The following is a 57,671-nucleotide window of genomic DNA, read 5'->3' on the forward strand; positions in this document are numbered from 1 at the left end:
AGCGGCGCCAGCGATGCCGGCGACGAGGGCAACGAGGACAACGAGGGCAACGAGGCCGACGAAGGCAACGAGGCCAACGACGAGGGCGACGAAGGCGACGAGGGCAACGAGGACGACGAAGGCAACGAGGCCGACGAAGGCAACGAGGCCAACGACGAAGGCAACGAGGGCGACGAAGGCAACGAGGACAACGAGAACAACGAAGGCGACGAGGGCAACGAGACCTTCGGTGCCGACGAGGGCAACGAGGACGACGAGGACAACGAGGACGACGAGGCCGACGAGGGCGACGAGGCCAACGACGAGGGCAACGAGGGCGACGAAGGCAACGAGGACGACGAGAACGACGAAGGCAACGAGGGAGACGAGGCCAACGAAGGCGACGAGGGCGACGAGGACGACGAGAACGACGAGGACAACGAATCCGACGAGGGCGACGAGACCGGCAACGAAGGCAACGAGGACGACGAGGGCAACGAAGGCGACGAGGACGACGAGAACGACGAGTTCAACGAGAACGACGAGGGCGACGAAGGCGACGAGGGAGAATTCGCCGACGAGGGAGACGAGGACAACGAGGGCGACGAGGGCAACGAGGACGACGAGGGCGACGAGGATGATGATCCCGCCCAGGACTTCGAAGGTGACGAAGGCAACGAGGACGACGAACAGGACGAGAACGACGAAGGCAACGAGGGCGACGAGGGTCAGCCCGTGGACGACGAAGGTGACGAAGGCAACGAGATCGGCCTGCACGACGAGAACGACGAGGGCGACGAGTCCGACGAGGGCAACGAGGGCGACGAAGGCGACGAGGACGACGAAGCCGACGAGAACGACGAGAACGACGAGGGTGACGAACTGAACGAAGCCGACGAGGGCGACGAAGACGACGAGGGCGACGAGAACGACGAAGGCGACGAGGACAACGTCTTCGACGAGGGCGACGAGGACAACGAAGCCGACGAGGGCGACGAGGGCGACGAGAACGACGAAGGCAACGAGAACGACGAGGACGACGAGGGAGACGAGAACGACGAAGGCGACGAAAGCGACGAGAACGACGAAGCCAACGAAGGCGACGAAGGCCAGAACGACGGAGACGAAGACGACGAGTTCGATGAAGGCGACGAAGGCGACGAGGCCGACGAAGACGACGAGAACGACGAGGACGACGAGGGCAACGAAAACGACGAGAACGACGAGAACGACGAGGGCGACGAGTTCGACGAAGGCGATGAAGACGACGAGAACAACGAAGACAACGAGGGCGACGAGGACGACGAGTTCAACGAGGACGACGAGGACAACGAGAGCGACGAGGACGACGAGGCCGACGAAGGCGACGAGGCCAACGAATCGGACGAAGGCGATGAGAACGACGAAGGCGACGAAGGAAACGAATTCGACGAGGGCGATGAGGGCGACGAACCTCTGACCGATCCCGACGACGGGAACGAAAACAACGAAGGCGACGAAGCCGACTCCGATTCTGCCTCGGGCAATGAAGGCGACGAAGGAAACGAAGGCGACGAAGGCGACGAGAACAACGAAGGCGACGAGAACAACGAGAACGACGAAGGCGACGAGAACGACGAATTCGACGAAGGCGATGAGGACAACGAAGCCGACGAGGACGACGAAGGCGACGAAGGAAACGAATTCGACGAAGGCGACGAAGACGACGAGAACGACGAGCACAACGAGGAAGACGAAGGCGACGAAGCCAACGAGAACAACGAGGGCGACGAAGCCAACGAAGGCGACGAAGCCGATGAAAACGACGAGAACGACGAGAACGACGAAAACAACGAAGGCGACGAGAACGACGAAGGAAATGAAGGCGACGAAGGCGGCATAGACGACGAAGGCGACGAGGACGACGAGGACGACGAAAGCGACGAGGACGACGAGAACGACGAGGACGACGAGAACAACGAGAACGACGAAGGAGACGAGTTCGACGAGAACGACGAAGAAAACGAGGGCGACGAGAACGACGAATTCGACGAGAACGACGAAGGCGACGAGAACGACGAAGACGACGAGAACGACGAGAACGACGAAGGAGACGAAGACAACGAAGGCAACGAAGGCGACGAAGACGACGAAAACGATGAAGGAGACGAAGGCGACGAAGGAGAGGAAGGCAACGAATTCAACGAAGGCGACGAGAACGACGAAGGCGACGAAGGCGACGAGAGCAACGAGGAGGATGAATTCGACGAAGGCGACGAAGGCAGCGAAAACGACGAAGGCGATGAGGGCGACGAAGCCGACGAAGGGAATGAAGGCGACGAGGGCGACGAGTTCAACGAGGGCCCCGGTGACGGCAACAACTTCGATGCCAACGAAGGCAACGAGGGTGATGAGGGCGACGAAGGAAACGAAGGCAACGAAGGCGACGAGGACAACGAAGGCAACGAGGGTGACGAGGGCAACGAGGAGGACGGCCTCTGATCCGGCGACGGATTGCCCCCCCATCGTGACGACAAGGGCCCCAGAGAGATCCGGGGCCCTTTCACCATTGCGGCGGGGCGATCTGCGCGGTGATGTCGATGCCCTGCATGCCGAAGGGCCCAAGGCAGCGCCGCGGCCATCCTTCAGGCGCGCGGGATCACGTCGGTTTCATGGGGTGGCCGATATCGCCTCATGCCGTGCAGGCGCCGGGGGGACCGGTTTGTCCCCCGGCATGGGGCGCGCCCGGCCTCGCGCTGTGCCCCCCTGCCGGGGCCCGGTCGGACCGTCCGATGGTGGGGGCCACCTGGCCCGACCACACCGATGACCGTCGCATGCCCCGCGACGGGCGCGGGCGTTTCGGGCCGGGACTTTTCCGGGGTGATGGCCGGCGCGATCCTCCCTGATCGGGGTCTTTCGCGGAGGGGACAAGAAGACGCCGCCTGCCTGTCGCTGCTGTTTTCCGTGTCGATGCAGATCATCGACGTCGCAGCCCCGGCAACGCGGGACCGCGACGGACCCCCGGTCCCGGCCTGAACCGGGATCGGGTCGTGCGTGGCGGCCTCAGACCGGCTCGGGCTTGGGAACCTTGTGCTCGGTGATCCAGGCCTCGGTCTTGACGATATCCTCCATGGAATGAACGTCGAGACAGCCCTCGGTGATATAGGGCGCGATGTCGGTGCCCATGCAGGGCCAGGGCGGCTGACCGTTGGGGTCGCGCATCCGCGAAGCCCGCAGCGCCCAGATGGAATGGTCGAAGAACAAACAGGTCGGCAGATCCTGCCGGTTGGCCGAAACCGCCCCCGCATCGGCCACGAAAGGCAGCATCCGCCCCCCCTCGACCCGCTTGCCACGGTAGGGGTGATATTCGGAATATTCATGTGACGGCACGACGGCGGACAGCCCTTCGTCGGCGATCAGCATGTCGAGGCAATCATCCAGGATACGCTCGTCGATGGTGCCGACATTGGCGTGCTGCACGACGACCATGTCCACGGGGCCGTCCTTTTCGATGATGTCCAGCGCATGGATGACGGCATCGGTGCTCTGCGCCGTGTCGGTGCACAGCTCGGCCGGGCGGCGGATCTCGCGGTATCCCATCTGTCCGGCCGTCGCGATGATGTCGTCGTCGTCGCTGCTGACGTAGTAGCGTCCGATATGCTTGCTGCGCCGCGCGGCCCCGGCGGCCCATTGCAACAACGGCACGCCATGCACCGGCAGGATGTTCTTGCCCTTGAGCGAGCTGCCGCCCCGCCCGATCATCAGGGCCACGATTGTCGGTGACTTGGTCATGAATCTCTCTTTTTTTCTGTGGTTTGGTTAGGCCGGAATACCGTCGTGAGGCACCCCGTCCGTGATTGATCGCACCAGAATGCGAAAGCATGCTGCCATCATGATACGCCCGGACCGCCAGCGTACATCCTGAAAGGCGTCGAAGACGCGGTCAAACAAATCCTCGTCCCCGAAGGGGTCCGGCCCCTCCGGATCGAGATATTGCAGGGCCACCCAGAGCGCATCGCTCGGGCTGCGCGCCTGTGCATCGGGCAAGGCCCCGACAGGTCCGGCGGAGTGGCGGTGCAGATCGACGATCCGCGCAAGATGCCGCGCGCCGGCCGCACGATTGCCGGCCATCAGCTCCAGGTAGCCACACAGCAGGAACACGCGACAGGTAGCGGCCACATCGGCCGGCGCATGGTGAATGCCCTCGAGGCGCGGCTGCCAGGCATTCAGCACGGCGGCCAGATCCCCGGCCGCACCAGTGGCAATCAGCAGGTGACATTCCATCAACACGACCGCCGCAGGTCGCATGCCCACCGGGGCCGTCCGGCCCGCCCGGATCCGTGTCAGCGCGTCGGCCAGCAAATCCTCGTCCATCAGGCCAAGCGCCGCATGGCCAAGGGCCAGCTGCATCACCGAGCGCTCGGTCTCGGCCACCTGGTCCATGTCGAGACCCTCGCGGGCAAAGGCGGCGACGGTCGCGGGATCGACCCGTGGTGCCCCCCCGGCCTGAACGAAGGACAGGGCGTCCGTGCTGTTCCAGGAATCCCAGATGACCGGATGTTCGCCGCGGTCGCCGATCACCTCCAGCCGGCGCCAGGGTCCGCCGATCTGCGAGGCCGCAATCCGGACCGTGCCCAGATTGGCCCGATACCCCAGCGTGCGCAGCGGCTCGAAGTCGTCCGGCCAGACCCGCTGCAGCGAGGCGACCTTCAGGCCCCCCTCCAGGAACACCAGCGTCACATCCTCGCGCTTCTTCTTGGCCGACAGAACCGAGATTTCGACCGTATCCCCGTCGATCCGCACCTCGTTCACCGCCTTTTCGGACCGCGGAGAGGTAAGCGCCGATATGTGCCGTCGCTTGGCAAGTTCCAATGTCAGAAGCGCGGGGCGCACCGCCTGCGCCCGGGCATCATCCTGCAGATCGCGCAACAGGCGGCGGCGCAGAACGGGATCCCGGAAATTGGCATCCAGCGGCAGCAGGGCCGCCTTGCTGTCCGCGATCACATCGCCCGGCACATCGCTGAGCTGGGCGATCCGGGCCATGTCCTGATCCGACAGCAACCGGGCCGTCACCGGCCTGCGGTCCCGAAGGGCCGGGGATCCGGTGATCAGCGATTTGGGAATATCCTGCCCGGCGGCCCGCAACCGGTTGGACATCAGATGTTCGAGGCATCGCCAGTGGTCGATGGACCGGTTGGTCCGGGTCGAAAACGTCAGCGCCTCGGGATCGACGGAGGTTCCGGCAAGGATTGCCCGCAGGATCGTGCGACTGCCGCGGCCCGCCATCTCGTAGGGGATCACGGTCAGGTTCTCTGCCCCGATCTGCGCCACCCATTTGCGTCGCAGCACGTCGGTGGCCAGATGCCGGGCGCTCGCCTCGATAAAGGCCGCAGGTTCCCGGGTTTCGCCCGCGCGGTGGATGCGTTCGCGATACTGGGAGTTGATGTAGTCGATCGGGTTCCGGATGCAGGCGACCATGCGGATGTCGGCATCCGGCAGGACGGAACACAGGACCTTGGGCGACACGGTCGGGCCGAAGAACGTCTCGTGCATCAGGATATAGGTGGAAAATTCGCCTTTCGCGATCTCCGCCGCGGCCTCTTTCCAGCGCGGGCCCACACGACGGGCGCCCACGATCTCCCGCGACAGGGGCAGGTGACGCACGCCTGCCGACTGCCAGTTGCGCTGCAGGCCGGTGCGCACGATGTCCACCCCGCCCGCGTTCAGCAGGTCGAGATTTTCATACAGGGTGTTCTGATTTGCCGAGGTGCCGGTCTTGTGCATCCCGCCATAGATCACGATCAGCGGGCGTGCCCTTGCGGCCGTCTCCGGGGCCATTGCGTGCGCAGGCCCCGGAGTCTTGTCTTTTGTCGTGCCCGTGGACGTCATGCAGTCAGGGTATCCATCCGTCGGGCGTCGTCGGTCAGGCCGTCTTCTTGAAGTACTTGTGGTGCTCGCTTTCGTTCACCTTCTTCTCCTCGGACCCGATGATCATCTCGGCTTCGCGGATCTTGGAGACGAACTCGCGGAACTCGGGCGTGGTCAGGTCCAGTGCGACGGCATCAAAATGCGCCCATTCGGTATTGCCCAGCTTGACGTGTTTCTCGACCATCTTCGCCCCTGCCGCCGCCGCCAGCATGCAGGCCGTGGCCCCGAAATCATGGCTGGAATAGGCGGGGATCAGATGCGGGTGATCCTTGGCCATGTCACGGTAATGGCGGATCACGCCGATGTCGCAGTCGTGGTGCGGCGTCGGATAGGCCGAGTTGCACTGCATCAGGTACAGCTTGTCGCACTTGGTGAAGGTATCCAGCACCCACTGCTCGTAGCTGGCATCGGTCATGCCGGTCGACAGGACGATGCCGCCCTTGTACTCGTTCGCGACCGTCGCAAGGTAGTCGGTGTGCTCCGAGATGGTCGAGGGCAGCTTGACCAGCTCCGGCTCGAACTGGAGCATGTAGCGGAACGACGGCTCATCGAGGACGGAGGCGAACCAGCGGATGCCCAGCTGCTTGCACAGCCCGTCGAGGAATTCGAAGTCGTCCTGATCCAGCTCCAGCTGGTTGCGGTAATCGCGGAACGTCGTGCCGAAGGGCGAGACGTATTTCGCGTCCAGCTGTTCCTTGGAATAGAACGTCTCCACGTCGCGCTTCTGCACCTTGACGAAATCGGCGCCGGCGGCGTTGGCCGCGCGGACCATCCGTTCCAGGCGCTGACGGTCGCCGAAGTGGTTGGTCGTCAGTTCCGCGGTCACAAGCACGCCGCCTTCGGCGCGTGCCTCGGCCGCGTCACCGGCGGGCAGGAATTCGGCGTTCAGGTCCGCAGGCGTCAGCGAGGAGAACCGCCGGTTGCCCACGTGCCGGACGTCCAGCTCGCTCTCGCGCAGCATGTACAGCGCGTTGACGAAGTAGAATTCCTGCGGGGTGATGCGCATGTTGCGGCTGTCGCCGCCCGTCGGGGCGAAGTCGCGGCCGAGGGCGGTGGAATACCCCTTGTCGGCCGAGAAGTCGAAGCCCAGCATGTAGACCGTCTGCTTGCGCCCGCGCAGTTCGGCCACCGCCCGTGCAAGACGCAGGGCCGAGACGAACAGCACATCCTCGAGCACGAAGTTCTCGGCCGGCTCGTCGGCGACGAGGCGGCTCATCATCATGTCCGTCTCTTCCTGGGAGCCGGGGGCATAGCGCGCCCGCGCCACCTCACCGCGCGGCGGTGTCAGGTCGGTGGAGGTCACATAGAGCCGCGAGCGCCAGCCGCTCTCGGCCAGGGCTTCGTGCACCCAGGTCTCATGCAGCAGGGTGATGTCGCAGGGCGCGATACGCTCCGCATCGTTGACCCCGATGACCAGCGCGCCCGACAGGACAGCCGGATCGATTTCGTCAATCGACGGACCCTTGCCCAGGATGAAGATCGTATCTGTGCCGAATGTCGACGCGATACTTTTTACCTGGCTCGAGAAATTCTCCGGCATAGGGTTTTCCTTCAACTTCGATTTCGCAATTGTGTTCCATGGCCAGCATCAGGCCGGGCAAAAGATCCCAGGAATAGGCGCCCCGGGGGTTGGTGAAACGGGCGAATGCCCCGCGCACCACGTTGTACAGGTTGTAGACCGCGCAGCCCATCAGGCGGCTTTCCTGGGTCGATTCCATTCCCGACAGGATTTCGGGATGCATGGACGACGAAAACCCGCGGATGCGCGACTGTACCGGCACGATGCTGTCACCGGTCATCAGGTGTTCGCCCAGTTCGGGCATCAGCAGAAGCGAACCGAGGTGCTTGCCGCCGTGCCACAGGGTGAAGGACACCCCCCATTCCTTGAGGCCGGAACAGAAGTTCTCGGTCCCGTCGATCGGATCGAGAATGGCGTAATAGCCATCGCTTTCCAACGGGGTGGTTCCCGCCTCGAACGTCTCTTCGCCGGCGAAGGTGACGCCGGGGATGCGCGCGGCCAGATGATCGCGGATCAGATGTTCCAGGAACACGTCCGACGCCGTGACGGGGCTGCCATCGGGCTTGATGGTGATGTCATAGCGGGTTTCCTGAATCCGGGGCATGTTGGCCGCGATCAGGTCGATCAGACCATGCATCAGATCGCGCACGGTGGCGAGGTCCGGTGGGGCGGCACCCAGGGTTAGATCCTTGGACGTCATGAACTGGCCTCTTCGGTCTGCGATTGCACCTCTGTTTGGACGCCGGAGGCGGCATGCGCAACATCCGATCCGAACAGATCGGCAAAGCGGACGCGTTGCAGGCTGTCCAGCTTGCCGGCGGGGGCGGCGTTGTACAGCGAGCATCCGTCACGCGCGACCACCGTCTGCAGATTGGCAAAGGCCAGGTTCACCATTTCGGTGCCGGACCCGCCGGGGCGGAAGTTGGCAAGCCGCTCGGCCTCCTTCTTGCCGCCGCTTTCGGACACGTAGAAATGCGTGGCCGGGCCGGAATAATCCAGGTCGACGCCGATGATGTAGATCTCGGTATAGCCCATCAGATGCGCCAGCTGCGCGGCCATCACCACCACCGTCTCCCCGCGGTGCAGATGCAGCGGCGCATGTTCGAACGGCGCCAGGGACAGCTTGAGCCCCGAGGATCCCAGCGGGATGCAGGGCACCCCCGGCGTCGCCCGCCACAGGCAGTTGGACGCCACGAAGAACTTGTCGACGCTGCCACCGTCGGCGTCGATTTCCTCGGCGTGGTTCTTGTAGAGCATGGCATCCGCCACCACGAGGTACTTGGGCTGCGGCAGGCCCACGCTCAGCGCCCGCATGCCGCGATTGACGCTGATGATGTCCTCCCCCTCCAGCAGGTGCAGGGGCAATGTGGCGATCGACGGCGCGTTGCCGACGATGAAGCAGCGTTTGCGCCTGGCGCTGCCCAACAGGTCGTCGGTCGGAAAACCGCCATAGCGCGTGCGCCAGTCGGATATGCGGTCGGCGAGGGCCTTGAACCCGGCCCATTGCGCCGCCGCCTCCAGGCGTTCGGCCACCGGGACGGACACCGGCAGGCGTCCCAGCATCGCGGTCGTCTGCCGCAGGGTGAAGCTGCGCAGGTCCTGCTCGGCCAGCCGGTCGAGGAAGTCGCAGGCCACCGCCTCGGCGCCGGCCACATCGGCCCGCCCCAGCAGGATGTCCATCTTGTTGCGCACGATGTTCCAGACCTTGGTCACGTTCGCAGCCGTCAACAGATCGTCCAGCGGCAGGTCCAGCACCGCCTGCACCCGGTCCCAGTCGCGGCGGCGCAGGAAGAACTGCAGGATCTGCTCGCGCAGCACGGGGTCCAACTCGCGGGTGCCGGCCTGGGCTTCGGCCAGTTGCCCGGCATAGGTCTCGGCCAGGGCATCGCCCTTCCTCGGATCCAGCAGCACGGCGAGCGAGTCCGACACGAACCGGATCTCGTAGCGGGCCGCCACCCGCAGCACGAGGTCCTGGATCTCGGCGGGCAGGAACCCCTGCGGATCGGGGTGCAACCGGACCAGTTCGTACAGCCAGCGCAGCACCCGCACCGACCGGGCCTCGCCCGCCAGCTTGGTCGCCATTCCGGCCTCCATCACGTCGCGCATGGCGGCGAAATCGCCGTCGCGGTAATGGATCTCCGCCATCGCGCGCAGCCACAGCATGTCGCGCCCGAACCGCTGCACGTATTCCTCGACCACCGCGCGGCATTCCTCGCTGCGCGAGGCGGCCAGCAGGGATTCGATCAGGTTGGGATAATACTTGCGCGGTGTCCGGGACGTGGCGATCAACCGGCGGAACCACCAGATCGCGGAACTGTGGCGCGTGTTGACGCTCATGACGCGGGCGACCATCTCCATCACCGGTTCGCGATAGAAACGCCGCGCCTGTCGCGCCATGATCAGGGCCGCGGTCTCGTCCACCGACTCGACGATGCGGGCCAGCGACATCATGCCCGTGGCGCGCAGGCTGTCCATGCGGATGGCGGCCGTACGGGCACGCGCCGTCTCGAGCCCCATCTGGTACACCCAGTCGGCGGGAATGCCGCCGATCTGCGACGGATCCGCTGCCTCCACCCGCTGCCACCGCTCCAAAGCGACGTCCCAGGCGTCCTGCATCACGGCGACCTGCGCCAGAAGCTTGAGGTAGACGATCTCCTTGGGGAAGCGCGCCACCAGCGACTGGATCTCCGCTTCTGCCCGGTTCAGGTTGCCCGACGCCATCAGGGCCCGAACGCCCTTGTCGTAGCTGTTGAGCTTGGCGATGCCCTTGGCCACGCGCCCGCGCTGCAACCAGATCTCGGCGGCCCCGGCCCAATCCTCGCGCTTCTCGGCAAGGGTCGCATCCAGCTTCATCAGGCGGATGTCGCCGGTCATGGCGGTGCGCACCTCTTCCAGCAGGGTCGTGGCATGATCGAGATCGCCCAGGGCAACGAAGGCTTCGGCCACCTGCACCTTGAAGGCGTCGTCCACCTGGATGCCGCTGTCCACGATACGCTGCCAGCGTTCGGGCACGTCCAGCCAGCGCCGCGCCTTGAGCGCCAGGTCGCAGTGCTGTCGCAACAGCATGGAGTTGCCCTCGAACCGCTCCAGACCGTCCAGCACGATGCGTTCCGCGCGGCCGCTGTCCCCCATGGCGGCAGCGGCCTGGGCCAGGCCGAAATACGGCTCGGCGGGCAGGGCCAGCACATCCTGCCAATACCGGGTCGCCGCGACCCAATCGCCCTTCTTCGCGGCGGCGCGGGCGCGGGCGCTCAGGGTTTCCAGCGCCGAGCCGGACGACGGCGGGGTCTTGGCCGCAGCCTTGGCAGCGGGTTTCGCCGTCGTCTTGGCGGCGGGTTTCGCCGCTGCCTTCGTCGCCGTCTTGGCCGCGGGTTTCGTCGCGGTCTTGGCGGCGGGTTTCGCCACCGTCTTGGCGGCAGGTTTCGCCGTGGCCTTCGCGGTCTTCGCCGCTTCCTTGGCTGCTTCCTTGGCCGCAGCCTTCGCCTCTTTCGCCGCGGCCTTGGCGGCCTCGTCGGCGGCAACGGTCACGGCCGTGCCCCCGGCGGCATAGGCCTCGCGATGGCTGGGACGCAGGCGCCGGGTGTTCAGGGCCCGGTTTTCCGCCAGGCCGACCAACTCGTAATGCACCAGCGGGTTCAGATCGCTGGCCCCCGCATCGGGATAGTAGGAGGTGTAGAATTTCGTATCGAAGAACTTGCCCGGGTTCAGGCCCTGCTGCGCGCCGGTGCGCAGGTAATGCTCTTCCGGTGGGGTGTTGCCTACGTCGGGATGCGTCTGCGCATACCACTTCGAATGGAATTGGCTGGATTTTCGAATGATTTCCAGCTGTTCTTCAAATGTCATTCCGACAATCCTCGTGTCCGCAATACGGATTTCTTCACAGGATCCGGCTGCGGCCGCACCCCCCCGAATGAACAGCCCCGAAAAAGCGGGCGCCCAAGATTTCACCGGAAAATCCGGCGCCATGCATCCTAGAAACTACACCCCCGAGGCGCAAGGCGGGAGTCTCCGCGCGCACGCTTCGGCGGGATGGCGCACGGCGTCCGGGGCACCCTATCGAAAGGTTGAAAACGGCCATCCCGCATGACCTTATGAAGGGACATTTCCAACGATCCCTTTCCCCCGGAGTATTCCCATGGCCGACCCGACCCTGTTCACGACCGTTGCCGACAACACCCTGCTGCCCTTCGGGGATGGCGAGGTTCATACCGTCGGCGACGACCGCATATCCGGCCCCTACGACATGACGGGCATCTTCGAGGATGGTTTCCTGCTGGGCGACCGCGTGATCGAAGATCTGTACGTGGGCACCAACGGCGGCGTGCGCTTCGCCAACGGCAGCAGCTTTTTCAGCCCCGGCTTCTCCAACGACTTCACGATCGTCCCCCTGGACCGCGATCTGATCACAGGCCGCGACTTCCCTGCCGAGGGTCAGGGGATCTTCATCGACATGAACGAAGAACGCGACTCGATCGTCGTGACATGGAACGAAGTGGGGTATTTCTATCAGCCTGGCGCGGGGCGGGCGACCTTTCAGATGGAGATTCTGGATCTGGGCGACGGCGATGCGGAGGTTGTGTTCCGCTACAACGATCTGAACTTCGATACATATTACAATGGTTTCGGCATCACCGCCGGCACGGATCCGCGCATCTACGTATCTTCTGCTCAGGCCGGGTCCCTGGATGCCCTCGACACCGCGCCCGGCAACACCGGCGTTGCGGGCGTCTGGCAGTTCCGGGTGATCGACGGCGACCTGCAGCCGCTGACCGACCTGATCGGCAATGAAATCACCGGGGATGCAACGGATGAGACGCTGGCGGGCACCGGTTTTCCCGACATCCTCGACGGGGCGGGTGGCAATGACACGATCGACGGCGGCGCAAGCAGCGACAGCCTGACAGGAGGGGCGGGCGACGACAGCATCCTGGGCCAGTCGGGGAATGACACGCTCGACGGCGGCGATGGCGACGACGACCTGCGCGGCCAGACCGGCAACGACAGCCTGTCGGGCGGCGCGGGCAACGACACCCTCGGCGGTGCCCAGGGCAACGACAGCCTGGATGGCGGCGATGGTGACGACAGCCTGTCGGGCGGCGCCAATCAGGACACCATCCTGGGCGGTGCGGGCGACGACAGCATCGGCGGCGGCGACGGTAACGACCGCATCTTCGCAGGGATGGGCGACGACACCGTCACCGGCGATGCCGTCGGATCGGACGTGTACGAGTTCGGGCGCGACTTCCTGATGGGGATGGGCGGCGACGACGTCATCTCGGGCGGGCGCGGCAACGACACGCTTGCGGGACAGGAGGGCGACGACATCCTGTCGGGCGGGTCGGGCGACGACCTGCTGTTCGGCGGCACGGGCGACGATTTCATCTTCGGCGGCTTCGACGGCGCCGACCGGGCCTGGGGCGGCGAGGGGGCGGACAAGTTCTTCTCCACCGGCGTGCGGGGCGGCGTCACCCAGGTGATGGACTACGACGCAGGCGAAGGCGACGTGCTGGTGGTCGACGGGGAATTCTTCGATGCCTCCGACTTCGAGTTGCGCGGCGTCACCGTGGTGCAACCGGATGTCCCCGGCCTGACCTTCCGGCCCACCGACCTCGTGCGCCTGACCGACAGCGGCGAGGCGATCAGCCTGTTCACCTTCGGCGCGGATTTCACCGGCGACCGGATCGTCCTGCGCCTGCCGTTCGAGGACGAGGGCGAGACGGTGACCTTCGACCTCATGTGATCACGGGCGGCGGCGGGTGGTTTCAGAAGATGAAGTCATCCGCCGTCCAGTCGCCCGGCCCGATCCACGATCGGTCGTCGGCGACCACGCGCACCTCCTCCTCGTTCCAGCGGATGACCGCGCCGATGCCGGTGCCGATCAGGCGCAGGTCGTCCATGCTTTCGATCCGGCCCCAGCCGGACAGGTCGATGCGGTCCACCCCGTGTTCGAACCCGTTGATCCGGTCGCCCTGCCCGTCGGCCACGAAGACGAAGGTATCGGCCCCCGCCCCGCCATCCAGCGTGTCGGCCCCCGTGCCCGCCAGCAGCATGTCGTCGCCCCCGCCCCCCGTCAGGTCGTCGTCGCCCCCGCCCCCGATCAGCAGGTCGTCCCCCGCGCTGCCCGTCAGGGTATCGGCCGCGGCCCCGCCCACCTGCCGCCCGCCGATGGTCGTCAGGTCCAGCGTCAGGCGCGCCATGCCGCCCGCGGCACCCCCCGTGACGAAGACCTGCGCCGCATCGCCCGTGACGGTCACGGCCAGCGCCTGAACCGCACCGATGTTCCAGTCCCAGTCCTGTTCGACACTGTGGTGATGGATCAGCTTGCCGCCCGGCAGCACCTCCAGCAGGGCCACGCCCCGATCGTCGCCCGCCGCGACCACGAAATCGCGCCCCCGGTGTTCGAATGTCTCGACCGCCGAGGCCCCGCCGAACCGCGTGGCGGGCGTGTCGTGCAGGATGTCCGCCGGAAAGAACACGCCCATCGGATTGATGCGCACCACCGACAGGCTGTCGCTTTCCCAGCCGGCAACCACGACGAAGGACGTCCCCCCGACCGCCAGCGTCGTCATCGCCCCCATGCCCGATGTCCACAGCCCCTCGTGCCCCGCGATGCTGTCGACCTGCGCCAGGTCACCGTCCGCCGCGATGCGGAAGCTGTTGAGGGTGGCAGGCGTCAGGGTCAGCACGAAATCCCCCGCCCCGACCGCGATGCTGTCGATCGCGGTGATCCCGCGCGCATCCGACTTGGCGCCCGACGCCATGGCATCGACGCCCTGCAACCGGGGCGCGCCACCGCCCGCATCCGTCAGGACGTAACTGGTCAGGCCCCGACCGCCGAACCCCGTCCCGACAAGGTAGGCACCGCCGCCCGTATCCACCTGCGTCATCAGCGAGACCTGCGCCACGTCGCCCGACGCGACCTGCAACGCCGACATCGTGCCGGGGGCCGCGGGGTCGGTGATGTCCTGGATGCGCGGCGCCCGGGCGAAGGTGTCGAACGTCAGAAGGTAGTCGCGCCCGCCGACCGTCCCGACCACACCCGCGGCAAGGCCCCCGCCACTGGCGCGCGCGCCCTGTGCGACGACGGTGGCATCGGTCGCCTGCGCCACCGACAGCATGCTCAGGACACCCATCGCATCGGCCCCCACCAGCAACCAGTCCCGCCCCGCGGACACCACCGGCAAAAGGACGGAAACATTCGAAAACGCGAACATGTCCCCTTCTGCGAAGGTCTGCTCGAGGGTCAGGGTTGGCATGATGGCTCCGATCGCTGGTGATGTCGGAGCCGTGGTGACGGGGCGGCATGTCTGGCCGGCGACGGACTGGCGCAGAAAAGACGGCGATCCCGTGGCCATTCGATAAATTTGCAACGGTTTTCCGCGCGATCCGAGGCATTGTTTGAAAGTCGAAAACAAAACAGGATCGGCGTTTTGCCGCCGGTCTGCTAGTCACTCGGGCAACAGCGCGTGGCCGGTCACGGCCGCCGATCCCATCGACGCAACAGACGCCCCCCCCGGGGGTGCCGCAAGGCAGAGCAAAGGACTTCCCCCCATGGTCACCGGAACCGCAGGCAACGACGATCTCTTCGGTAGCGCAGGAAACGATACGATCGACGGGCTGGCCGGCAACGACACGCTGACCGGACATTCGGGCAACGACGTGCTGCGCGGCGGGCCCGGCGACGACGCGTTCATCGGCGGGGCGGGCACCGACCGGATCGAAGGCGGCGGCGGCACCGACAAGGTGCTGTATTACCGGGAAACGGGAACGCTGGGCATCAACGCCAACCTGCAGACGGGCACCATCCTCGACACCTTCGGCAGTACCGACACGCTGTTCGCGGTCGAACAGATCTACGGCTCCAACCAGGGGGATACCTTCCTGGGCCACACGACGGCGGGCGACCTGCTGTTCGGCTGGGGCGGCAACGACAACATCAACGGGCGCGGCGGGAACGATACGCTGATCGGCGGCCAGGGGGCCGACACGATCACCGGTGGCGGCGGCGACGACCAGGTCGCCTATTTCCTCGAGACGGGCACCGCGGGCGTGCGCGTCGACCTGAACGCGGGCACGGCCATCGACACCCATGGCACCATCGACACCCTGGTCGACATCGACCGGGTGCTGGGCACCGAACGCGCCGACACCCTGCGCGGGTCGAACACGCTGGACGATCTGCTGTTCGGGCGCGGCGGCAACGACATCCTGGACGGGCGCGGCGGCAATGACACGCTGATCGGCGGGGCCGGCAACGATACGATCTCCGGCGGGGTGGGCACCGATCAGGTCGCCTACTTCCTCGAATCCGGCACGAACGGCGTCTCCGTCGACCTCGCGGCGGGCACCGCCACCGACAGCTTCGGCAATACCGACACGCTGGACGGCATCGAACAGGTCATCGGCACCGAACGCGCCGACACGATCATGGGCTCCGGCAACGACGACCGCCTGTTCGGGCGCGGTGGCAACGACCTCATCAACGGCCGCGACGGCCGCGATACCCTGGTGGGCGGGTCCGGCAACGATACGATCAACGGCAGCGACGGCGCCGATCAGGTCGCCTACTTCCTGGAAACCGGCACCGGCGGCGTCACCGTCGACCTGCGGGCGGGCACCGCCACCGATACCTTCGGCAACACCGATACCCTGATCGACGTCGAATACGTTCAGGGGTCGAACGCCGACGACGTCCTGCTGGGCACCGACGAGGACGGCGACCGCCTGTTCGGCCGCGACGGCAACGACACCATCGACGGGCGCGACGGCGACAACCTGATCTATACCGGCGCGGGCGACGACGTGATCCGCGTCGGCACCACCACCTTCGACGCGCGCGACACGGTCGTCATCAACGGCAACGGCAACAAGACCATCACCGGTACCGGGTCCGAGGGCACGCAATACGGCCACCACATCGTGTTCGAGGTGGATGCCGCGCTGACCGTCTCGCTCAAGGACGGCCTGGCCACCACCGCCAACGGGCTGCGCGTCGACTGGAGCGGGGGCCTGCATTTCCTCGAGGTCGGCGGCTCCGCCTATGACGACGTGATCACGGGCGGCCTCGTGATCCACGACGAACTCGAATGGTACGTCGGCCACCAGGGCAACGACACCATCGACGGCGGCACCGGCACCGGCGACACCATCGTCTACGACGACGAGGTCATCTTCGGTCAGTTCAACTACGAACTGGGCCGGCAGGAATTCGGCACCCACGGCGCCACCATCAACCTGGCCACCGGCGTGGCGACCGACACCTTCGGCTTTACCGACACGCTGATCAACATCGACCAGATCCGCGGCACCCGCTTTGCCGACATCGTCATCGGCTCGGACGAGGACAACGGCTTCTGGATGCTGGGCGGCAACGACGTCATCGACGGCGGCGCGGGCTTCGACCGGGTGCACTACGACGACGACACCATGCACGGCGGCAACGAGGCGGTGAACGTCAACCTCGTCACCGGGCGGGCCACCGACGGCTATGGCAACGTCGACCAGCTGTCGAACATCGAAGGGGTCTTCGCGACCGCCAAGAACGATACCGTCGTGGCCGATGGCGCCGACAACCGGGTGTTCGGTTTCGCGGGCAACGACACGGTGCGCGGCGGCGGCGGCGACGACGTCATCCTGGGCCACGAGGGGCGCGACACCCTGCGCGGCGATGCCGGCAACGACGAGATCTGGGGCGGCGACGGCGACGACACCATCGACGGCGGCGTGGGCATCGACGTGGCGCGCTACCGCGACGACACGTCTGGCATCACCGCCGACCTGAGCACGAACCGCGTCACCGACGGATCGGGCGGCACCGACACGCTGATCTCGATCGAGAACCTGCACGGCTCGGATCACCGCGACCGCATCACGGGTGACAGTGGCGCCAACCAGATCTTCGGCTACGGCGGGTCCGACATCATCTCGGGCGGCGCGGGCAAGGACGTCCTGCTGGGCGGGCGCGGCAACGACAGCATCGCGGGCGGGTCCGGCGACGACGAGATCTGGGGCGAGGCGGGCGCCGATACCCTTGACGGCGGCGCGGGCACCGACGTGGCGCGCTATCTCAGCGCGACATCGGGCGCCGTGATCGACCTGGCCGCGGGCTCCGCACAGGATGGCGACGGCACGCTGGACACGCTGCGCAACATCGAGAACGTGCACGGCTCCAACTTCGGGGACACGATCCGCGGCGACGCGGGCGCCAACCAGCTGTTCGGCTATGACGGCAACGACAGCGTGGCGGGCGGCGGCGGGGCCGACACCCTGCTGGGTGGTGCGGGCAACGACTTGCTGCAGGGCGGGTCGGGCAACGACGCCCTGCGCGGCGAGGCGGGCGGCGACACGCTGGACGGCGGCGCGGGCATGGACCTTGCGCGCTATCTGGACGCGTCGGCCGCGATCAACGTCAACCTCGGCACCGGCCTGGCCGCCGATGGCGACGGCGGACAGGACACGCTGATCTCGATCGAGGGTGTCCACGGATCGGACTTCGACGACACGATCACCGGTGACGCCGGCGGCAACCAGCTGTCGGGCTTCGGCGGCAACGACCTGCTGGTCGGCGCGGGCGGCGGCGACACCCTGCTGGGCGGCGACGGCGATGACCGGGTCGTGGGATCCGGTGACGACGACGAGTTGTGGGGCGAGGCGGGCAACGACACGCTCGACGGCTCCTCGGGCAGCGACCTCGTCCGCTACCGCACCGATACCGCCGGCATCACCGCCAACCTGGCCACCGGCACCGCGACCGACGGGTCGGGCGGCACCGACACGCTGATCTCGATCGAACGGCTGCACGGCTCCGACCATGGCGACAACATCACCGGCGACGGCAATGCCAACCGCCTGTTCGGCTTCGACGGCGGCGACACCATCGACGGCGGTGGCGGCGCGGACGTCCTGACGGGCGGCAACGACGACGACAGCCTGCTGGGCGGCGCCGGCAACGACGAGATCTGGGGCGGCAGCGGCGACGACACGCTGGACGGTGGCGCGGGCATCGACATCGCCCGCTACCTCGATGCAACGGGTGGCATCGACGTCGATCTGTCGGCGGGCACGGGCCGTGACGGATCGGGCGGCCGCGACAGCCTGACGGCCATCGAGAACGTGCACGGCTCCGACTATTCAGACGAGATCGAGGGCGACGGTCAGGCCAACGAACTGTTCGGTTTTGCCGGCGGCGACAGCCTGACCGGCAACGGCGGCAATGACATCCTGCTGGGCGGCGACGGCAACGACAGCCTGTCGGGCGGGTCCGGCGACGACCAGCTGTGGGGCGAGACGGGGACCGACACGCTGAACGGCGGATCGGGCTCCGACATGGCGCGCTATCGCTTCTCGACCTCCGGGGTCGAGGTCGACCTGACCACCGGCGTAGCCCTCGACGGGCTGGGCTATGTCGATACGCTGATTTCCATCGAACAGGTCCATGGCTCCGACTTCGGCGACCTGCTGATCGGCGATGACGGGGTCAACCAGCTGCAGGGCTTCGACGGGGCCGATACGATCGAGGCCGGCGCAGGCAACGACGTCCTGTCGGGCGGTGCGGGTGGCGACACCTACGTCTTCGGGGGCGACTTCGACTACAACGCGGTCAACGACCTGGGCAGCGGCACAGGCGATCACGTGATCGTTGAGGGCTATCGCTCCGTGAACGTGGGGATTGTGGAACAGGGCGCCAACATCCTGCTCGACTTCGGCTATGGCGATGCGATCGTCCTGGCCGGATCGCGCAACGCGGGTGCCGCCTCGACCATCGAAAGCGTGACCTTCGGGGACGGCGTCACCATGAGCCACGCCCAGATCGTCGCGGCCATCGGCCAGACCGCCATCTTCGCGCAGCTGACGGCATCCGACATCGACAATTCGCTGTTCGGCGACGCAGGCGACGACACCCTCGATGGCGAGGGCGGCGATGACATCGTCCTGGGTCAGGGCGGCGACGACGACCTGTCCGGCGGATCGGGTGCCGATACCCTGCGCGGCGGTGCGGGCGACGACACCATCGACGGGGGATCGGGCGACGATACCCTGTCCGGCGGGCGCGGTGCCGATACCTTCGTGCTGGCCTCGGGTGGCGGCGACGACCGGATCGAGGATTTCGAACTGGGCGTCGACCAGGTCCAGGCCAGCGGATCGGTCAGCCAGTCGAACGACAGCGCGGGCAACCGCGTACTGACCCTGGCGGATGGCTCCTCGGTCACGCTGGTCGGCGTCACCGGCAGCGGCGATCCCGACCCTTCGGTCGCCATCACCGGCGCGGCCACCGAGAACGCGACCCTGATGGCCGAACTCTCCGGTCTGACCGGGGTGCTGGGCAGCGACGCGGGCACGCCCGCCTATCGCTGGCTGCGCGATGGCGACAGCATCTCGGGAGCGACGGACGCGACCTATACGCTGGGACAGGACGATGTGGGCGCCGAGATTTCGGTCCGCGTCACCCTGGGTGGCGACACCCTGACCAGCGCCGCGACCGCGACCATCGAGAACGTCAACGACAGCCCCACGGGCGACGTGGTCGTCACCGGCACACCGGAAGAGGACAGCACCCTGACCGCCGACGCCTCGGGCGTCCGGGATGCCGACGGGCTAGGCAGCTTCAGCTACCAGTGGATGCGCGACGGGATCGCCATCGCCGGCGCCACCGACGACAGCTACCTTCTCTTGCAGGAGGACGCGCGCCACATGATCACCGTGGAGGTGTCCTATACCGATGACGAGGGAACCGACGAGACGGTCCTGTCGGGCCGCACCGGCCCGATCCTGAACGTCAACGATGCCCCCACCGGCATCGTGCGCTTTACCGGGTCCGCCGTCGAAGGATCGGTCCTGACCGGCGATGCCTCCTCGGTCGAGGATGCGGATGGCCTGGGCGAGCTGTCCTATCGCTGGCTGCGCGATGGCGACAACATCTCGGGGGCGACGGACGTGACCTATACCCTGACCGAGGACGACATCGGGGCCGAGATCAGCCTGCGCCTGCGCTACACCGACGATCAGGGCACGTTGGAGACGCTGATCTCCGATGCCTCGCCGCAGGTGGCGCGCGGCACGCTGACCCTGTTGGGCGACAGCGGCGACAACACCCTGCGCGGGGCGGAAGGCGACGACAACCTGTCGGGTCTGGCCGGCAACGACCGCCTGCTGGGCAACGATGGCAATGACACCCTGCGCGGTGGCGACGGGGTCGACACGCTGAACGGCGGCAACGGCAACGACAGCATTCAGGGCGGCGATTCAGACACCGACCTGCGCGACATCGTCTATGGCGGCGACGGCAACGACACGATCGACGGCGGCTATGGCAACGACCTGCTCAACGGCGATGCGGGCGACGATCAGATCGCGGGCGGCTTCGGCGCCGACACCGTGATCGGCGGATCCGGCGACGACACGCTGACCGGGTCGGCCTTCGGCGATGTCATCTTCGGCAACGACGGGATGGACTTCATCAACGGCGGCTTCGGGTCGGACCGGGTCAACGGCGGCGACGGCGCGGATCAGTTCTATCACCTCGGCATCGCGGACCACGGCTCCGACTGGATCCAGGACTACAACGCCGCAGACGGCGACGTGCTGTTCTATGGCGGCCGCGTCACGCGCGACCAGTTCCAGATCAACACGACCACGACCGTGGGCGCCGGGAACGACGACGTGGAGGAGGCCTTCGTCATCTTCCGCCCGACGGGTCAGATCCTCTGGGCGCTGGTCGATGGCGCGGGCCAGTCCGAGATCAACATCCAGCTCGGCTCCGAGACGTTCAACATCCTGACCTGATCGCGGTCGGGATCCCGGGAAAACGCGAAGGGGCCGCACCATCCGTGCGGCCCCTTTCGGCATCCTGCCGATGTCATGTCGACGGGTGGCGCAACCGCATGGGCCCGCCGGGCCGTCAAGTCATCCCGCGCTGGATCATCCGCGCCGTCATCCGCCGCCCGACCCGCACCCAGAACGACTGGGGGATGGTGTTGCGGAACACGGTCAGCGGCTCGATATCCGGGGGGGTCAGGGAAAAGTCGGGCTGATGCGGTGCCCGGCGTTCCTGCAACGTCTTGTTGAGGGGGGCGTAGTGCTTCTCCAGCTTGCGGAACTCCTCGCGCAGGAACAGGCACGACCGCATGTCGTCGGGAAACTCCAGATCCACGGCCTCGCTCACCAGTTCCACCAGCCAGGGCGGGGCGGCATTGGGTTCGGCCAGGATGTTCGCGGCCCAGGACGTGGCCGGCTTGGGGGATACGTTGGACGCGCCGCCGTTCACCGGCACCAGGTCATCCGCCGTCAGGCCCTCGACGCCCAGATGGCGCAGGAAGGTGCCCAGCACCCCGCCCTCGGCCCGGCGAATGGCGGCGAAATCCAGCAGGGTGATCTCTTCGGGGGCAAAGACCTCTTCCAGCTGGTCCAGCAGGCGCAGGTAATCGACCCACAGCCCCTCGACCATTCCCGTCTCCAAGGCCGCGCGGATCAGCTGCGGGGGGCGCGGCGGACTGCGGTACTTGGAGACCTCAAGGTAGATGGACTGCAGGAATTCCCATTGGGGCCGCAGGGTGCAGACCACCTCGATCTCGTCGAAATCCGACAGCAGGGCGCGCACCTCGGCAAAATCGGTCGCCCCCTTGGGATCGCCGCGCGACAGCTCCTCGCTGGATACGAAGACGGTGACCGGCCGATGGGCATATTCGGCGGCCAGCGCGGACAGGGCGGCACGGCTGCCCCCTTCGAGCGCATAGATCGGCGGCAGGTTGGCCCAGTCATAGGCCAGCCCGTGATGCCCCGTCACCCGGCCCAGACGCGGATAGATCACCCCGTGTTCGGCCAGCAGCGCACTGTTTTCCCAGAACGTGTCCTGAATGGTGGTAGTTGCCGTCTTGTGGGTTCCGATGTGCAGGACGATGCGCGACGGGCGCGCCGTGTCGGCGCCGGTCTTGGGGGCGGTGTCGGTCATGTCAGGTCAGATCGCTTTTGGATGTCGATGGGTCCAGGGGCCTGCGGTCGGCAGGCAGGGTGTCAGCGCCGGAGCGCGCGGCCGAGGGCCCGCGGACATGATCCGCAAGGACCTTGAGGTTCAGATCGCCATGCAGGGTCGTCGGCTCCAGCACGGCCTTCTCGGCCCATTCGTTCCAGGCGTTGACGAACAGCTCGCCCCGGTACGACCCTTCGAGGCGCGTGGCGCGCAGCGCGCCCAACCAGCGGCTGAACGAGGCGGGGTTGGCGCCATAGGCCATATGCGCATTCAGATGCCGGCGGGCGGTGTTGTCCCAGCTGGGCATGACGCCCGCGATGGTGTTGTCGGGCAGGTCGCCGGCATAGCCCGGGCTGACGGCGGTGCCGATGACGGTCTCATAGCTGTAGACGAGGCCCTTGAACCCGCCATGCACCTCGCGGCCCAGCAGGTTCCCTTGCGGGCCGCCGAACAGATAGGCATCGGCCTTGACGACACCGTGGGGCGGCATTTCCACCCAGAAGTCGAAGGCATCGTCGGACACCGGGCTTTCGCCTTCGATGTGGAAGCGCACGGCGCCCAGTTCGACCTCGCCGATGCCCTCGTCGCGGAAGGCGGCGCGCAGGCGTTCGACCGATGCATCCGGGTCGGGCATGTCCTCGGGGCGGTAGATGACGAAACGGGGCCGCGTGCCGTCGGGGCGCGCATAGCGCGGGTCGCGCATGTAGGGGGCGGTGTCATGGGCCAGCTTGGCCTCGAACCCCTCGTCATAGCTTTGCGGCATCAGGATCGTGCCCGACAGGCCGTCCCAGTTGCGCCGCCAGCTTTCGTTCGCCCAGCACAAGTAGAAGGGGAAATCGATGTCGGGGTTCGCCATCAGCTTGTCGATCGGCGTCTCGAGGATGCGACGGCCGTCGAACCAGTAGTGATAGACACAGAAGGCATCGATCCCGGCATCGCGGGCCATGGCGGCCTGATCGCCCATCACCTCGGTCGCCCGCAGGTCGTAGAAGCCCAGGTCGGACGGCAGAAGGGGCTGGGTATGGCCCGGAAACAGGCTCTGGGCCCCGACGGTGCCGCGCCATTCGGTGAACCCCTTGCCCCACCAGGCGTCGTTCTCGGGCGTGGGGTGGAACTGCGGCAGGTAGAACGCCGACACGAAGGTCGGGCGCGGCGCGGGGGCATAGTCCCTTGCCTCGGCCAGCTGGGTGGTCTGCACGACACGCTGCCCGGCCGTGTCGGCCAGGAACCCCATGGTCCGTTCCAGCGCATGGGCAAGGGTGCCGTCGACCTGCGCCGTCTCGGTGTCGAACTGCTCCTCGTGCAGGTGCAGGGACTTGAGCATTCCGACCATCAGGGGCTTCAGCCAGTAGATGGACCCGGCCGGGAACGACAGGCGCGATCCGTCGATCTCGATCTCCAGCCGGCGCAGCAGGTGACGCGTGATCTCGAGGTTGGAGCCCCACCATTTCGTGTCGTCGAAATGCTGTCCGTCGGCAACCCAGAACGCGGCCTCCTCGTCGGCAAGGAACGTGTCCAACAGGCCGGTCAGACCCTCCAGCGGCAGGATTCCGTCGGTCAGGTGCCGCCGCCAGTGGTCACCATCCTCCCGGTGGGGGGATTTCTTGGTATGCAGCTTGCAGACCGCCTCGTAGCCGTCCAGCGCGCCGGAATTGACCAACGTCAGGAACGGCAGGATATCGCGCCCCCGGTTGGCGACGGGCACGACCATGGCCTTCGGGAACCGCTCCCGGATCGTTTCGGCCAGGCCCTCCGTCTCGTCACCGCGCCATGTCAGCGTGACATAGAGGTCGAAATCCAGCGGGATCGACTCGAACCGCTCTGCGAATTCTTCCCACAGGTCGGGGTAATAGACATGCAGGACCACCGCGAAACGGGCGGTGTCGCGGGTCGGGTCGATCCGCAGCTTCGGGGCCATGATCTCGGGCAGTTCCTCGATCTTGGGCAATTCCTTGTGGATGCGGTCTTCCTTGTGGCCCGAAGCGGCCCAGTGGTGGAACGCCGACATGCCGGTCGCGGCCACGTCCTCGTTGTAGCGCAGGTAGGCGGAGGGCGAGAAATCGGGATTGGGCCGATACCCCCGCGCCTCGCCGAACACGATGTAATGGCGCAGCGGGAAATAGTGGAACCAGGGGTGGATCGCCGGATAGGCCCCCTTGTAGTAGACCGGGTCGAACAGGCCCGAGGCCTTGGCGTCGGCCAGATACCGGCGTTCTTCCCTGTTCAGGGCAAACAGGCGAAGAAACCTGGAAAGGCGGTCGAAAACACCGTTCTGAACAGTCGACATCAATGTGTATCCCAATCGTTTCCGCGGGCCATAGCAAGGGCGGATCGCCAAGGCAAACCTGCACGCGTCACGGTGTGGCCCTCTCCTGCGGGGCCAGCGTGATGGCAGCCCCCGGATCGCCGTCGATGCGGTCCGCGCTCAGCTGTGGCACGAAGGTCTGGGGCCATTCGGCATCGGCGGCGTCCGGAACATGCAGCACGTCCGCGTGCGCCACGTCGCCCCGCACCAGCATGCGGACCCGGTGCCCGTCGATACGGGCGCGCAGATCGGGGTCGATCCGGTCCGGCACCTCCGGCGCGAACCGTCTCAGCAGCACAAGCCCGAGGCGCCCCTGCCCCACCCCGTCGCAGGCGGCCAGCGCCGCGTCCAGCGCGGGGCCGGGGCGGCGGAAATCACCCGCCACGATACGGTCGAACCGACCGGCGGGCGCCCGCTCCGGCAGGATCGGGCCCGGCGCCGCGAAGGGCCGCGCCTGCCCGTCATATCGCAACCCCTCGGCGGGGGCCGCCGCATGGTGGAACAGCTGGGCCTCGCGATACTCGCGCCGCGCACCCGCCACCTCTCCGATGATGCCGGTCACGGGGTCGCGCACGGCGGACCCGGTCCCGTCGCGCTGCAACGTCAGGGGGCGTCCCCCCAAAACCGTCAGGGCCTGCGCCCCGAACAGGGTGACCAGGCGGCGCATCAGTTCACGGTCGGCCGAGACGCGGACGTCGTCCCACTGACCCAGATGTTCCGTCAGGGCCTGCCGCCGCACCATCACGGATGCGGCACAATCCCCCGTCATGTCCCCCCGCCCCGTCCAGCGTCCGCAGGTCAGGTCATCCTGTACCCGCACCTGGGGCGTGGTGCAGGCGACGATATCGGAATGCGTCTCTAGATAGGCGATCTGTGTCTCTATCCGGGCGGGATGAACCCAGTCGTCGGCATCCATCAGCGTGACGTAATGCCCCCGCGCCACGGCCAGCCCCGCGTTGCGTGCGCAATAGGCGCCCCTGTTCACCGGCTGACGCAACACGCGGATGCGCGGGTCGTCACGGGCCGCGGCCTGGGCGATATCGGCGGTGGCATCCGTGCTGGCATCGTCGATCACGACGATGTCCAGATCGGTCCAGGTCTGCGCCTGAATTGCGCGCAGGGCCGTGGGCAGGGTCATCGCCGCGTTGTGCGCCGCCAGCAGGACCGTGACGCAGGCGCCCTCCACCGCCGGGGACAGGACGCCTGCCGCGGTCTCGATCCGGTCGAAGGCGGGCCCCTGCCCCGGCATCAGTGCCAGCGATGTCTCCAGCGCATCGCCCAACCGCGCCAACCGTGCCTCAGGGGTGGGATCGGCCCAGGTATGGGCCAGCTCCGCATCCGTGCCCCAGCCGCCCGCCGCCATCGCCTGCGTCCGCGCCAGACGCGCGGCGGGGGCATTGCCGTCCAGTGCGAAGCTGACCTGTTCCAGCACCGCGAGACGCAGCTGATCCCCCGGCGGTCCCGGCTCCATCGCCAGGTCGAGACGCGCCTGCAACAGGCGCCGGCGCGCGGCCGCCCCCCGGCCACGGCGCAGGTGCCAGATCGCCATCTCCCAGGCCGCGATGGCCCGGTGGCGTCCGGGGACATCACCGTCGGCCATCCGGCGCAATTCGGCCACGGCCGGCGCCTCCAGCCCCTGCCCCCACAGACAGTCGCGCAGCCCGGCCAGACGCTGTTCCGCGTCTCGGGCGGCGGCCTGCCGTGCGGTGGGCACCCGCCCCTCGGCCCGGCCCTGATCCACATAGTGCAGCGCGGGCAGGACCCCGGCGCCCGCCAGATCGGGATAGGCCGACAGGTAATACCGCGTGTCGAACCGCGGCCCCGGATCCCGGCCCAGCCGTGCCCCGTAACAGACATAGTGCACCGCAGGGTCCAACGCCCCCCGGGCCACATCCGGATACATGTCCAGATACCAATCCGCGTCGAACACGTCGCCCGCCGCGCGCAATCGGGCGGCGGCGGCGTGCTGTGCCGCGGTGACATGGGGGGCGCCCGTCATTCCGCCACCGCCTGTGCCTGCAGGTCCATGGCACGCAGGCGGGCCGCAGCCCCCATGCGCGCCAACCCGCGCCGCGCCGCCGACAGGGCCAGCACCGCGCGCGCCGCGGCCGCCGGATCGTCCGCCGGCACCACCAGGCCGGACACGCCGTGTTCCACCAGATCGGGCGGCGCCCCCCGGTCGTAGCAGACGACCGGACGGCCCGCCGCCATCCCCTCCATCACCGTGCGCCCGAAGCTTTCGGCGAAGCGCGACAGGCTGAGCACGACATCGAGGTTGGCCATCGCCTCGACCGGGGTGGCGGCGTATCCCGCGAAATCGACGTTTCCGGGCCAGGGTCGCAACAGGTGCAGGTCCGCCGTCGGCGGCCCCACGAAGACGAACCGCAACCGATCGTCGAGATGTTCGGTCAGGCGCGCCACCGCCAGCAGGTCCGCGACCCCCTTCTTGGCCACGTTCGACGACACCAGCCCCGCACGCAGCACCCCGCCGCGTATGGCCGCCGGGGCAGGCAGGGAGAACAGCGCGGGCGCCACCGCGTTGGGCCGTACCGTGACGCGGTCCCCCGCCCCCAGCCAGCGCCGCGCCGCCTGCGCCGTGACGACGAAGCGATCCGCCTGCGACAGCAGGGTCTCGCGCAGGGCTTCGGGGCCCATGTCCAGCGACGTGGTCAGGGCGCTGTCCTCGGCGGGCAGTTCGCGCACGTGGACGACCGTGGGCACCCCGGCCTCGCGCGCGGCCAGCAGCGGCGCATCCAGCACGAGGGTGTTCACATGCACCTCCTGCGGGGCGTGGCGCGCGATCAGGTCACGGGCGGCGGCGACGCTGCGCGGATCGGGCGCGCGATACCCGTTGCGCCAGGCCTGCGGCAGGGTCTCGACCGCGACCGACAAGGCCAGCAGACGGTCCAGATACTCCGGATTGCGCAGGGCCGGCACCACGACGACGGGCCGCTGGCCGCGTCCGACCATCCCCTCCAGCACGTGCAGCAGGCTGCGTTCCGCCCCGAACAGGGTCTTGCCCGAGGTATGGGCGAACATCATGATGCGCGGCCCTGCCTCATCCGCCAACGCGCCCTCGAAGGTCGGGCAGGGCGCGGCCCCCTGCCCTTCGGTCAGGTAGTGGACCAGCGGATTGACGTCATCGTCCAGCCCTGCGGCGATGCGGTATCCCCCGGTGGAAAACCCCGGCCCCGGATCGCGGTTCTCGGAGGCGCCACCCGCAAGGTAGTGGTCGACGGGGTCGACCTCGGCCACCATGACGTCGGGATTGGCCTGCTGATACCAGACGGCATCGAACAGGTCGGACCCCGCCAGCAGGTCATGATCGTCGGGCGCGGGCTGCGGATCGCCGACGCCCGCGGCGTCGGGTATGCGAAAGGGGCGCAGGTCGGGCACCTGCGGCAGGTACAGATCCGCAACCTCGGCCCCGTCATGCCAGCGCCGCGCGGCGAACATGTAGTCGCGGCGCAGGCCCCCGAACTGGCTGCGCAGATGGGTGGCGGAGGTCACCGTCAGCGATGCGGGATCGGTCCGCCCGAACGCCAGCGGCACGCCGGCATAGACCTCTTGGATGGAGGCCGCCCCATGGGCCGTGATCACACGATAGTAATACTCGGTATCCGCGTTGACCCGCGCCCTGTCCCAATAGCCCAGCGTGTCGCGCAGGCCCGCCCGGATCATCAGGGACGACACGTTGCGATGCACCCAGGCTTCCTCCATCCGCCAGCGGGTCATCTCCAGCTCGGGGCCCACGCGCACCCAGTGCGAGACCGTCGCCACCAGGTCGGGATGCGCGATCAGGGGCGTGACCTGCGCCGCGATCTTTTGCGGATGCGACCAGTCGTCGGCATCGTGGACGGTCACGAAATCGCCCGTCGCAGCGGCGAACCCCGCATTGCGCGTGGGATAGGCCCCCTGGTTGCGGCCCATTTCCAGCACACGGATGCGCGGGTCGCGGGCGGCATGATCGCGGGCGATGACCGCGCTGTCGTCGGTGCTGCCGTCGTCGACCACCAGAATCTCCAGCGCAGGCCAGCTCTGCCGCATCAGGCCATCCAGCGCACAGGCGAGGTGGGCACTGCCGTTGTGGACGGGCAGGATGACGGTCACGACGGGATGCGGCCCGCCGCCGGGCACGTCGGGCACGGGCGGCACGGTGATCGCGGCCAGCCGGTCCAGCGGCGCCCCCTGTCCCGGCGATACCGCCAGGGACACCAGATCCCCCCGCCCCGCATGCAGCTCCGGCAGCAGCCCCTGCCAGTCGCCCCCCGTGGCCCGTGCCAGAACGATGCGCGCCAAGGTGATGTCCGGGATGTCGCCGAACCGTGTGACGGCCTCCGCCAGCACCGTCTTCGCCAATGTCAGACCCGCATCGTCGCCTGCCCGCGCACCGACCTGCACCGCCAGGAGCCATGGCCCCGGATGCCCGACGGGACGATCCGCGTCGGCCACGGCGTGAAAGGCGGTGATCGCCTCGAGCGCCCCGGCCACGTCATCGCGATCCAGCCGCCACCGGGCCAGCGCCCAACCCGCCATCGCCCGTTCGCTGGGCACGTCACCCGTCAGCAGGTCCGTCAGCGCAGGCTCTGCCATGGCCGCGTGACCGCGCCACAGCGCATGGTCCAGTTCGGCGGCACGCGACCGCAGATAGCGGCGCCCCTCGGACCGCCCGACGGTGCGGTAATGATCGCCCGGATCCTGTCCCGACAGGCGCACATCCGTATGCGTCTGCAGGTACCAGACAGGGTCGAACCCCCGTGGTAGAGACATGTTCGCGTGCGTTTCTGACATGTCCGCCACCGGCAAGGCCACATCCGGCAGGGTTCGTGACGGGGGGGTCAGGCCGGATCCTCCGAACCTGCGCCCGCTGCATCAGGTGCCGCCATCTCGCCGCCCTGACGCCCCTCGTCGCGGCCCGACAGCAGATAGTGGCCAAGGGCGGTCCAGCCCGCCTCGGCGACGTCGCGGTTGGCGATGTAATATCCCATGCTGGAAAAACGCGGTCCGGGGTCGCGCCCCTCCAGACCTCCGGCCAGGACGTAATGCTCCAGCGGGTCCATCCCGATCTGGCCGACATCCGCATTGCGCTCCAGGTACCAGGCGGCGTCGAACAGGGGGCTGTCGGCGATGGCGGCGCGCTGTCGGTCCTGCGTGGCATCCGGTGCGGCCCCGCTTGCCTGCGCCTCGGCACGGGCGGCGCGGACGCGGGCCAGAATGGCGCGCACCTCGTGGCGGGCCTCGATCCGGGCGGCCTGCTGCGCCAGAAGATCGGCCTGTGCCGCGCGCTCCTCCTCCAGGATGCGGGTCAGGGCCGCGATCTCGTCGAACCGTTCGGCCAGGGCCGCCTGCAGGTCTGCGATCTCCTGGCGCAGCAGGGCCTGCACCTCCGCCTCGGATGTCTGCGTGTCACTCGTGGCCATGTACTCTCTCCCCCCATCGGTGCGCGACGGACCTCGTCTGTATCGGCCTCCACCCGGCAATGCCAGTGGGGTGACCGCGGGCCGGTCGCACCGGGGACAACGCCGCCGCCCCGTCACCGGGTCCCGGGGCCACCATCCTGTCGCCGGCCGCGCCGGGGCGGTGGCCCCCGCTCATCCTGACGCCTATGGTGCGGCGACCACCACAGCCCCTGCGCCAGACGGACCGCCCCATGACCCACGACGACCAAGTGACCGCCCTGCAGGCCAGCGACCTGATGGACGAGGACTGGTACCTGGACCGGTACCCGGATGTGGCGCAGGGGACGTTGTCACCCGTGGAGCATTACCTGCGATACGGCGCGCGCATGGGGCGCGATCCGGGGCCGGGCTTCGACAGCCGATCGTACCTGATGGCCTATCCGGATGTGGCCGCCACGGGCATGAACCCCCTTGTGCATTACCTCGTGTCGGGCGCCGCCGAGGGGCGGCAGCCGCGCCCGCACCCCCTGATGGTGGGGATGCTGGCGGTGCAGCGCGCGCGCGGGCGCCTGCTGACGCTGGGGTTCACCGATATCGGCCTGGCGGAGCTGTCGGCCATCGCGGACGATCACCCCCTGCCCCAGGTGCGTGCCGCCGCCCTGCGCGAAAGCGCGCTGTGGCACATGCGGGCGGAGGCATGGGCCACCGCCCTGCCCCTTCTGGAACGCGCCCACGACCTGACGCCCGAACCCGGATTTCGCGCAACCCTGGTGACCGCGCAGCTTCTGTGCCGGGCGGCGGATGGCGACCGCGCCGGGGGGCGCGTCCTGTTCGACCGGGCGGCCACCGCCGGTCTGGTGACGGCCGATGGCCTGCTGGCCCGCGCCACCCTCGAGGAGACACCCGACGACCGCCTGCCATGGATCAACCGCGCGCTGGAGCGCACCGGCATCCCGCCCCTGATCCTGCGGGGGGACGGCCCCACGCCCTATGACCGCCTCGACGTGGCACAGGCGCCGCCGCCCGCCGCGGCCGGCGGTCCCCGCGTCACCGTCCTGATCGCGGCGCACAATGCGGCGGCGACCCTGCCCACGGCGCTGCGGTCGCTGACGGCCCAGACCTGGCCCGAGCTGGAGATCCTCGTGCTGGACGATGCCAGCACCGACGACACCATCGCCGCCGCCCAAGCCCATGCCGCCCACGATCCCCGCATCCGGGTGGTGCCGCTGTCGGTGAACGGCGGGGCCTATGCCGCCCGCAACGCGGGCCTGGCCATGGCCACCGGCGAATTCGTCACGCTGCACGATGCCGACGACTGGTCCCACCCCCTCAAGATCGAGACACAGGTGGCGCATCTGCTGTCTCATCCCGGACAGATCGCCTGCACCTCCCAACAGGCGCGGATGCGCGACGACCTGCGGTTCACCCGCTGGACGGGTCGCTGCAGCTTCGTGATCCACAACACCTCGTCGCTGATGCTGCGCCGCGCACCGGTGATGCGGGCCCTTGGCGGCTGGGACGAGGTCCGCTTTGCCGCCGACAGCGAGATGTTGCGCCGCCTGCGCCTGACCTTCGGGGCCACCTCGGTCACGGACATGGCCACCGGACCGCTGTCGTTGCAGCGCGACGGCGACACCTCGGTCGTGGCGGATGCGGTGCGGGGGATGAACGGGTTCTATTACGGCGTGCGCAAGGAATATTTCGACGCACAGACCTGGCACCACCGGCAGGCCCGGGGCAACGGCGCGCTGTGCTATGCCCCCGGCACGCGGCCGTTCCCGGTGCCCCCGATGATGCGCCCCGACCGCCCGGACCCGGATGCCCCCATGCGGGCCGATACCGTGATCGCGGGCGATTTCCGCGGCCCCGGCCCGGCGCTGGACCGCGCCATGTCGATCATCGACGAAGCCCGCGCCACGGGCCGCATCACCCTGCTGGTCGAGGCATGGGATCCCGACATCGAGGGGCCACCCCGCATCCACGATGCCCTGCGCGCGCGGATCGACGGCACCACCTGTCGCGTCCTGGTCTGGGGCGAACGGGCGATCTGCACCCGGTTCGTGCACCTGTCAGGGCGGCTGGACGGACGCTATGTTCCGGCCGTCGAGGTAGTCGAACACGCGGATTAGGGACGCGGTTGCCCGGATGTCAGGCGCCTTCATCCAGCAGGGTGCGGTGGAACCGGTACAGCAGCAGCATGCCAAGCGCGCCCAGCACCAGAGACACGCCGTAGACATAGACCTGCGACACGTGGATCGCGTCGTATTCCACGTACAGCCCCTCGCGCATCTTGGAGATCATATGCGCCAGCGGGTTCCACATCAGCGCATCGCGCGGCCCTTCGGGCAGGTTGTCGATCAGATAGAAGATCCCCGAGATCAGGAACAGCGGCCGGTTCACCACCGCCCAGATGAACGGCCACAGGGAAAACATGCTCATCAGGTAGCAATTGACCAGCCCGACGCAGGTGCCGAACACCACCGTCATCGCGATCGCCTCGAAGATCGCCACGTAGTCGATCAACTGATGCAGGTCGTAGGCGATCAGGATGCCGCCCAGCACGAGGATCGTGATCATCAGCTGCGTCAGCACGTTCAGCAGCAGCCGCGCCACGATGGCATCCACGAAGGTCACGTTGGGATACGACAGCAATGGCCGCGAATAGCGGATCGCGTTGCCCACGTTGGCCGACGTCGTCTGGTAGAAGGTGAACGTCAGGATGCCCGTCGCGAAGAACAGCGGGAAATTGTCGCCCAGCGGCGGATTCCGCGTGATGTAGGACAGCACGGCGGTAAACACGAAGACGCCCGCGATGGGTTCCAGGATGGCCCAGACGTATCCCCCCGGCGACCGTCCGTAGGTCGATGTCATCTCGCGCAGGATCAGCGCCATCACCGACCGGCCGAAGGTGAACCGCGCCCTGCGGGGAACTGGTATGGCCATGGCGCGATGCTCCGTTGGGCTTTGCAAACTCCGCGCGGTCTCTATATCGGGTACGCGGGGCGACGGCGACCCCGGATGTCCGCATCCCCGCCGGGCCTGTCCGCCACGTCAGGAGAGTTCGATGTCGCAACCGCCAGCCCCGACCCCGGCAAATTCCGCGGCCTCCGCTCAGCCGAAACCCGCGCAGCCCGCACCCGCAGCCGCCAAGCCCCCCCCAAAAAAGGGCCGCAACACCCCCCCCGGCGCCGGGCCCGCACGCCTCAAGAAACGCCATTACACCGGCTTCATGACCTTCCTGCTGATGGTGGCGGCGCCCCTGATCGCGACGATCTGGTACCTGCAGACGGTGGCCGCGGATCAATATGCCTCCTACATCGGGTTTGCCGTCCGGTCCGAGGAACTGGACAGCGCCCAGAGCCTTCTGGGCGGCCTGAGCGCGTTGTCGGGCACGTCGTCGTCGGACACCGAGATCCTGTATGAATTCATCCAGAGCCAGACCATGGTGCAGCGGGTCTCGGAGAGGCTGGACCTGCCGGCGATCTATGCGCGCCCCGAATACGACCCGATCTTCGCCTACGAGCCGACCGGCCTGATCGAGGATCTGCACGATTACTGGGGCCGGATGGTGGATGTCAGCTTTGCCTCGGGCACCGGGTTGCTCGAACTGCGCGTGCTGGCCTTCGATGCCGAGGACGCCCATGCCGTCGCCACCGCGATCGTCGAGGAATCCTCTCGCATGATCAACGACCTGTCGGCCATCGCCCGCGAGGATGCCACGGAATACGCCCGCGACGATCTGGACGTGGCCATCGGGCGCCTCAAGACCGCCCGCGAGGCGCTGACCCGGTTTCGGTCGGAAACGCAGATCGTCGACCCCATGGCCGACATCCAGGGACAGCAGGGGCTGCTCAACTCGCTCGAGGAACAGCTGGCGACCGCCTTCATCGACCTGAACCTGCTGTTGCAGGGGGGCGCGGCCAGCACCGATCCCCGCGTTCAGCCCATCGAGCGGCGGATCGCCGTCATCACCGACCTGATCGAGCAGGAGCGGCAGAAATTCGGCGTCGGCGGGTCCAGCCGGATCGACGACGACCGCGATTATTCCACCCTTGTCGGGGAATTCGAGCGCCTGACCGTCGATGTGCGCTATGCCGAGGATACCTATATCAAGGCGCTCAATTCCGTCGACGTGGCCATCGCCGAGGCCGCCCGTCAGAGCCGGTACCTGGCCATCTATGCCGAACCGTCGATGCCGCAGAGCCCGCGTTACCCGCAGCGCGCCATCCTGATCCTGCTGACGGGTGCGGCCCTGCTGCTGGTCTGGTCGATCGCGATGCTGGTGTATTATTCCCTGCGCGACCGTCGCTGAGACTTGAGGGAGGGACCGCGATGATCGAGCTGCGCAACCTGACCAAGACCTACCGCCTGAATGGCGTGTCCAAGGTGGTGGCCAACGACATCTCGTTCACCTTTCCCACCGGGCGCAGCGTCGCGTTGCTGGGGCCCAACGGTGCGGGCAAGTCCACCATGCTCAAGATGATCGCGGGCACCTTGCAGCCCGACAGCGGAGAGATCGTCTCCACGGGCACGATCTCCTGGCCCGTGGGGTTCGCGGGGTCGTTCCACGGCGATCTGACGGGGGCCCAGAACGTGCGCTTCGTGGCGCGGGTCTATGGTGTCGACACCGATGAGATGATCGATTTCACCCGCGATTTCTCGCAGCTGGGGGCGCATTTCTTCCTGCCGGTGCGGACCTATTCGTCGGGCATGAAATCACGGCTGGCCTTTGCCATGTCGATGGCCGTGCCCTTCGATACCTACCTGATCGACGAGATCACGGCCGTGGGCGACGGCGCGTTCAAGATCAAGTCGGAGGCCATCCTCGAGGATCGCCTGCAACAGTCCGGAGCGATCATCGTGTCGCATTCGCTGCAACAGATGGAGCGGATGTGCCAGTCGGGCGTGGTGCTGCAGAACGGGCGCTTCTTCTTCTACGAACGGGTGCAGAAGGCGGTCGAGCATTATCAGCACACGATGCAGGGCAACTTGCCGCCCTGGATGCGCTGAAGCCGCGCATCTTCAAACGATTTGCGCTGAAGCCGCGCATCTTCAAGCATCCTGCGCCGAAGCCGCGCATTGCCGAACGTTCTGCGCCGGGCCCCGCGCCCTGGGACCTCAGCGCAGGCGTATCCGCAGGATGCCTTGGCCGTCGTCCGCTTCCTGCATCCAGATGCCGCCCACCGGAACCGCCTCTGCCGCGCGGGGCAACCGCGCAGGATCGAGGATCAGGGTGTCGTCCGTGACCTGCAGGACGGGACCGTCCTGACCGGTCGTGACCGCAAGGCCCGCCTCCGACAGGGTCAGGGCCGCCCCCGTGCCCGCGCCGCTGCGCATCTCGATCCTGCGCGCTGCCGTCAGCTCCCAGTCGCCGCCGCCCCGCGCCGTCATCGCCGCCGCCTCGGACACGCCGCCGCGATTGTGCCACCAGCTGATGGACTGGTTCTGTCCCATCTGGAGCGCCCAGGATGCCTGTCGTCCGGTCAGGGCGGAGTTCTGTTCCGTCAACGCGCCTGCCTTGACCACGATCCCCTGGTTCCAGGCCGCCGGATTGGCCGCGATGGTCACGGCGCTGTCGGCGGCATGAACATTGTCATAGACGTCGCCGCCACTGCCCAGCAACAGGCCATAGGTGCGACCGCGGATGTTGTCGTAGGGGTTGATGCGCATCACGGCATTTCCGCGCACCCGGTTCACGGCCTGAAGCTCCAGCGCGATGGCATCGCCCGCGTCGGTCGCGCCGGGGCCGCGTTCGCGCACCGCTTCGGCATAGACCGCGTGGACGGATGACACCGGCGCCGCGTTGCGGTTGGTCGCGTTGACGGCCAGCGCCAGCTTGCGGGCGTCCGCCCCCTCGGCGGCTTCGTCCGCGCCATAGAGAGCGGCGAAAGCCCCGGCGATGTCGTTGGCGGGTGTCTGGGCCAGCACCGCGAGATCGGCCTGCCGCTGTATCCAGGCCACGGGCGAACGGGCGATGAAGCTGTCTTCGCCCAGTTCCGCGTCGCCCAGTTGCAGCTGTCTCTGGGTGCCTCCGGAGGCGGGGCCGAACGTCAGGGCGGGCTGCTGCGCGGGGGCCGCGGCAGGCAGCAGGCAAAGCACAAGGGCAAGAGATCTGATCATTGGGACATGTCCGGGTTTGGGGGGATGTTTCGCGCGCGAAACATGTGGCAGAGTCTTTTTCCGAGCTGAAAAACAGACCCTGAACGCCGGGTCAGGGTCTGTTTCGCGTGTCATCGACGTTTCAGCCAGGCGGCCAGGTCGCGGTGCAGATCGTCGTCCACGCCGGGCCCGGTCAGGGTCAGGCATCCGTCCTGCATCGCAATCTCGACAGGGGCCCGCGGGGGTTTTTCATTTGCGGGTGCGGCGGATGGCCGGGTTCTTGCTGCCGGTTTCACGGCCGCGTCCAGCGCCGCGGCCTCTGCCTCCGGGCTGGTGGGGGCCGCGGCCGCCAGCGCGTCGCGTATCCGCGCAAGGACCGCGTCGTCCCCGACCGCCCGCGACAGGGCCAGCCCGCGCTTTTCCGACAGGGCCGTGGGAAAGCGCAGCACCCCGTCCAACGCGACGACGAGGTCCACGAAGCTGCCGATCTTGGAGCGTTTCGCGCGCGAAACATTGGCGAACAATCCGCGCAGGGCGGCGCGCCGGTCCGGGTAGGCGCCAGCATCCACCGACCGCTGCACGATGCGCGCCCGCTCCCAGAAGGAGATATCGGCGCGGATCTCGTTCTCCTCGACCATGGCGACATAGGCTTCGGCCTGGCCTTCGCGCGGAACGACGCGCGCGATCACCTGGGCAAATCGCGCCTCGCCCGTCTCGGCGGACAGGTGCTGCAACGCGCGCAGCCGCCGCATCCCCGCGATCAACCCATAGCGGTCGCGGGGATCCCCCGTCAGGCGGACCACGTCGATGGGCACCTGCTGGCCCCGGGCGCGGATGCTGTCGATCAGGGCGGCCATGTCGGGGTCATCCGCCATGGTCGCCGCATCGTCTTCGGCCATGATCCGGTCGCGGTGCAGATAGCCGGCGTCGATGCGCGCAAGCGGCAGCAGGCTGAGCATCAGGCCATCGGCGCGGGCGCGGGCGATATAGGCCGTGATCTCCTCCAATGCCGCCGACTGCGCCGCATCTCCGGACACCTGCGCCACGGGGGCGGGGGTGGCCAGTCCGGGTCGTGCCATGGCGGGGGCGGCCCCGGGCGCGGACCGGGGCGCGTCCTTCGTCTCTTCGGGGCCGGAGGTGGCCTGGGGCAGGGGGGTCAGTCGTTTGCGCTTGGCCATGGGAAACCCTTCGTGATGTCGAGGCCGCAGAGGGTACCGCAGAGCATCCCCCTGTCATGTCTTTTTCGGGTCACCCCGCGCCACCCGCCGCGATCGCATCCGGCGCCGCATCGGTGTCGCCCTGCTGGCGTGACAGCTCGTCCCTGCGCCATGTCCCCACCAAGAGACGCTTGAAGGCAGCATAGGTCTCATCGAAGGTGGCCCGCCCGCGGGCATATGTCTCGCGGTTGAAATCGCGGTAGTCGGCCTCGTAGATGGCGCGGGCCTGTTCGCCCGCCTGTCCGATCAGGGCGGTGAAATCCTGTCGGTGCGGCGACAGGGTCGGCCCGAGGTAGCTTTGCATCAAGGCCGCCATCTCGCCCTGCTGGGCGCCGTCGTAGCGGGTCAGCACCGTGCGCACCGCATCCCATTCGAAGGCAAGCCCATCGCGGCCGAGGGCACGGGCGGCGATGTTCTCTCCCTCCTCGATGGACCCGAAGGTGGCGTGCAGCATGTCGAAGAACCGCCCCGTCGAGTCGAACTCGAGAAACGAGGCCCCCATCGGGACCAGCAGGATATCGGCAGCCGACAGGCCGTTGATCGTCAGGTAGCCGAGCGCCGGCGGCGTATCGAGCAGGACGACGTCGTAGGCCTCCAGCAGGCCGGCCTGATCGAGCATGTCCGGCAAGGCATCCCACAGCTTCCAGCCGCGCGACTGCATCCGCCAGACGGGGATCTGGAACTCCGCCCAGTAGAGGTTCAGCTGCGCGCCGATCAGGTCGATGTTCGGCCAGTGGGTTTTCTGGATCAGGGTGTTCGGATCCACCTCCATCGCCGCCGCCACGGTGTCGTCCAGCGGCACCGGCCCCTCACCCCGGTCGAGCCGGGCCTGGTTGGTGCTGCGCAGATGCTGGCCGTAATGGCGCGCGATCATGGGAAACACTGTCTGCCATTCGTCCGCCACCCGTCCGCCGAAGATCGAGGTCATCGAGCCCTGGCTGTCGAGGTCGATCACCAGAACGCGGTAGCCATCGAGCGCCGCCGACATCGCCAGGTGGGCCGCCGTCGACGTCTTGCCGACCCCGCCCTTGAAGTTGGCGACGGCCACGACCTTGGCCGGCAGACCCTTGGGGCGATACGGCAGATAGGTCTTGGCCTTGGACCCGGCCGCGCCGAAAAACGCGCGCAGGCGATGCACCTCGTCGAGGGTGAACCAGCGGGCTCCGCCCTCCGTCTCGGTCCGTCCCTGGGGCAGGTCCGGGTTGCTGCGCACCACGCGTCGGAAATGCGCCGCCGCCACCGGGATCAGGTAGCGCGTGATCTCCCACGTGGAGAACAGGCGCAGGCTGCGGGCCCCGTCCTCGCCCAGCCCCCGCCCGGCCAGGTCGTCGCGTCCGCGTCCGCAGGCCTGCGCGATCCGTGCAAAGCCGGCGGTGTCGGTGGGCGTGCCCAGTTCTGCCAGGGCGGTATCGGGGTCTATGTCGAAATAGGCGGGCAGGGCACTGGCCCCTGCCGGTTTGGCGTTCTTCATGACTCGGAGCCCAATGTAACGTGTTTTCGCAAAGGTACCTGAAAAGGCGGCACATGCCAGCGTTTTCGATCCGATGCCCGTGATGGCCCTGACCGGATATGTGTTATTTGGTGTTATAAGGGTGTTACGCCGGGGATGTCTTTGAAAAACCCGCGCGTAATCCCCTGATATCCTGTCGGATCCGCAAGATCCCGAAAGACGGGGCGATTCCGAAACCACGTCGCTGCGACTCTGAAACCACGAGGCCGCGATTCCGAAACCACGGTTCGGCGGACGGCCTTGGCACGCGATGCTGGACAGGGCCTGTGGATATCTCTAGCGTCGGTGTCATCGAAACCACGATGCCGGCAGATCGCGGACCACGCGGCACCCCCCGGTTTCTGGGCAGTGATCGGACAGGCAATGACGGATCTGACGGCAGGCGGCCGCGCGGCCGCTGTTGCGGGCATGCGCCCGCAGGCACCTTCCATGGCACCACCGGGCGGGTTCTTTCTGTGCGATGTGCTGGACGCGATCCCCAAGGGGGACATGGCGACGATGGAGCATCCGGTGTTTTCCCTGTCGACCCGGCCCGACCTGCGCATCCTGTCCTATGCCCACAACGGCGCCGAGATCACGGTGACGCCGTCGGTCAAGGGGTTGGCCACGATCCATGACAAGGACATCCTGATCTATTGCGTCAGCCAGCTGATGGCGGCGATCAACGCGGGCCGCGCCGTGGGCCGGACGCTGCACCTGCGGGCCGCCGACCTGATGGCGGCCGTGGGGCGCGAGACATCGGGCGACGGATACCGCCGCCTGCGCGAGGCGTTCGAGCGGCTGGCGGGCACGCGCATCACCACCAACATCGCCACCGGCGACACCGAGACGACGACCGGTTTCGGCCTGATCGACAGCTGGGAGATCGTGCGCCGCACGCCGCCGGGCCAGAAGGGGGGCGGGCGCATGGTCTCGGTCGCCGTCACGATCAGCGAATGGCTGTTCCGGGCGGTCTGCGCCAAGTCGGTCCTGACACTGAGCCGCGACTACTTCACGCTGCGCAAGCCGCTGGAACGGCGGATCTACGAACTGGCGCGCAAGCATTGCGGGCGGCAACCGGCGTGGCGCATCTCGGTCGAGGTGGCGCACCGCAAGTCCGGCAGCGCCTCGCCCCGGCGGGTGTTCCGCAAGATGCTGCGCGACATGGCCGAGGCGGATGCCCTGCCCGACTATCACCTGGAGATGGAGGACGAGGCGGACGTCCTGCGGGTGCGGCCGCGCGATCACCTGCTGGAGGAGGCACCGCAAGCGGCCCCCCGCCCCACCCCCGAGGCACTGGAGGCAGCGCGCGCCCTGATGCCGGGCCACGATGTGCATGCCCTGGAAGCGGAGTGGCGCGGCGTCTGGGCCGCGACCGGCCGGCGGCGCCTGCGCTCGGCGGATGCGGCGTTCCTCGGCTGGCTGCGCAAGCGCCGGGCGAATGGCTAGACCCCGGCGGCGCCCGGGGCAGGGGGGGGCGTGCGCAGCCCCGCCCGCGTCAACCTTCCGTTAACCCCCCGCCTTTGCCGGGGGGGTGATTAACACCTCGTTAACCGCGCATTCCAAGGGTCGCCCGGTCATCCCCTGCCCGAGGTTCCCCCCATGGCCCAATCCACCCCCATCCTTGACCTGCCCCTGATCCAGGCGTCGCAGGCGCAAAAGCACGTCACCCACAACGAGGCGCTGGTCGCGCTCGATGCGCTGGTGCAGCCGGTGGTCGCCGACCTGGACCGCACGGAGCCCCCCCAGACCCCGGCCGAGGGCGACCGCCATGTGGTGGCCGCCGGGCCCACCGGGGCCTGGGCCGGGCAGGGCGGTGCCATCGCGGCGTTTCTGGGCGGTGGCTGGGTGTTCCATCGCCCGGCGGCCGGCTGGCGCACGCATGTCTTGTCGGTGGGGGCGGATGCGGTCTTCGACGGCACGACCTGGCAGGTGGCGGTGGGCAGCGGTCCGCAGACCACGCTGGGCCTGAACGCCACGGCCGATGCGACCAACCGCCTGGCGGTGGCCGCCGATGCGACCCTGCTGACCCATGACGGCGCGGGCCACCGGGTCAAGATCAACAAGTCCGCCGCCACCGACACCAATTCCCTGCTGTTCCAGACCGGGTTTTCGGGCCGGGCCGAAATGGGCTGTGCCGGGGACGATGCCTTTTCCGTCAAGGTCAGCACCGACGGCGCCGCCTGGACGCAGGCGCTGCGCTTTGATCCCGCGACGGGCACCGCATCGGGCGCCGCCGTGCAGCAGGCCCCCGACGATGCCACGCCGGGCCGCCTGATGCGCGCCGACTGGGGCTATGGCCCCGCGACATTGCTGGCGCCGGTATCGATGACGGCGGGGGTGCCGACGGGCGGCGTCATGGAACGCGGCGAAAACGCCAACGGCACCTGGACCAAGCTGGCGGATGGCACGCTGATCTGCACCGGCCTGCTGACACTGGCGGGGGGCAGTTCGGCGCGGGTGGGGGCGGTCTGGACCTTTCCGGTACCGTTCATCGCCCCCGGACCCACGGGCCTGAGCAGTCATCTCGACATGGATTCGGTCGATGACGACTGCACCCCTTCGATCACCAGCCTGGGCGTGCTGACCCATACGGCGATGTCGGCCACCTCGGTCGAGATCCGGCAATACCGGGTTCTGGGCATGACCGATTTCGCCCCCGCCGATCAGGCCCGTTGCCGGGTGATGGCGATCGGACGCTGGGCCTGAGGGCGCGAAGCCTGCGTGGTTCCCGGATTTTACGCCTGACAATGGGGGGGCGGTCGGGATAGGACATCGGCATTCTGACCAGACAGCCGGACCCGAAGCCCCATGCGTATTACCGACACTGCCCTTGCGGGTGTGAAGATCATCGAACCCCCCCGTTTCGGAGACGCGCGGGGGTTCTTCTCGGAAAGCTGGAACAAGGCCAAGCTGGCCGACCACGGGATCGACATCGATTTCGTGCAGGACAACCATTCCCTGTCGGCCCGCGTGGGCACGGTGCGCGGCCTGCATTTCCAGTCGCCCCCCCATGCGCAGGCCAAGCTGGTGCGTTGTGGCCGGGGCCGGCTGTTCGACGTGGCCGTCGACATCCGCCGCGGATCGCCCACCTATGGCCAGTGGGTCGGAGAGGAGCTGTCGTTCGAGAACGGCAGGCAGCTTCTGATCCCCGCGGGGTTCCTGCACGGTTTCGTCACGCGCGAACCCGATACCGAGATCGTCTACAAGTGTTCCGACTACTACGCGCCCGAGTGTGACGGGGCCGTCCGCTGGGACAGCTGCGGCATCGACTGGGGCTTCGACGGGGAACCTGTGTTGTCCGACAAGGACACGGCCGCCCCCGCGCTGGCCGATTTCGACACGCCGTTCACCTGGGAGGGCTGACCCCATGAAGATCCTGATCACCGGCGGCGCCGGTTTCATCGGCTCGGCCGTCGTGCGCCGCGCCATCGCCGATGGCCACCAGGTCGTGAACCTCGATGCGCTGACCTATGCGGCCTGCCTCGACAACGTGGCCTCGGTGGCGGACCACCCCGGTTACGCCTTCGTGCAGGCCGACATCCGCGACCGCGCGGCGCTGGACGCGGTGTTCGCCGAACATGCCCCCGACGCGGTGATGCACCTGGCCGCCGAAAGCCATGTCGACCGCAGCATCGACGGGCCGGGCGATTTCATCGAGACCAACATCACCGGCACCTACAACATGCTGGAGGCGGCGCGCGCCTACTGGATGGGGCAGGGCTGCCCCGAGGGGTTCCGCTTTCACCACATCTCCACCGACGAGGTCTTCGGCAGCCTGCCCGCCGACAAGTCGGTCAAGTTCACCGAGGACACGCCCTACGACCCGCGCAGCCCCTATTCGGCGTCCAAGGCGTCGTCGGACCACCTGGTGCGCGCCTGGCACGAGACCTACGGCCTGCCCGTGATCCTGACCAATTGTTCCAACAACTACGGGCCGTTCCATTTCCCCGAAAAGCTGGTGCCGGTCATCATCCTGAACGCGCTGGCCGGAAAGGATCTGCCGATCTACGGCGACGGGTCCAACGTGCGCGACTGGCTGTATGTCGAGGATCACGCGATCGCCCTGCTGCTGGCCCTGACCCGTGGCAAGCTGGGGCGCAGCTACAACATCGGCGGCGACAACGAGCGCACCAACCTGGAGCTGGTGCGCGCGCTCTGCGCCATCCTCGACGAGAAGCGGCCCAAGACCGAAGGGTCGTATTCCGACCAGATCACCTATGTGACCGACCGCCCCGGCCACGACGCCCGCTATGCCATCGATGCTTCCCGGATCGAGGCGGAGCTGGGCTGGCGCCCCTCCGTCACCGTCGAGGAGGGGCTGGAGCGGACCGTGGAGTGGTATCTGGCCAACCCCGAGTGGTGGCAGGCGTTGCAGTCCCGCGACGGCGTGGGAGAGCGGCTCGGGGTGAAGTCGCTGTCGGAGGATCCTGCGGCTGAACAGGCGGAGACCCGGGCATGATCCTCGTCTTCGGCCATTCGGGCCAGGTCGCGACCGAATTGCGCGCGCAGGCCCCCGACGCCACCTTCCTGAGCCGCACGCAGGCCGACCTGTCGGACCCCGCCGCCTGTGCCGCCGCGATCGCGGCACAGGCCCCTTCGGCCGTGATCAACGCCGCCGCCTATACGGCCGTCGACCGCGCGGAGGAGGAGGAGGCCCTGGCCCTGACCGTCAACGGCGACGCCCCGGCGGCCATGGCGCGGGCCTGCGCCGAACTGGGTATCCCCTTCCTGCATGTCTCGACCGACTACGTCTTCGACGGCTCAGGCAGCGCACCCTGGCAGGTCGATGATGCCGTCGCCCCCCTGGGCGCCTATGGCCGCACCAAGCTGGCGGGCGAGGAGGGCGTGCGCGCCGCCGGTGGCAACACCGCGATCCTGCGCACGTCATGGGTGTTTTCGGCCCATGGCAACAATTTCGTCAAGACGATGCTGCGCCTGTCGGAAACCCGCGATGCGCTGAACGTGGTCGACGATCAGGTCGGCGGGCCGACGCCCGCGCGCGACATCGCGGCGACCCTGCTGACCATGGCCGCCGCGATGCGGGGCGGGCAGGGTGGCGGCACCTATCACTACGGTGGCACCCCCGCCGTCAGCTGGGCCGGTTTCGCGCGCGAAAAGTTTCCACGCGCGGGCCGCGACGTGACCGTCACCGGCATCCCGTCCTCCGATTACCCGACCCCCGCCGCGCGGCCGCTGAATTCGCGCATGGATGGCGCGACCCTCAAGGCCGACTTCGGCATCGAGGCGCCCGACTGGCGCGCGGGTCTGGACGCGGTGCTGGCCGACCTCGGCGCCTGACGCGCCCGACCTATTGCTTTCAGGAGATTTCGACATGACCACGCTGACATCGGGCCGCAAGGGCATCATTCTGGCCGGCGGTTCCGGCACGCGGCTCTATCCGATCACCATCGGCGTGTCGAAACAGCTGCTGCCGGTCTATGACAAGCCGATGATCTACTACCCCATCAGCGTGCTGATGCTGGCCGGCATCCGCGAGGTGGCGATCATCACCACCCCGCAGGACGCCGACCAGTTCCAGCGCACGCTGGGCGACGGGTCGCAATGGGGCATGTCCTTCACCTATATCGAACAGCCTTCGCCAGACGGGCTGGCGCAGGCCTATATCCTTGCGCGCGATTTCCTGGATGGCGCGCCCTCGGCGCTGGTGCTGGGCGACAACATCTTCTTCGGTCACGGCCTGCCCGAGATGCTGGCCCGCGCGGATGAGAAACCCACCGGCGGCACCGTCTTCGGCTACCGCGTGGCGGATCCCGAACGCTATGGCGTGGTGGCGTTCGACGAGGACGGCAAAGCCCGCGAGATCATCGAGAAGCCGGAGGTCCCGCCCTCGAACTTCGCGGTCACGGGTCTGTATTTCCTTGATGGCGATGCCCCCGACCGTGCCGCCGAGGTCAAGCCCAGCCCGCGCGGCGAGCTGGAGATCACGACCCTGCTGGAGATGTATCTCGACGAGGGGCTGCTGTCGGTCGAACGCATGGGGCGCGGCTATGCCTGGCTGGACACGGGCACGCATGGATCGCTGCTGGATGCGGGCAACTTCGTGCGCACCCTGGAACGGCGGCAGGGCCTGCAGACCGGCAGCCCGGACGAGATCGCCTATGGCCAGGGCTGGATCGATGCGGACGCCTTGCGCGCGCGCGGCGCCAAGTTCGGCAAGAACGACTATGGCGCCTACCTGCTGAGCCTCGTCACGGACTGACCGCAAGGGGCGGGGGGCAATGCCGTCCCCGCCCGATCGATCCCCCCGGCGCCGTGCCTAGGGGCGCCGGCCCTTGCCGACGATGCGTCCGATCCCCCGCACCGGGGCCGACAGCTTCCAAGAAGAGCTGTCGAGAAGCTGCCGGATCCGGTGGGCATGGCTGTCGCGGGTGTGACGGATGTCGACGATCCGCGCCTCCAGCGTGGCCATCCTGCGGGTCTGGGCGATCCGCTCCTGCATCATCTGCGACAGCTGCTGGGTGCGGGCATCCAGATCCATGCGCAGGGTCACGAGGTGTTCGGCGGTCTGGCCGTCGTCGCGGTCCATCCCGGCACGGATATCGTCGATGGCGCGGTCCTTGCTGTGCAGCTGCCCTGTCAGATCCGCGATCGTGGCGTCGCGTTCCTCCAGCAGGCGGGTCAGATGCTCCAGCTCGCGGAAGCGCCCGGCCAGATCGGCCCTGCTGTCGAGGGCTGCCTGCCTGTCGGCGTCGGCCTGTTCGGCCATCTCGGCCAGCCGCGCCTCGCGCAGGGCGAAACCCTCGGCCATCTGACGGCGCAGGGCGACGATCTCGGCCTCCGCATCGCCTCCGGCCCCGCCGCCGGCCTCCAGTTCCCGGCGCAGCTCCGCGATGCGTTCGTGACCGAAGGCGACTTCGGCGTGCAGATCCTCCAGATGGGCCTCGTGGGCCTCCTTCAGGCGGTCTTCGGACGCGGCGTGATCACGGGCCTCGGCCTGCAGGCGGGCGGTCAGGGCAAGGGCGTCGTCCTGCGCACGGCGCAACCGGGCCACCGTCTCGGACAGGGTCGCGACCTCGGCCTGCAGGGTTTCGGCGCGCGCCTCGGCCGTGTCCAGCCGCAGGCTGCGGCCGAGGTCGCAGCCCAGCCGTGCGAACATGCGGTGCATCGACGCCACGCCGGGGGTGTGCCCGGTGTCGTCGGCCAGCCGCGCAAGGGCCGGGGCAGGCTGCGACCCGACCAGAAGCACGGTGCAGCCCCCGCCATGATCGAACGTCACATGCGGATACGTCCCACGCAGGTCCGCCAGGGGATCGCCGTCGCCGTCGCCATCTGGCCGCGCCCCCGGCATGGCGTCCCCGGGCTGCCCTCCGGGCAGGACGATGACCCCGGCAGGCGACATCCGGTCCAGCCAGTGATCCCGGATCGCCATCAGCGTGTCGCGCGTGGGCGTTCCCTCGACCAGCAGCAGGTCGACCTGTCCGGCGCCCGCCTGTTGCGCGGCCTGACCCGGTCCGGCGCAGGCCAGCTGCGACAGGTCGGCATAGGTGCCCGCGTTGTACGCCAGCAGGTCGCCCGGCACCGCGTCGCCCGCATGGAACCCAAGGCAGCGCGCCTCGGGGATCAGCCGCTCCGTGGCCTGGCAGGCGGCGAAATGCGCCACCCCCGTCGTCAGGTTCACGGTGGCGGTGAGGTGCGGGCGCACCGTCGCCACCAGCCAGAACACGAAGGGCACATGTTCCAGAAGCGGGCAGGGGCGGACGTGGCGCGGTTTCCAGAACAGCTCCCTCTCGGCGAGGGCGATGGCCGTATCGGTCGTATCGGCGGAATCTGCGGCAGCCCGATGTGTCGTGGTCTTCGCGGTCATGTGGGTGCCATCCAGTGCTGTGGGCGGAATTGGGGTCATGGATGCCGGACTCCGGGCGGAAATGCCAGACGGGATGATGTCCGGGCCTGCGTGCGGGGGGCCGGGGGGCGGCCCCTTTGCGGAAACAGGATGTACCCGAAACGGCGCCGCCGCGATGTTGCGCCATGAGGGCACGGGCGATAGCCTGCGGCGGTGCGGCCCCTTGCGGTCCGCCCGTCCCGTTTCCTGATGTCCGGTGCCGCATGTCCCTGTTCCCCGCCTTCCAGCCCGCCCTCGCCGTCCTGTCGGAGTGCGGGGCATGACGATCACACCGCTTCTGCTGTGCGGCGGGTCCGGCACACGCCTGTGGCCGCTGTCGCGCAAGTCCTACCCCAAGCAGTTCGCCGCCCTGACCGGTGACAGCAGCCTGTTCCAGGCCTCCGTCCGGCGGCTGTCGGGGGCGGGGTTCGCGGCGCCGGTGATCGTGACGGGGGGCGATTTCCGCTTCATCGTCACCGAACAGCTGGACGACATCGGCGTGACGCCCGGCGCGGTGCTGATCGAACCGGCGGCGCGCAACACCGCCCCCGCCGTGCTGGCGGGTGCGATGTGGGCGGCGCGGAACGATCCTGACGCGCTGATCTTCGTGGCGCCGTCGGACCATGTCATCCCCGATGCCGACGCCTTCGCCGCCGCCGTGGAGGCCGCGCGCCCGGCCGCCGAGGCGGGGCGCATCGTCACCTTCGGCATCGCCCCCGACCGCGCCGAGACCGGCTATGGCTATCTTCAGCTGGACGGCGACGCGCGTCCCGGCGCGACGACACCCCTGGCCCGCTTCGTCGAGAAACCCGATGCCGAAGAGGCGGCGCGCATGGTCGCGGCGGGGGGATACCTGTGGAACGCGGGTCTGTTCCTGTTTTCCGCCCGCACCATCCTGGCCGCCTACGAGGCCCATGCCCCGCAGATGGTCGCCGCCGTACGCGCGGCACTGGACGGGGCGCAGTCGGACCTGGGCTTCACCCGCCTGGCGGCGGACCCGTGGGCCGGGGCGGACGACATCTCGATCGATTACGCGGTGATGGAAAAGGCCGACAATCTGGACGTCATGCCGTTCGACGGCCGCTGGTCCGATCTGGGCGACTGGAACGCCGTCTGGCGCGAGGCGGAGCGCGACGACACCGGCGTGGCCCTGTCCGGCCCCGCCACCGCCATCGATTGCAGCGACACGCTGCTGCGGTCCGAGGCGCCGGGGCTGGAGGTCGTGGGCATCGGGCTGGAGGATGCCATCGTGGTCGCCATGCCCGACGCCGTCCTGGTCGGTCGCCGCTCCGACAGCCAGCGCGTCAAGGAAGCGGTGGGCGCGCTGAAGGCCCGCGGCGCGCCGCAGGCGGTGCAATTGCCGCGCGACCATCGCCCCTGGGGATGGTTCGAGAGCCTCGCCGTCGGCGACCGGTTCCAGGTCAAGCGCATCCACGTGCATCCCGGTGCGGCGCTGTCGCTGCAATCGCACCACCACCGGTCCGAGCACTGGATCGTGGTCGAGGGCACCGCCCGCGTCACCGTCGACGACGAGGTGCGCCTGGTGACCGAGAACCAGTCCGTCTACATCCCGCTGGGCGCCACGCACCGGATGGAAAACCCCGGCAAGGTCGACATGGTCCTGATCGAGGTGCAGACCGGGCGCTATCTGGGCGAGGACGACATCGTCCGTTACGAGGATGTCTATTCCCGCAAGTGACGGGCGCATCCGATCCATCCGCTGCGAAAGGCCATGCCCCATGCCCCCCCTGACCTGTTTCAAGGCATATGACATCCGTGGCCGCCTGGGGGCGGAGCTGAACGCCGGGATCGCCACCCGCGTCGGCGCCGCCTTCGTCACCGCCACCGGTGCGCGCCGCGTCGTGGTGGGCCGCGACATCCGCGCCACCTCCGCCGAACTGGCCGAGGCGCTGACGCGGGGCCTGACGGAACAGGGGGCGGAGGTTCTGGACCTGGGCCTGTGCGGCACCGAGGAGGTGTATTTCGCCACCGACCACCTGGGCGCGGATGGCGGCATCTGCGTCACCGCCTCGCACAACCCGATGGATTACAACGGCATGAAACTGGTCAAGGCGGGCGCCGCCCCCCTGACCCCCGCCGATCTGGACGCGGTGCGCGTCGCCGCCGAAGGCGCGGCCCCCGCGCCCGCCGCGACCCCCGGCACGGTATCGGACGTGTCCGCCACCCGCGCGGCCTATGTGGACCGGGTGCTGTCCTTCGTCGATGTGGGCGTGTGGCGGCCCCTGCGCGTGCTGGTGAACGCGGGCAACGGCGCGGCGGGCCCGACGCTGGACGCCATCCTGGAGGCGCTGGCCGCGCGCGGCGCGCCGCTGGACGTCGTGCGCATGCACCACGACCCCGACGGCACCTTCCCGAACGGCATTCCCAACCCCCTGCTGCCCGAGAACCAGCCCGTCACGGCAGACGCGGTGCGCGACCATGGCGCCGATATCGCGCTGGCATGGGACGGGGATTTCGACCGCTGCTTCTTCTTCGATGCCACCGGCGGGTTCGTGGCGGGGGAATACGTCGTCGGCCTGCTGGCGGAGGCGTTCCTGGCGCGCGATCCCGGTGCGGCCATCGTCTATGACCCGCGCGTCGTCTGGAACACCCGCGACATCGTGGCGGCGGGGGGCGGGCGCGCGGTGCAGGCGCGCACCGGTCATGCGTTCATGAAGGCCGTGATGCGCGAGACGGGCGCCGTCTATGGCGGCGAGATGTCGGCGCATCACTATTTCCGCGAGTTCATGGCCTGCGACAGCGGCATGATCCCCGCCCTTCTGGTGCTGGAGCTGATGAGCCGCCGGAACATACCGCTGGCCGACATGGTGGCGGCGCGGCGCGCGGCCTTTCCATCGTCGGGCGAGATCAATACCCGCGTCGACGACACCGCCGCCGCCATCGTCCGCGTCGCCGATGCCCTGGCGCCCGAGGCCACGGCGCGCGACGACACCGACGGGCTGTCACTGGAAATGGGCGATTGGCGGTTCAACCTGCGCGGGTCCAACACCGAACCCCTGCTGCGCCTGAACGTCGAGGCGCGGGGCGATGCGGATCTGGTGGCCGCGGGCGTGGCGCGGGTGCAGGCGCTTCTGTAGGGGTCGTATCCTTGCCCGTGGCGCGGCCTTCAAATCGCCGGGTGCGGGGAGTATAGACCGCAGGATACAGAATATTGTCCCAAAGCATTCCGGATAAGGATATTTCATGAAGATCGCCGTTGCAGGCCTGGGCTATGTGGGCCTGTCGAATGCCATCCTTCTGGCGCGTCATCACGATGTCACCGCCGTCGATGTGGTCCCCGAGAAGATCGCGATGGTCACGGCGGGCATCTCGCCCATCGTCGATGCGGAATGCGAGGCATTCCTGAAGGGCGATGCCCTGTCGCTGCGCGCCACGCTGGACCCGGTCGAGGCCTATGCCGACGCCGAATTCGTGATCATCGCCACGCCGACCAATTACGACCCGGAAACCAACGCCTTCAACACCGCGTCGATCGAGGCGGTGATCGACGAGGTCAGCCGCATCAACCCCGAGGCAGTCATGGTGATCAAGTCGACCATCCCCGTCGGCTATACCAAGGCGCTGATACGGCGCACGGGCAATACCCAGATCCTGTTCTCGCCCGAGTTCCTGCGCGAAGGGCAGGCGCTCCATGACAACCTGCACCCCAGCCGCATCGTCGTGGGCGAACGGTCCGACCGGGCGCGCGCCTTCGCTGACCTGCTGGCCGAGGCCGCCGTGAAGCCGGATGTGCCGGTCCTGCTGTGCGACAGCGACGAGGCGGAGGCGATCAAGCTGTTCGCCAATACCTACCTTGCCATGCGGGTCGCCTATTTCAACGAACTCGACAGCTATGCGCTGGCCCACGGCCTCGACAGCCGCCAGATCATCGAGGGCGTCGGCCTCGATCCGCGCGTGGGCACCCATTACAACAACCCGTCGTTCGGCTATGGCGGCTACTGCCTGCCCAAGGACAGCAAGCAGCTGCTGGCCAATTACCGCGAGGTGCCGCAGAACATGATCCGCGCGATCGTGGATGCCAACCAGACGAGGAAGGATTTCCTGGCGGACCGCATCATCGCCCAGGGCCCCAAGGTGGTCGGCATCTACCGCCTGGTCATGAAGGCCGAGAGCGACAACTTCCGCGACAGCTCCGTCCAGGGGGTGATGAAGCGGATCAAGGCCAAGGGCATCGAGGTCATCGTCTACGAACCCGCGCTGGAAGACGACGCCTTCTTCGGGTCGCGCAACGAACGCGACCTGGCGCGGTTCAAGGCGGATTGCGACGTGATCGTCGCCAACCGCATGACGCCCGATATCGCGGACGTCGCAGACAAGGTGTTCACCCGCGACCTGTTCGGCAACAACTGATCCTTACCCCCTGACGACGGGAATCCTGCCATGTCCACCGATCTTCCCGACCCTGTCGACAGCCCACGCCCCGATCCCCTGGACGGCCTGACCCTGCGCGAGGCGTCGCGCCTGATCCGGGCGTCCAAGCAGGTGCACAACGTCTGGTATCGCGACACCTATCCCGATGTGGCGGCCCTGGGGATGGAACCGGCGGAGCACTATCTGAAATACGGCGCCGACATGGGGCGCAATCCGGGCAAGAACTTCAACACGCAGTATTACACCGAAAGCTATCCGGAGGTGGCCGAAAGCGGGATCAATCCGCTGCTGTATTTCGTGCGCTACGGCGAGGCGGCGCATCACACCCGCAAGCGCCCGCCCCGCGCCGCCACGCGGGACGGGCTGCTGGATGTGAGTGCCGCGTCCCAGAAGATGCTCAAGCTGGGCTTCGAGGCGGCCGCCTTGGAGGAGATCGCGGCCATCGCCCGCGACAGCGAGGTGTCGACCGTGCGCGTGGGGGCGTTGCGTGAACTGCTGGCCCACCGGATGCGGCGCGCCGACGCGGAGGGCCATGCCGCCGCGCTGCCGCTGTTCGAGGCGATCCGCGCCGAGGACCCCGCCCTTGCCACCCGCCGCCTGCTGGCCCCGCTGGAGGTGCTGTGCCACTGCCTGTCGGGCGATCCGGAGCAGGCCGAGGCCGTCTATCAGCGCGCGGTGATGAACGGCGAGACCAGCCCTCATCTGAGATTGGCGGCGGTCAACATCGCCACCACGCCCGCCGACCGGATGACCCGGATCGACGGCGTTCTGGCGGCCCACGACCTGTCGCCCCTGACCTTGCTGGCGACGGGCGCCACCGTCTACGACCGGCTGGCCCCCGCAGCCCCCCCCGAGCCGGTCACGGACGGCCCGCTGATCAGCGTGCTGATCGCCACGTACGATGCCGCCGACACCCTGCCGACGGCCCTGCGCGGGTTGCAGCAGCAAAGCTGGCGCAACCTGGAGATCATCGTGATCGACGATGCCAGCGACGACGACGGCGCCACGGCCGCCATCGTCGAGGCGGCGGCGGCGTCCGACCCGCGCATCCGGTTCATTCCCATGGCGCGCAACGGCGGCGCCTACGTGGCGCGCAACGCGGGGCTGGATGCGGCCACCGGCGACTACGTCACCGTGCACGACGCCGACGACTGGTCGCACCCCGAAAAGATCGCCACCCAGGCCCGCTATCTGATGGCGCATCCGGACGTCATGGGCTGCACCTCGCAGCAGGCGCGCTGCACCTCGGACCTGGCGTTCACCCGCTGGAGCGGGGTGGGATACCTGCTGTTCACCAACACCTCGTCGTTCATGTTCCGCCGCGCCCCCATGCGCGAGCGGCTGGGCTATTGGGATACGGTCCGCTTTTCGGCCGACAACGAACTGGTGCGCCGGTTCCAGATCATCTGGGGCGAGGATGCGATCGTGCACCTGCCGACCGGGCCGCTGTCGTTCCAGCGCGATTCCGACACCTCCATGGTCGCGGACCCGGAGCTTGGCATCAACGGGCAACCCTTCGGCGTGCGCCGCCAGTACATCGAGGCGCAGAAGGACCATCATACCCGCGGAGAGGAGGGCCTGCTGTATCGCAACGATCCGGCGACACGCCCCTTCCCGGCGCCGCGCATCATGACCACCGGGCGGGCCGGATACCCCGAACGCAACCATTACGACGTGATCATCACCTCGGATTTCCGCCTGTTCGGCGGCAGTTCCCAGTCGAATGCCCAGGAGATCGACGCACAGGCCCGCGGCGGCCTGCGCACCGGCATCTTTCCGATGTATCGCTACGATGTGTCCCACAACATCGACCGCGCCATCGTCGACGAGGTCTGGAACGAGGTGCGCGGCGGGGCCGCCGATATCCTGAGCCACGGCGAGACGGTCAGCTGCGACCTGCTGATCGTGCGCTATCCGCCGGTCCTGTATCGCTATACGCCGTTCATCCCGAAGGTGACGGCGGGCGACGTGCGCGTGGTCGTCAACCAGCCGCCGCAGGGCGACTATACCGAAGAGGGACAGATCCGCTACGAGCTGGAGCATTGCGCCCACAACCTGCGGCGGTATTTCGGGCGCGACGCCACCTGGCACCCGATCGGGCCGCTGGTGCGGGACGCCATGACCACCCACCACGCCCACGAGTTGCAGCACATCACCCTGTCCGACTGGGACTGGAGCAACATCATCGACATCGCGGGCTGGTCACGGGGGCCGCGCACCCGTGGCCCGTCGGACCGGATGCGCATCGGGCGCCATTCGCGCGACCATCCGCACAAGTGGCCATCGGATGCCGCCGAGATCCGCGCCGCCTATCCCGATGCCCCGGACGTGGAGGTGCATGTCCTGGGCGGTGCGCGCGTCCCCGACCGCCTGACGGGCGGGCGACCCGACAATTGGGTGGTGCATGAATTCGGGTCCATGGCGCCGCGGGATTTCCTGGCCGACATCGACGTCTTCGTCTATTTCTCGCACCCCGGATGGGTCGAGAGCTTTGGCCGCACCATCATCGAGGCCATGGCCGTCGGCGTGCCCGTCATCCTGCCCGAGATCTATCGCCCGCTGTTCCGTGATGCGGCGATCTATGCCACGCCCGAAACGGCCGTGGACCGGGCCCGCGCCCTGCATGCCGATCCGGCGGCCTATGCCGCGCAGGTGGCGCGTGCGACGGATTATGCCGCCCGCAACTTCAGCTACGACACGCATCTGCGGCGGGTCGACGACATCAGGAGGGCCGTCCATGTCAATACCTAGGCAGTCGGGGAAATTTTCCCTCGAGGAACTCAAGCAGCTGGAGTTGCGCGACTGGTCGGAGGGGACGCGGCTGTCCTATGCCGATCCCGGCGTCTATTCCTGGGACCGCGACGGGATCCGCTATGACATGCTGTGGCATCCCTCGGTGGAGCACGACCCGCGATTGTTCGTCCTGTTCTCGGGCGATGCCACCCGCAGCAAGTACAACCCCCCCGTGTTCCAGCGGTTCACATGGGCGCCGTTCTTTCCCGGCCATGTCCTGTTCGTGTCCGACCCGTCGCTGCACCTGAACGAGGGGCTGGGGCTGGCGTGGTATGCGGGTACGCTCGACTACGATCCCCTGCCGGTGCTGGCCGAAACCATCGGCGAGGTCTGTGCCCAGATGGGCATCGCCCCGCGCGACGTGCACACCTACGGCAGCAGCGGCGGCGGCTATGCGGCGCTGCGGATGCTGCAGTTCCTGCCCGAGGCGGCGGCGATCGCGGTCAATCCGCAGACCGACGTGACCAAGTTCATCTTCAAGAACGTGGAACGGTATCTGCGGATCTGCCTGAACGAGAACGGCCCGGACGCCCGCGCCGATGCCCTGGCCGCCCATCCCAGACGGCTCAGCCTGATCGAGAACATCGACGTGCTGCGCAACCGGCGCATCGTTCTGATCCAGAACACCATGGACGAGCATCATTACGAGCTGCACTACAAGCCCCTGTGCAGTGCCCTCGGTGTCGGCCACGATCATGACCCCGAGGCGCGGCCCGTGCACCGTCTGCTGTTCGAGCACGAGAAGGGCCACGCCAAGGCCGAGACACCGGAGGTGTTCGACAAGGTGATGGAGATGGTGGTGGCCGACGCCCTGTAGGCCGGATCAGGGGGCGGTCCTGCGGCCTTCCGCGCGGCCATACATCTCGTAGTGGACCAACGCGGGCCAGCCGCTTTCGGCCACGTCGGGATTGGCCAGGTAATAGGCCAGCGTCGCGAAGCCGGGGCCGGGGTCGCGCCCCTCGAACCCGCCGGAGCGGGCGTAATGGTCCGCGGGGTCGACGCCGGCGGCGCGCAGGTCCTCGTTCGCCTCCAGATACCAGTCCGGATCGAACAGCTCCGAGGCGTGCAGCGCCTCCAACTGGGCGGGCAGGGGGGCGACGCCCTGCAGGGCGCCATCGCGGGCGACGGCGTATTTGGATTCGACCATGGCAAGGCGGACGCGGTGCTCGTGATGCGCGGCCCGCAGTTCCGCCTGGGCCTCCTCCAACTGGCGGGTGACGTCCTGATCGACGGATATCCCCTCGACCATGATCGACAACCTGTCCAGGTGATCACCGATCAGGGCGCCCAATGCGTCCAGCTCCCGCTGGAGGGGCGTGCGGTCGGTGGTATCCGTGTCGGTCATGGTCGTCCCCGGTCGATGTGGCGCAAAGGTCTGTTTTCAGCGAGATCCTTATGCGCCGCACTCAGGCCATGGTGCAAGGGCGGGGTGGGGGGGGGGGGGGGGGGGTGGGTCCTCCCCCGCACCCGGTATCACGCCAGAAGGTCCGTCTCGACCCCGCCTGCGCGCAGGGTGATGGCGGCCTCGCCCATGCCATCCACCAGGGCCCAGATGATCTGACCGGTCGGCTTGTAGATCACGAAGGCCTCGTTCGTGCCCGCATCCCCCGCGCTGGCGGTGTTGGCCTGGTTGATCTGGAACTGATCCGCCGTGGCCGCCCCGCCGAAGACGAGGACATCGCCCTGGGCCGCCGAGTAGTCCTGAATCCAGTCGCTGCCGTGGTCGGCAATGCCAAGGTGGAAGAAGCTGTCCGCCCCCGCGCCCCCGTTCACCCGGTCGCTGCCAAAGCCGCCGTTGACGAAATCCATGCCGTCGCCGCCATAGATCTCGTCCCCGAAGGCCGATCCCGTCAGGGTATCGTTGCCGGTGCCGCCGATCACGGTATCGGCGCCGAAACCCCCGGCGATGTTGTCGTTGCCGGCATCGCCCCGCAGCTCGTCGTTGCCGTACCCGCCGTCGATCGTGTCGTTGCCCGCACCGCCGAAGACCAGATCGCGCAGGTCGGCGGCGGTCTCGCCACCATCGATGCGGTCATCGCCCGCACCGCCGACGATGGTGTCGGCGCCGTCACCGCCGCGCAGGCGGTCGTCCCCGTCACCCCCGACCAGACGGTCGTTGCCGTCGTAGCCGTGGAAATAGACCCCGTCCGTGCCCGCAGTCATGGTGTCGTCGAGGTTGGAGCCGTTGACGCGGTCTATGTTGATCAGCGTGTCCGTCGCCCCATAGCCATCGAGCACCGTGCGCGTGGCCATGTTCACCACCACGCCGGTCGTGCCGGGGGCGTATTCGTCCCACCGGTATTCGGCGGTGTCATTGGTCCCGGTGCCGCCTTCCAGCGTGTCGTTGCCACCGCTGCCGACAAGCCCGCGATAATCGGACCCGAAACTGTTGAAGGTGATACGGTCGGCGTCGTTCGAACCTTCGATATGGTCGACGAAGCTGAAGGTGTCGTTGACCCGGCCATCGCCCGAAACCGCGGTGCCCGTGCCGTTGCCATTGGCCGTGATGGTCAGCCCGCCAATTCCACCAAGCTGATCGTAGAGCAGGTCGATGCCCGCACCGGCGGCCATGTGGCTGGCCTGGCCCACGATGGTGTCATTGCCCAGACCGGGGCTGATGATGTCGCCGAATTCCTCGCCGCTGGCGGGCACGTTGCCCACGCGCAGCAGGTCGTTGCCGTCGCCCCCGTAAAGGCGGTCGCGGCCCGCGCCGCCGTCCAGCGTGTCGTTGCCCTCGCCGCCGAACAGGCGGTCATCGCCTGTGCGCCCCTCGATCAGGTCGTTGCCGTCGCGCCCCTCCAGCCAGTCGGCCACGTCGGTATCGGCGCCGCGCAGGGTATCGCCGAAGCCGGTACCGCGCACCTGTTCGATGCTGGTCACGCTATGGGTGAAGGCGGTCTCTTCCCACAGGCCCGTGACCACGCCGGACTGAAAATCGAGGGTGATCCCGCTGGAGGAGCCGCCGCGGTCGTAGCGCACCATGTCCTGATCGCCGTCGCCCCCGTCCAGCGTGTCGTTCCCGCCCTGCAGGATGAACCTCTCGTTCAGGTCGCTGCCCAGGATGCTGTCGGCGAAATCGGTGGCCCGCAGTTCCAGCGCGCGAAAGGCGAGGGTGTTGGCGACCGTGATCGTATCCTGCCCGCCGAAGCCGTCGCGCGACACGAGGCCGATGGACAGGTCCGCGATGATCCCCTGGCTCGGCTCGTGCTGACCGTTCCAGGTATAGTCGACGCGCACGATCTGATCCTGGCTGTCGGGCGTGATGGTGATGCGGTCGTTGCCTTCGCCCGGACGGATCGCCATCCAGCTTTCGTCACCGCCGGTGATGTCGAAGCTGTCGTTGAAATCCGTGCCGATCAGGGTGAAGCCGGCGGAATACCAATCCAGCACGCGCGCGATGTTCAGCAAGGTGTCGGTGCCGACCGCGCTGGTCACGCTGCCGGTGTTGGCGGTGCCGTCGATCCGCACCGAGATGGGTGTCTCGAGGCCGGAATAGACGATCGCGGGCGCGTTGTTCAGGTTGCCCACGTTGGTCAGGCTGAAATCCACGGTGTCGTTGCCGTCCGTGGCGATGATGTCGTCATCGCCGTTGGCCGGCACGATCAGGTCGTTGCCCGCCGTGCCCACGATGTAGTCGAACGCGTTGGAGCCGAGGAACGTGCCCGGCCCCGACAGGGCGGAATAGAAATCGAAGTTCAGGTTCATCCCGTCGGTGGCCGCGGCCGCGTCGAAGGTCAGCGGCCCCTGGAACAGGGCGCTCA

At 67.9% G+C, this 57,671-nt stretch carries 35 protein-coding genes (1 of these 35 running past the window's edge); 17 read left to right on the forward strand and 18 right to left on the reverse strand.

What is annotated here, in order from left to right:
• Positions 1 to 2,460 (forward strand): hypothetical protein (locus V6N07_RS17350; protein ID WP_371158121.1); only part of this gene is annotated, 2,460 nt, incomplete at its 5' end.
• Between the two features lie 561 nt (positions 2,461 to 3,021).
• Here V6N07_RS17350 and V6N07_RS17355 read toward each other — a convergent pair.
• The 5 genes from V6N07_RS17355 to V6N07_RS17375 form a co-directional block, all read right to left on the reverse strand.
• Positions 3,022 to 3,750 carry a cytidylyltransferase domain-containing protein gene (locus V6N07_RS17355; protein WP_371158123.1) on the reverse strand — a complete coding sequence of 243 codons (729 nt, stop codon included), beginning with the start codon at positions 3,748 to 3,750 and terminating at the stop codon, positions 3,022 to 3,024.
• Positions 3,751 to 3,777: 27 nt separating this feature from the next.
• Positions 3,778 to 5,796, reverse strand: a complete 2,019-nt coding sequence (locus tag V6N07_RS17360; RefSeq protein ID WP_371158125.1) for a hypothetical protein — start codon at positions 5,794 to 5,796, stop codon at positions 3,778 to 3,780.
• Positions 5,797 to 5,881: 85 nt separating this feature from the next.
• A complete protein-coding gene (locus V6N07_RS17365) occupies positions 5,882 to 7,426 on the reverse strand; it encodes an N-acetylneuraminate synthase family protein (protein ID WP_371158127.1) in 1,545 nt (514 codons plus the stop codon).
• Positions 7,335 to 8,105 carry an inositol monophosphatase gene (locus tag V6N07_RS17370; protein WP_371158129.1) on the reverse strand — a complete coding sequence of 257 codons (771 nt, stop codon included), beginning with the start codon at positions 8,103 to 8,105 and terminating at the stop codon, positions 7,335 to 7,337. The genes V6N07_RS17365 and V6N07_RS17370 overlap by 92 nt, the downstream gene beginning before the upstream one ends.
• Positions 8,102 to 11,248 carry a hypothetical protein gene (locus V6N07_RS17375; RefSeq protein WP_371158131.1) on the reverse strand — a complete coding sequence of 1,049 codons (3,147 nt, stop codon included), beginning with the start codon at positions 11,246 to 11,248 and terminating at the stop codon, positions 8,102 to 8,104. Before V6N07_RS17375 ends, V6N07_RS17370 begins: the two co-directional genes overlap by 4 nt.
• A gap of 292 nt (positions 11,249 to 11,540) precedes the next feature.
• Here V6N07_RS17375 and V6N07_RS17380 point away from each other — a divergent pair, with 292 nt between their 5' ends.
• The gene (locus V6N07_RS17380) at positions 11,541 to 13,145 is read left to right on the forward strand and encodes a nidogen-like domain-containing protein (protein ID WP_371158133.1); all 1,605 of its coding nucleotides are present in this window, start codon (positions 11,541 to 11,543) and stop codon (positions 13,143 to 13,145) included.
• Positions 13,146 to 13,167: 22 nt separating this feature from the next.
• On the opposite strand, the gene V6N07_RS17385 is transcribed toward V6N07_RS17380, so the two are convergent.
• Positions 13,168 to 14,661: a M10 family metallopeptidase C-terminal domain-containing protein gene (locus V6N07_RS17385; RefSeq protein ID WP_371158135.1), complete on the reverse strand. Its 1,494-nt coding sequence runs from the start codon at positions 14,659 to 14,661 to the stop codon at positions 13,168 to 13,170.
• 295 nt (positions 14,662 to 14,956) lie between these two features.
• On the opposite strand from V6N07_RS17385, the gene V6N07_RS17390 reads away from it, so the two are divergent.
• Entirely contained in the window at positions 14,957 to 21,187 is a 6,231-nt protein-coding gene (locus V6N07_RS17390; RefSeq protein WP_371158137.1) for a hypothetical protein, read from the forward strand.
• Between the two features lie 115 nt (positions 21,188 to 21,302).
• Here V6N07_RS17390 and V6N07_RS17395 read toward each other — a convergent pair whose 3' ends face one another.
• From V6N07_RS17395 to V6N07_RS17415, 5 genes are all read right to left on the reverse strand, one after another.
• On the reverse strand, positions 21,303 to 22,352 hold the full coding sequence (locus V6N07_RS17395; RefSeq protein ID WP_371158138.1) for a hypothetical protein: 1,050 nt from the start codon (positions 22,350 to 22,352) through the stop codon (positions 21,303 to 21,305).
• Position 22,353: 1 nt separating this feature from the next.
• Positions 22,354 to 24,657 (reverse strand): glycoside hydrolase family 99-like domain-containing protein, encoded by a 2,304-nt coding sequence (locus V6N07_RS17400; protein WP_371158140.1) that lies wholly within the window; start codon positions 24,655 to 24,657, stop codon positions 22,354 to 22,356.
• A gap of 67 nt (positions 24,658 to 24,724) precedes the next feature.
• Positions 24,725 to 26,674 (reverse strand): glycosyltransferase family 2 protein, encoded by a 1,950-nt coding sequence (locus V6N07_RS17405; protein WP_371158142.1) that lies wholly within the window; start codon positions 26,672 to 26,674, stop codon positions 24,725 to 24,727.
• Complete coding sequence (locus V6N07_RS17410; protein WP_371158143.1) at positions 26,671 to 29,466, reverse strand: glycosyltransferase; 2,796 nt, start codon at positions 29,464 to 29,466, stop codon at positions 26,671 to 26,673. Before V6N07_RS17410 ends, V6N07_RS17405 begins: the two co-directional genes overlap by 4 nt.
• 47 nt (positions 29,467 to 29,513) lie before the next feature.
• On the reverse strand, positions 29,514 to 30,095 hold the full coding sequence (locus tag V6N07_RS17415) for a hypothetical protein (protein WP_371158145.1): 582 nt from the start codon (positions 30,093 to 30,095) through the stop codon (positions 29,514 to 29,516).
• Between the two features lie 230 nt (positions 30,096 to 30,325).
• Here V6N07_RS17415 and V6N07_RS17420 point away from each other — a divergent pair, with 230 nt between their 5' ends.
• A complete protein-coding gene (locus tag V6N07_RS17420) occupies positions 30,326 to 32,203 on the forward strand; it encodes a glycosyltransferase family 2 protein (RefSeq protein WP_371158146.1) in 1,878 nt (625 codons plus the stop codon).
• A gap of 19 nt (positions 32,204 to 32,222) precedes the next feature.
• Here V6N07_RS17420 and V6N07_RS17425 read toward each other — a convergent pair whose 3' ends face one another.
• A complete protein-coding gene (locus V6N07_RS17425; protein WP_371158148.1) occupies positions 32,223 to 33,017 on the reverse strand; it encodes an ABC transporter permease in 795 nt (264 codons plus the stop codon).
• 286 nt (positions 33,018 to 33,303) lie between these two features.
• On the opposite strand from V6N07_RS17425, the gene V6N07_RS17430 reads away from it, so the two are divergent.
• Both V6N07_RS17430 and V6N07_RS17435 read left to right on the forward strand, forming a co-directional pair.
• Complete coding sequence (locus V6N07_RS17430; RefSeq protein ID WP_371158149.1) at positions 33,304 to 34,386, forward strand: sugar transporter; 1,083 nt, start codon at positions 33,304 to 33,306, stop codon at positions 34,384 to 34,386.
• Positions 34,387 to 34,406: 20 nt separating this feature from the next.
• The gene (locus V6N07_RS17435; RefSeq protein ID WP_371158151.1) at positions 34,407 to 35,084 is read left to right on the forward strand and encodes an ABC transporter ATP-binding protein; all 678 of its coding nucleotides are present in this window, start codon (positions 34,407 to 34,409) and stop codon (positions 35,082 to 35,084) included.
• Between the two features lie 108 nt (positions 35,085 to 35,192).
• Here V6N07_RS17435 and V6N07_RS17440 read toward each other — a convergent pair whose 3' ends face one another.
• The 3 genes from V6N07_RS17440 to V6N07_RS17450 form a co-directional block, all read right to left on the reverse strand.
• Positions 35,193 to 36,194, reverse strand: a complete 1,002-nt coding sequence (locus V6N07_RS17440) for a hypothetical protein (protein ID WP_371158153.1) — start codon at positions 36,192 to 36,194, stop codon at positions 35,193 to 35,195.
• A gap of 110 nt (positions 36,195 to 36,304) precedes the next feature.
• A complete protein-coding gene (locus tag V6N07_RS17445) occupies positions 36,305 to 37,351 on the reverse strand; it encodes a ParB/RepB/Spo0J family partition protein (protein WP_371158155.1) in 1,047 nt (348 codons plus the stop codon).
• A gap of 70 nt (positions 37,352 to 37,421) precedes the next feature.
• Complete coding sequence (locus V6N07_RS17450) at positions 37,422 to 38,861, reverse strand: AAA family ATPase (RefSeq protein WP_371158157.1); 1,440 nt, start codon at positions 38,859 to 38,861, stop codon at positions 37,422 to 37,424.
• A 447-nt stretch (positions 38,862 to 39,308) separates the two neighbouring features.
• On the opposite strand from V6N07_RS17450, the gene V6N07_RS17455 reads away from it, so the two are divergent.
• The 6 genes from V6N07_RS17455 (at position 39,309) to rfbA (ending at position 45,102) form a co-directional block, all read left to right on the forward strand.
• Positions 39,309 to 40,328: a replication initiator protein A gene (locus V6N07_RS17455; RefSeq protein ID WP_371158225.1), complete on the forward strand. Its 1,020-nt coding sequence runs from the start codon at positions 39,309 to 39,311 to the stop codon at positions 40,326 to 40,328.
• A gap of 153 nt (positions 40,329 to 40,481) precedes the next feature.
• Positions 40,482 to 41,588 (forward strand): DUF2793 domain-containing protein, encoded by a 1,107-nt coding sequence (locus V6N07_RS17460; RefSeq protein ID WP_371158159.1) that lies wholly within the window; start codon positions 40,482 to 40,484, stop codon positions 41,586 to 41,588.
• A 102-nt stretch (positions 41,589 to 41,690) separates the two neighbouring features.
• Positions 41,691 to 42,245 (forward strand): dTDP-4-dehydrorhamnose 3,5-epimerase, encoded by a 555-nt coding sequence (gene rfbC / locus V6N07_RS17465; protein ID WP_371158161.1) that lies wholly within the window; start codon positions 41,691 to 41,693, stop codon positions 42,243 to 42,245.
• Positions 42,246 to 42,249: 4 nt separating this feature from the next.
• A complete protein-coding gene (rfbB, locus tag V6N07_RS17470) occupies positions 42,250 to 43,341 on the forward strand; it encodes a dTDP-glucose 4,6-dehydratase (RefSeq protein ID WP_371158163.1) in 1,092 nt (363 codons plus the stop codon).
• The gene (rfbD, locus tag V6N07_RS17475) at positions 43,338 to 44,180 is read left to right on the forward strand and encodes a dTDP-4-dehydrorhamnose reductase (protein WP_371158165.1); all 843 of its coding nucleotides are present in this window, start codon (positions 43,338 to 43,340) and stop codon (positions 44,178 to 44,180) included. Before rfbB ends, rfbD begins: the two co-directional genes overlap by 4 nt.
• Before the next feature lie 34 nt (positions 44,181 to 44,214).
• Positions 44,215 to 45,102: a glucose-1-phosphate thymidylyltransferase RfbA gene (gene rfbA / locus V6N07_RS17480; protein ID WP_371158167.1), complete on the forward strand. Its 888-nt coding sequence runs from the start codon at positions 44,215 to 44,217 to the stop codon at positions 45,100 to 45,102.
• A gap of 57 nt (positions 45,103 to 45,159) precedes the next feature.
• Here the strand turns inward: rfbA and V6N07_RS17485 are convergent, their stop codons facing one another.
• Positions 45,160 to 46,746 (reverse strand): hypothetical protein, encoded by a 1,587-nt coding sequence (locus V6N07_RS17485; protein WP_371158169.1) that lies wholly within the window; start codon positions 46,744 to 46,746, stop codon positions 45,160 to 45,162.
• 259 nt (positions 46,747 to 47,005) lie between these two features.
• On the opposite strand from V6N07_RS17485, the gene V6N07_RS17490 reads away from it, so the two are divergent.
• From V6N07_RS17490 to V6N07_RS17510, 5 genes are all read left to right on the forward strand, one after another.
• The gene (locus tag V6N07_RS17490) at positions 47,006 to 48,424 is read left to right on the forward strand and encodes a mannose-1-phosphate guanylyltransferase/mannose-6-phosphate isomerase (protein WP_371158171.1); all 1,419 of its coding nucleotides are present in this window, start codon (positions 47,006 to 47,008) and stop codon (positions 48,422 to 48,424) included.
• 40 nt (positions 48,425 to 48,464) lie between these two features.
• Positions 48,465 to 49,823 (forward strand): phosphomannomutase, encoded by a 1,359-nt coding sequence (locus tag V6N07_RS17495; RefSeq protein ID WP_371158173.1) that lies wholly within the window; start codon positions 48,465 to 48,467, stop codon positions 49,821 to 49,823.
• A gap of 106 nt (positions 49,824 to 49,929) precedes the next feature.
• Positions 49,930 to 51,096: a nucleotide sugar dehydrogenase gene (locus V6N07_RS17500; RefSeq protein WP_371158175.1), complete on the forward strand. Its 1,167-nt coding sequence runs from the start codon at positions 49,930 to 49,932 to the stop codon at positions 51,094 to 51,096.
• A 30-nt stretch (positions 51,097 to 51,126) separates the two neighbouring features.
• Positions 51,127 to 53,868: a glycosyltransferase gene (locus V6N07_RS17505; RefSeq protein ID WP_371158177.1), complete on the forward strand. Its 2,742-nt coding sequence runs from the start codon at positions 51,127 to 51,129 to the stop codon at positions 53,866 to 53,868.
• Complete coding sequence (locus V6N07_RS17510) at positions 53,855 to 54,727, forward strand: hypothetical protein (RefSeq protein WP_371158179.1); 873 nt, start codon at positions 53,855 to 53,857, stop codon at positions 54,725 to 54,727. Before V6N07_RS17505 ends, V6N07_RS17510 begins: the two co-directional genes overlap by 14 nt.
• Before the next feature lie 6 nt (positions 54,728 to 54,733).
• Here the strand turns inward: V6N07_RS17510 and V6N07_RS17515 are convergent, their stop codons facing one another.
• Positions 54,734 to 55,255 carry a hypothetical protein gene (locus V6N07_RS17515; protein WP_371158181.1) on the reverse strand — a complete coding sequence of 174 codons (522 nt, stop codon included), beginning with the start codon at positions 55,253 to 55,255 and terminating at the stop codon, positions 54,734 to 54,736.
• A 128-nt stretch (positions 55,256 to 55,383) separates the two neighbouring features.
• On the reverse strand, positions 55,384 to 57,671 hold the 3' portion of the coding sequence (locus V6N07_RS17520; RefSeq protein WP_371158183.1) for a calcium-binding protein. The gene runs 313 nt beyond the window's last position; 2,288 of the gene's 2,601 nt are visible here — the last part of the coding sequence; its start codon lies off the right edge, out of view; it ends in the stop codon at positions 55,384 to 55,386.

The organism is Jannaschia sp. 2305UL9-9, from assembly GCF_041403465.1.
In the GTDB taxonomy this organism is placed as follows: Bacteria; Pseudomonadota; Alphaproteobacteria; order Rhodobacterales; family Rhodobacteraceae; genus Jannaschia.

Coding starts and splice junctions, on each gene's coding strand:
- rfbA (WP_371158167.1), top strand. CDS start 44,215: ATGACCACGCTGACATCGGGCCGCAAGGGCATCATTCTGGCCGGCGGT.
- rfbC (WP_371158161.1), top strand. CDS start 41,691: ATGCGTATTACCGACACTGCCCTTGCGGGTGTGAAGATCATCGAACCC.
- V6N07_RS17415 (WP_371158145.1), bottom strand. CDS start 30,095: ATGGCCACGAGTGACACGCAGACATCCGAGGCGGAGGTGCAGGCCCTG.
- V6N07_RS17355 (WP_371158123.1), bottom strand. CDS start 3,750: ATGACCAAGTCACCGACAATCGTGGCCCTGATGATCGGGCGGGGCGGC.
- V6N07_RS17490 (WP_371158171.1), top strand. CDS start 47,006: ATGACGATCACACCGCTTCTGCTGTGCGGCGGGTCCGGCACACGCCTG.
- V6N07_RS17410 (WP_371158143.1), bottom strand. CDS start 29,466: ATGTCAGAAACGCACGCGAACATGTCTCTACCACGGGGGTTCGACCCT.
- V6N07_RS17460 (WP_371158159.1), top strand. CDS start 40,482: ATGGCCCAATCCACCCCCATCCTTGACCTGCCCCTGATCCAGGCGTCG.
- V6N07_RS17380 (WP_371158133.1), top strand. CDS start 11,541: ATGGCCGACCCGACCCTGTTCACGACCGTTGCCGACAACACCCTGCTG.
- V6N07_RS17505 (WP_371158177.1), top strand. CDS start 51,127: ATGTCCACCGATCTTCCCGACCCTGTCGACAGCCCACGCCCCGATCCC.
- V6N07_RS17360 (WP_371158125.1), bottom strand. CDS start 5,796: ATGGCCCCGGAGACGGCCGCAAGGGCACGCCCGCTGATCGTGATCTAT.
- V6N07_RS17395 (WP_371158138.1), bottom strand. CDS start 22,352: ATGACCGACACCGCCCCCAAGACCGGCGCCGACACGGCGCGCCCGTCG.
- V6N07_RS17375 (WP_371158131.1), bottom strand. CDS start 11,248: ATGACATTTGAAGAACAGCTGGAAATCATTCGAAAATCCAGCCAATTC.
- V6N07_RS17420 (WP_371158146.1), top strand. CDS start 30,326: ATGACCCACGACGACCAAGTGACCGCCCTGCAGGCCAGCGACCTGATG.
- V6N07_RS17385 (WP_371158135.1), bottom strand. CDS start 14,661: ATGCCAACCCTGACCCTCGAGCAGACCTTCGCAGAAGGGGACATGTTC.
- V6N07_RS17485 (WP_371158169.1), bottom strand. CDS start 46,746: ATGACCCCAATTCCGCCCACAGCACTGGATGGCACCCACATGACCGCG.
- V6N07_RS17390 (WP_371158137.1), top strand. CDS start 14,957: ATGGTCACCGGAACCGCAGGCAACGACGATCTCTTCGGTAGCGCAGGA.
- V6N07_RS17455 (WP_371158225.1), top strand. CDS start 39,309: ATGCGCCCGCAGGCACCTTCCATGGCACCACCGGGCGGGTTCTTTCTG.
- V6N07_RS17445 (WP_371158155.1), bottom strand. CDS start 37,351: ATGGCCAAGCGCAAACGACTGACCCCCCTGCCCCAGGCCACCTCCGGC.
- V6N07_RS17400 (WP_371158140.1), bottom strand. CDS start 24,657: ATGTCGACTGTTCAGAACGGTGTTTTCGACCGCCTTTCCAGGTTTCTT.
- V6N07_RS17405 (WP_371158142.1), bottom strand. CDS start 26,674: ATGACGGGCGCCCCCCATGTCACCGCGGCACAGCACGCCGCCGCCGCC.
- V6N07_RS17430 (WP_371158149.1), top strand. CDS start 33,304: ATGACCTTCCTGCTGATGGTGGCGGCGCCCCTGATCGCGACGATCTGG.
- rfbB (WP_371158163.1), top strand. CDS start 42,250: ATGAAGATCCTGATCACCGGCGGCGCCGGTTTCATCGGCTCGGCCGTC.
- V6N07_RS17425 (WP_371158148.1), bottom strand. CDS start 33,017: ATGGCCATACCAGTTCCCCGCAGGGCGCGGTTCACCTTCGGCCGGTCG.
- V6N07_RS17515 (WP_371158181.1), bottom strand. CDS start 55,255: ATGACCGACACGGATACCACCGACCGCACGCCCCTCCAGCGGGAGCTG.
- V6N07_RS17500 (WP_371158175.1), top strand. CDS start 49,930: ATGAAGATCGCCGTTGCAGGCCTGGGCTATGTGGGCCTGTCGAATGCC.
- V6N07_RS17440 (WP_371158153.1), bottom strand. CDS start 36,194: ATGATCAGATCTCTTGCCCTTGTGCTTTGCCTGCTGCCTGCCGCGGCC.
- V6N07_RS17510 (WP_371158179.1), top strand. CDS start 53,855: ATGTCAATACCTAGGCAGTCGGGGAAATTTTCCCTCGAGGAACTCAAG.
- V6N07_RS17370 (WP_371158129.1), bottom strand. CDS start 8,105: ATGACGTCCAAGGATCTAACCCTGGGTGCCGCCCCACCGGACCTCGCC.
- V6N07_RS17495 (WP_371158173.1), top strand. CDS start 48,465: ATGCCCCCCCTGACCTGTTTCAAGGCATATGACATCCGTGGCCGCCTG.
- V6N07_RS17435 (WP_371158151.1), top strand. CDS start 34,407: ATGATCGAGCTGCGCAACCTGACCAAGACCTACCGCCTGAATGGCGTG.
- V6N07_RS17450 (WP_371158157.1), bottom strand. CDS start 38,861: ATGAAGAACGCCAAACCGGCAGGGGCCAGTGCCCTGCCCGCCTATTTC.
- rfbD (WP_371158165.1), top strand. CDS start 43,338: ATGATCCTCGTCTTCGGCCATTCGGGCCAGGTCGCGACCGAATTGCGC.
- V6N07_RS17365 (WP_371158127.1), bottom strand. CDS start 7,426: ATGCCGGAGAATTTCTCGAGCCAGGTAAAAAGTATCGCGTCGACATTC.